General features: G+C 47.8%; 54 protein-coding genes and 2 pseudogenes (2 of these 56 running past the window's edge). 28 read left to right on the forward strand and 28 right to left on the reverse strand.

The features are described from left to right. The 4 genes from NQ510_RS00695 to yaaA form a co-directional block, all read right to left on the reverse strand. On the reverse strand, positions 1–960 hold the beginning of the coding sequence (locus NQ510_RS00695) for a SusC/RagA family TonB-linked outer membrane protein (protein ID WP_005830023.1). 2,223 nt of this gene lie to the left of the window's left edge; the window shows 960 of its 3,183 coding nt (coding positions 1–960); it begins with the start codon at positions 958–960; its stop codon lies beyond the left edge, outside the window. A 173-nt stretch (positions 961–1,133) separates the two neighbouring features. Then, positions 1,134–1,958, reverse strand: coding sequence for an ROK family protein (locus NQ510_RS00700; protein ID WP_005833328.1), 825 nt, complete (start codon positions 1,956–1,958; stop codon positions 1,134–1,136). An 83-nt stretch (positions 1,959–2,041) separates the two neighbouring features. Further along, positions 2,042–3,037, reverse strand: a complete 996-nt coding sequence (locus tag NQ510_RS00705; protein ID WP_005830019.1) for a phosphatidylinositol-specific phospholipase C — start codon at positions 3,035–3,037, stop codon at positions 2,042–2,044. A gap of 147 nt (positions 3,038–3,184) precedes the next feature. Continuing rightward, positions 3,185–3,958, reverse strand: a complete 774-nt coding sequence (gene yaaA, locus NQ510_RS00710; protein WP_005830017.1) for a peroxide stress protein YaaA — start codon at positions 3,956–3,958, stop codon at positions 3,185–3,187. A gap of 195 nt (positions 3,959–4,153) precedes the next feature. On the opposite strand from yaaA, the gene recJ reads away from it, so the two are divergent. The 10 genes from recJ to dnaG all read left to right on the forward strand — a co-directional run bounded on the left by recJ (position 4,154) and on the right by dnaG (position 19,982). After that, positions 4,154–5,869 (forward strand): single-stranded-DNA-specific exonuclease RecJ, encoded by a 1,716-nt coding sequence (recJ, locus tag NQ510_RS00715; RefSeq protein ID WP_005833333.1) that lies wholly within the window; start codon positions 4,154–4,156, stop codon positions 5,867–5,869. 210 nt (positions 5,870–6,079) lie between these two features. Then, entirely contained in the window at positions 6,080–7,990 is a 1,911-nt protein-coding gene (locus NQ510_RS00720; protein ID WP_005830014.1) for a RecQ family ATP-dependent DNA helicase, read from the forward strand. 112 nt (positions 7,991–8,102) lie between these two features. After that, the gene (locus NQ510_RS00725; protein ID WP_005830011.1) at positions 8,103–9,062 is read left to right on the forward strand and encodes a tetratricopeptide repeat protein; all 960 of its coding nucleotides are present in this window, start codon (positions 8,103–8,105) and stop codon (positions 9,060–9,062) included. A 21-nt stretch (positions 9,063–9,083) separates the two neighbouring features. Beyond that, complete coding sequence (locus NQ510_RS00730) at positions 9,084–9,833, forward strand: endonuclease/exonuclease/phosphatase family protein (protein ID WP_005830009.1); 750 nt, start codon at positions 9,084–9,086, stop codon at positions 9,831–9,833. Between the two features lie 293 nt (positions 9,834–10,126). Continuing rightward, positions 10,127–10,975 carry a prephenate dehydratase gene (locus NQ510_RS00735; RefSeq protein ID WP_005830004.1) on the forward strand — a complete coding sequence of 283 codons (849 nt, stop codon included), beginning with the start codon at positions 10,127–10,129 and terminating at the stop codon, positions 10,973–10,975. Then, positions 10,950–12,131, forward strand: coding sequence for a pyridoxal phosphate-dependent aminotransferase (locus NQ510_RS00740; protein WP_005830000.1), 1,182 nt, complete (start codon positions 10,950–10,952; stop codon positions 12,129–12,131). Before NQ510_RS00735 ends, NQ510_RS00740 begins: the two co-directional genes overlap by 26 nt. Before the next feature lie 214 nt (positions 12,132–12,345). Beyond that, positions 12,346–13,413, forward strand: a complete 1,068-nt coding sequence (locus NQ510_RS00745) for a bifunctional 3-deoxy-7-phosphoheptulonate synthase/chorismate mutase type II (RefSeq protein WP_005829998.1) — start codon at positions 12,346–12,348, stop codon at positions 13,411–13,413. A gap of 17 nt (positions 13,414–13,430) precedes the next feature. Next, a complete protein-coding gene (locus NQ510_RS00750) occupies positions 13,431–14,204 on the forward strand; it encodes a prephenate dehydrogenase (protein WP_005829995.1) in 774 nt (257 codons plus the stop codon). 492 nt (positions 14,205–14,696) lie between these two features. Next, the gene (locus tag NQ510_RS00755; protein WP_005829988.1) at positions 14,697–17,801 is read left to right on the forward strand and encodes a response regulator; all 3,105 of its coding nucleotides are present in this window, start codon (positions 14,697–14,699) and stop codon (positions 17,799–17,801) included. An 84-nt stretch (positions 17,802–17,885) separates the two neighbouring features. Continuing rightward, positions 17,886–19,982, forward strand: coding sequence for a DNA primase (gene dnaG, locus NQ510_RS00760; protein ID WP_005829986.1), 2,097 nt, complete (start codon positions 17,886–17,888; stop codon positions 19,980–19,982). A gap of 22 nt (positions 19,983–20,004) precedes the next feature. Here dnaG and folE read toward each other — a convergent pair whose 3' ends face one another. From folE to NQ510_RS00825, 13 genes are all read right to left on the reverse strand, one after another. Beyond that, positions 20,005–20,592 (reverse strand): GTP cyclohydrolase I FolE, encoded by a 588-nt coding sequence (folE, locus tag NQ510_RS00765; RefSeq protein WP_005829983.1) that lies wholly within the window; start codon positions 20,590–20,592, stop codon positions 20,005–20,007. Between the two features lie 9 nt (positions 20,593–20,601). Then, a complete protein-coding gene (locus tag NQ510_RS00770; protein WP_005829980.1) occupies positions 20,602–21,060 on the reverse strand; it encodes an SPOR domain-containing protein in 459 nt (152 codons plus the stop codon). Between the two features lie 101 nt (positions 21,061–21,161). Beyond that, positions 21,162–21,917: a triose-phosphate isomerase gene (gene tpiA, locus NQ510_RS00775; RefSeq protein ID WP_005829974.1), complete on the reverse strand. Its 756-nt coding sequence runs from the start codon at positions 21,915–21,917 to the stop codon at positions 21,162–21,164. 65 nt (positions 21,918–21,982) lie between these two features. Then, the gene (locus NQ510_RS00780; RefSeq protein WP_005829971.1) at positions 21,983–23,275 is read right to left on the reverse strand and encodes a BT_3928 family protein; all 1,293 of its coding nucleotides are present in this window, start codon (positions 23,273–23,275) and stop codon (positions 21,983–21,985) included. Beyond that, complete coding sequence (locus NQ510_RS00785) at positions 23,265–23,807, reverse strand: DUF1599 domain-containing protein (protein WP_005829969.1); 543 nt, start codon at positions 23,805–23,807, stop codon at positions 23,265–23,267. The genes NQ510_RS00780 and NQ510_RS00785 overlap by 11 nt, the downstream gene beginning before the upstream one ends. Before the next feature lie 109 nt (positions 23,808–23,916). Beyond that, positions 23,917–24,786 carry a M23 family metallopeptidase gene (locus NQ510_RS00790; RefSeq protein ID WP_005837478.1) on the reverse strand — a complete coding sequence of 290 codons (870 nt, stop codon included), beginning with the start codon at positions 24,784–24,786 and terminating at the stop codon, positions 23,917–23,919. A 269-nt stretch (positions 24,787–25,055) separates the two neighbouring features. Beyond that, a complete protein-coding gene (gene recG / locus NQ510_RS00795) occupies positions 25,056–27,152 on the reverse strand; it encodes an ATP-dependent DNA helicase RecG (RefSeq protein ID WP_005829964.1) in 2,097 nt (698 codons plus the stop codon). Next, positions 27,140–27,814: a 2-C-methyl-D-erythritol 4-phosphate cytidylyltransferase gene (locus NQ510_RS00800; RefSeq protein WP_005829961.1), complete on the reverse strand. Its 675-nt coding sequence runs from the start codon at positions 27,812–27,814 to the stop codon at positions 27,140–27,142. Before NQ510_RS00800 ends, recG begins: the two co-directional genes overlap by 13 nt. 34 nt (positions 27,815–27,848) lie before the next feature. Then, positions 27,849–28,403 carry a DJ-1 family glyoxalase III gene (locus NQ510_RS00805; protein WP_005829959.1) on the reverse strand — a complete coding sequence of 185 codons (555 nt, stop codon included), beginning with the start codon at positions 28,401–28,403 and terminating at the stop codon, positions 27,849–27,851. 14 nt (positions 28,404–28,417) lie between these two features. Beyond that, positions 28,418–29,236, reverse strand: coding sequence for a TonB family protein (locus NQ510_RS00810; protein ID WP_005829957.1), 819 nt, complete (start codon positions 29,234–29,236; stop codon positions 28,418–28,420). Between the two features lie 34 nt (positions 29,237–29,270). After that, positions 29,271–29,681, reverse strand: coding sequence for an ExbD/TolR family protein (locus tag NQ510_RS00815; RefSeq protein ID WP_005833355.1), 411 nt, complete (start codon positions 29,679–29,681; stop codon positions 29,271–29,273). 34 nt (positions 29,682–29,715) lie between these two features. After that, a complete protein-coding gene (locus NQ510_RS00820; protein WP_005829951.1) occupies positions 29,716–30,432 on the reverse strand; it encodes a MotA/TolQ/ExbB proton channel family protein in 717 nt (238 codons plus the stop codon). Then, positions 30,432–31,145: a pyridoxine 5'-phosphate synthase gene (locus tag NQ510_RS00825; RefSeq protein WP_005829949.1), complete on the reverse strand. Its 714-nt coding sequence runs from the start codon at positions 31,143–31,145 to the stop codon at positions 30,432–30,434. The genes NQ510_RS00820 and NQ510_RS00825 overlap by 1 nt, the downstream gene beginning before the upstream one ends. Positions 31,146–31,249: 104 nt before the next feature. Between NQ510_RS00825 and NQ510_RS00830 the strand changes: the two genes are divergently transcribed. The 3 genes from NQ510_RS00830 (at position 31,250) to NQ510_RS00840 (ending at position 33,622) form a co-directional block, all read left to right on the forward strand. Then, entirely contained in the window at positions 31,250–32,119 is an 870-nt protein-coding gene (locus tag NQ510_RS00830) for an NAD kinase (RefSeq protein WP_005829945.1), read from the forward strand. Positions 32,120–32,258: 139 nt separating this feature from the next. After that, positions 32,259–32,639 carry a transposase gene (locus tag NQ510_RS00835; protein WP_005829611.1) on the forward strand — a complete coding sequence of 127 codons (381 nt, stop codon included), beginning with the start codon at positions 32,259–32,261 and terminating at the stop codon, positions 32,637–32,639. 23 nt (positions 32,640–32,662) lie between these two features. Next, positions 32,663–33,622, forward strand: coding sequence for an IS3 family transposase (locus tag NQ510_RS00840; RefSeq protein ID WP_225990577.1), 960 nt, complete (start codon positions 32,663–32,665; stop codon positions 33,620–33,622). 1,056 nt (positions 33,623–34,678) lie between these two features. On the opposite strand, the gene NQ510_RS00845 is transcribed toward NQ510_RS00840, so the two are convergent. Further along, positions 34,679–35,434, reverse strand: coding sequence for a WG repeat-containing protein (locus NQ510_RS00845; protein WP_005647615.1), 756 nt, complete (start codon positions 35,432–35,434; stop codon positions 34,679–34,681). Positions 35,435–35,565: 131 nt separating this feature from the next. Between NQ510_RS00845 and NQ510_RS00850 the strand changes: the two genes are divergently transcribed. The 7 genes from NQ510_RS00850 (at position 35,566) to NQ510_RS00880 (ending at position 41,755) form a co-directional block, all read left to right on the forward strand. Continuing rightward, positions 35,566–35,868 (forward strand): immunity 17 family protein, encoded by a 303-nt coding sequence (locus NQ510_RS00850; RefSeq protein ID WP_005829935.1) that lies wholly within the window; start codon positions 35,566–35,568, stop codon positions 35,866–35,868. A 30-nt stretch (positions 35,869–35,898) separates the two neighbouring features. Continuing rightward, the gene (locus NQ510_RS00855) at positions 35,899–36,459 is read left to right on the forward strand and encodes a hypothetical protein (RefSeq protein ID WP_005829933.1); all 561 of its coding nucleotides are present in this window, start codon (positions 35,899–35,901) and stop codon (positions 36,457–36,459) included. A 225-nt stretch (positions 36,460–36,684) separates the two neighbouring features. Then, positions 36,685–37,554: a helix-turn-helix transcriptional regulator gene (locus NQ510_RS00860; RefSeq protein ID WP_005647609.1), complete on the forward strand. Its 870-nt coding sequence runs from the start codon at positions 36,685–36,687 to the stop codon at positions 37,552–37,554. Between the two features lie 122 nt (positions 37,555–37,676). Beyond that, positions 37,677–38,513, forward strand: coding sequence for an RteC domain-containing protein (locus NQ510_RS00865; protein ID WP_032938608.1), 837 nt, complete (start codon positions 37,677–37,679; stop codon positions 38,511–38,513). Between the two features lie 363 nt (positions 38,514–38,876). Next, on the forward strand, positions 38,877–39,305 hold the full coding sequence (locus tag NQ510_RS00870; protein WP_005647606.1) for a helix-turn-helix domain-containing protein: 429 nt from the start codon (positions 38,877–38,879) through the stop codon (positions 39,303–39,305). Next, entirely contained in the window at positions 39,268–41,421 is a 2,154-nt protein-coding gene (locus NQ510_RS00875; RefSeq protein ID WP_005647604.1) for a bifunctional DNA primase/helicase, read from the forward strand. The genes NQ510_RS00870 and NQ510_RS00875 overlap by 38 nt, the downstream gene beginning before the upstream one ends. Next, the gene (locus NQ510_RS00880) at positions 41,396–41,755 is read left to right on the forward strand and encodes a helix-turn-helix domain-containing protein (protein ID WP_005647603.1); all 360 of its coding nucleotides are present in this window, start codon (positions 41,396–41,398) and stop codon (positions 41,753–41,755) included. Before NQ510_RS00875 ends, NQ510_RS00880 begins: the two co-directional genes overlap by 26 nt. Before the next feature lie 273 nt (positions 41,756–42,028). Here NQ510_RS00880 and NQ510_RS00885 read toward each other — a convergent pair whose 3' ends face one another. Then, positions 42,029–42,358 (reverse strand): hypothetical protein, encoded by a 330-nt coding sequence (locus NQ510_RS00885; RefSeq protein WP_225982716.1) that lies wholly within the window; start codon positions 42,356–42,358, stop codon positions 42,029–42,031. On the opposite strand from NQ510_RS00885, the gene NQ510_RS00890 reads away from it, so the two are divergent. Continuing rightward, positions 42,239–42,709, forward strand: coding sequence for a dihydrofolate reductase family protein (locus NQ510_RS00890; RefSeq protein ID WP_225982715.1), 471 nt, complete (start codon positions 42,239–42,241; stop codon positions 42,707–42,709). The two genes, NQ510_RS00885 and NQ510_RS00890, sit on opposite strands and share 120 nt — an antisense overlap. Positions 42,710–42,959: 250 nt before the next feature. Here the strand turns inward: NQ510_RS00890 and NQ510_RS00895 are convergent, their stop codons facing one another. The 5 genes from NQ510_RS00895 to NQ510_RS00915 form a co-directional block, all read right to left on the reverse strand. Beyond that, on the reverse strand, positions 42,960–43,343 hold the full coding sequence (locus NQ510_RS00895) for a type II toxin-antitoxin system RnlB family antitoxin (RefSeq protein ID WP_005647599.1): 384 nt from the start codon (positions 43,341–43,343) through the stop codon (positions 42,960–42,962). 1 nt (position 43,344) lies between these two features. Then, positions 43,345–44,406, reverse strand: coding sequence for a type II toxin-antitoxin system RnlA family toxin (locus NQ510_RS00900; protein ID WP_005829926.1), 1,062 nt, complete (start codon positions 44,404–44,406; stop codon positions 43,345–43,347). A 130-nt stretch (positions 44,407–44,536) separates the two neighbouring features. After that, entirely contained in the window at positions 44,537–45,013 is a 477-nt protein-coding gene (locus NQ510_RS00905; protein WP_005647596.1) for a hypothetical protein, read from the reverse strand. After that, positions 45,010–47,112, reverse strand: a complete 2,103-nt coding sequence (locus NQ510_RS00910) for a type IA DNA topoisomerase (protein ID WP_005647594.1) — start codon at positions 47,110–47,112, stop codon at positions 45,010–45,012. Before NQ510_RS00910 ends, NQ510_RS00905 begins: the two co-directional genes overlap by 4 nt. Positions 47,113–47,201: 89 nt before the next feature. Continuing rightward, on the reverse strand, positions 47,202–48,722 hold the full coding sequence (locus NQ510_RS00915) for a DUF4099 domain-containing protein (protein ID WP_005647593.1): 1,521 nt from the start codon (positions 48,720–48,722) through the stop codon (positions 47,202–47,204). Between the two features lie 16 nt (positions 48,723–48,738). Here NQ510_RS00915 and NQ510_RS00920 point away from each other — a divergent pair, with 16 nt between their 5' ends. The 7 genes from NQ510_RS00920 to NQ510_RS00950 all read left to right on the forward strand — a co-directional run bounded on the left by NQ510_RS00920 (position 48,739) and on the right by NQ510_RS00950 (position 53,436). Then, positions 48,739–48,873 (forward strand): hypothetical protein, encoded by a 135-nt coding sequence (locus NQ510_RS00920; RefSeq protein ID WP_259004987.1) that lies wholly within the window; start codon positions 48,739–48,741, stop codon positions 48,871–48,873. 162 nt (positions 48,874–49,035) lie between these two features. After that, on the forward strand, positions 49,036–50,166 hold the full coding sequence (locus tag NQ510_RS00925) for a tyrosine-type recombinase/integrase (RefSeq protein ID WP_005829920.1): 1,131 nt from the start codon (positions 49,036–49,038) through the stop codon (positions 50,164–50,166). A gap of 62 nt (positions 50,167–50,228) precedes the next feature. Beyond that, entirely contained in the window at positions 50,229–51,122 is an 894-nt protein-coding gene (locus NQ510_RS00930; protein WP_005647542.1) for an immunity 22 family protein, read from the forward strand. Positions 51,123–51,207: 85 nt separating this feature from the next. Next, entirely contained in the window at positions 51,208–51,609 is a 402-nt protein-coding gene (locus tag NQ510_RS00935; RefSeq protein ID WP_005647540.1) for a hypothetical protein, read from the forward strand. Between the two features lie 79 nt (positions 51,610–51,688). After that, positions 51,689–52,060: a DUF2750 domain-containing protein gene (locus NQ510_RS00940; protein WP_005647538.1), complete on the forward strand. Its 372-nt coding sequence runs from the start codon at positions 51,689–51,691 to the stop codon at positions 52,058–52,060. Between the two features lie 62 nt (positions 52,061–52,122). Then, entirely contained in the window at positions 52,123–53,073 is a 951-nt protein-coding gene (locus NQ510_RS00945) for a hypothetical protein (protein WP_005647536.1), read from the forward strand. 78 nt (positions 53,074–53,151) lie between these two features. Then, entirely contained in the window at positions 53,152–53,436 is a 285-nt protein-coding gene (locus NQ510_RS00950; protein WP_005647534.1) for an immunity 17 family protein, read from the forward strand. 30 nt (positions 53,437–53,466) lie between these two features. Here the strand turns inward: NQ510_RS00950 and NQ510_RS00955 are convergent, their stop codons facing one another. From NQ510_RS00955 to NQ510_RS00970, 4 genes and pseudogenes are all read right to left on the reverse strand, one after another. Continuing rightward, the gene (locus NQ510_RS00955) at positions 53,467–53,862 is read right to left on the reverse strand and encodes a hypothetical protein (RefSeq protein ID WP_005647533.1); all 396 of its coding nucleotides are present in this window, start codon (positions 53,860–53,862) and stop codon (positions 53,467–53,469) included. Between the two features lie 110 nt (positions 53,863–53,972). Continuing rightward, positions 53,973–55,061 (reverse strand): annotated as a pseudogene (locus tag NQ510_RS00960) (TraM recognition domain-containing protein); the annotation flags it as partial. 121 nt (positions 55,062–55,182) lie between these two features. Further along, entirely contained in the window at positions 55,183–56,835 is a 1,653-nt protein-coding gene (ltrA, locus tag NQ510_RS00965) for a group II intron reverse transcriptase/maturase (protein WP_004308488.1), read from the reverse strand. A 639-nt stretch (positions 56,836–57,474) separates the two neighbouring features. Continuing rightward, positions 57,475–57,671: pseudogene (locus NQ510_RS00970) on the reverse strand (YWFCY domain-containing protein) (its annotated part continues 724 nt past the right edge of the window); the annotation flags it as partial.

The following is a 57,671-nucleotide window of genomic DNA, read 5'->3' on the forward strand; positions in this document are numbered from 1 at the left end:
ATTATCAGAACCTACATTCAACGCTACGTTATGACGTTGGTAGAAGGCAGTGCGGAAAATCTCATCCATCCAATCAGTACGAGTCGTACCTATCCATGGATTTTTGGTAACATCCCAACCGACTGGAAGCGAAAGTCCTGCATTTTGATGAGATATCTTACGCATCTCAATCTGCTGCTCCGCATTCAGTGGTTCTATCAAATTGGTAGCCTGACGAATACCAAAAGTGCCGTCATAAGTCAACGAAGGAGCACCTTGTTTCGCTTTTTTGGTAGTTACCAACACAACACCACCTGCACCAGACTGTGCGCCATAGATAGCAGCAGAAGCAGCATCCTTCAAAACAACGATACTTTCAATATCATTCATGGATGAGATAGGTGCACCGGGAACACCGTCCACAACCCAAAGTACATTGTCTCCATCTTGTGAGCCTTGACCACGAATCACAATGTTAGGAGAAGAAGTTGGGTCGCCACCATCGGCCGTAATGGTAACACCTGCCAGCTGTCCCTGCAGCATGCCTTCGGTAGAAGTTACCGGGCGAGCAGCCAATTCTTCAGTATTACTTACTACACCCACTGAAGCAGACAAGTCCTGCTTACGTGTATTCGCACCATACCCTAATACAACAACCTCATCCAGAAGTTCTGTATCCTCTTTAAGCACAATTACCATTTGTTTTTCTGCCACTGGTACTTCCTGAGTCACATAGCCGACAAAACTGATTACCAATACGCCGTTTTTATCGGCCGAAACATTAAAGTTTCCGTCAACGTCCGTAATCACTCCATTAGTCGTCCCCTTTACTAACACATTGGCACCAATCACAGGTTCGCCAGTCTGATCCTTTACTGTTCCTTTCACAGAAATCTGCTGTGCATAAGCACCTGCCGACAAGAACAGTCCCAACAATAGGGTCAGAATCGTTCGATAGATTCTAAGATTTACTTGTTTCATGCATTCAAAATTTAAAGTTTATAATATAGAAAATTATAATTCCGCCACAAAGGTCAGAAAGCAGAATTACATAGTTATTACAAAAGGAACAATTCTCTAACAGTCCTTATTTATGCGTAAAATAATATAACTGCAAAATATTTATTATTTTCAATCAAACCGTATAGGGATTATTACTCAAGAAGAGCGGCAGCACCCAATAAACTGGAATCCTTTTGATGCGAAGCCACCACACTCACATTATCCGATATAATCTTGTAGGGAAAACTTTGCATTGTTTGTTCCATAGCATTTTTAAAGAAAGGAAAAGCCGATACAATACCGCCTCCTAAAACAATAGCCTGGGGAGCATAGGCAAAAAGAATTGCCTTTATAAGATTACCCAAATGCCTCCCAAACTCTTTCCAAATCTCCAATGCAGCTTGTTCTCCTTGCTGGGCTTTTTCAGCTACTACCGCACCGGTAGTGCCATAACGTTTAAACAAGAAACTACTGCAATAGTGTTCAAAATCAGAGTCCAAATAAGGAAATGAGCCTATCTCACCGGCTCCCATATATTGCCCACCATACAAACGACGGCCAATGACAACGCCAGCTCCAATTCCGGTCCCAATAGTAACGCCTACCATGTTGGTATAAGATTTTCCTTCGCCGTATAGGCTCTCCCCCAAAGTGAAACAGTTGGAATCATTATTAATGGCAACTGCCACCTTGAATTCGTTCTCCAAAATCTCCTTCAAGTGTATTTCTTTCCAAGAAGATATATTTGCTACATTATATACAATTCCTTTCTCCGGATCAACAATTGAAGGGACACCGATACCGATACCATCTACCTGCTCATTCATCATATTCCGAATAAGCTGGGAAAGCTGGTTTAGCACAGTAGAAGCATCTTGCTGAGCTAAACATGGAACCGACACTTTATTCAAGCAGTTCCCTTTTTCCACTTGGGCTATTCGAATATTGGTTCCTCCTAAATCTATTGACAGTTTCATAGTATATAACATTAAGGTGTTCAACATGTGCAAAATTAAGAAAATGCTTTTTTTTCAGTATTCCCAATTGCGCATATAAATCTTCATTTTGCGCAAACATTACTGTCAATCAAATATTCCACCAAATCTTTTCCTCCAGGTTCACTGACAAAATCGATAAAAACAATACCGCAATTCCGGCTATTCTTTTGTTTTAAATAGTCAGCAATAGGCTTGTTCACCTTATCAGCAAAGACTTTAGGGGTTCCCAAGGGCAGCCCCGTCGCACTTACAAAAGTAATTCCCCACCGACGTGAGGAAACCGGCTCAGCAGACATCCCTTCAATATTACGGACACAAACCCCTACCTTCTTCCCGGCCTCCTCACCCGATTCATATTGATATTCATCTTCGAGCAAAGCCACTCCTTCCTTACCATCTTTATTGCGAAGAGTGAGCAGGCAAGTACTGTCATCCTCCCAACCTACACATGCTGCTCCAGGATAATTATCCATAGCATGATCCCTATGCAGGAAAAGAATCTTTCCACGGCAATCTTTCAGCGTCAGTTCAGGGCGAAAGTCCATCACGAAATAACTTTGATACTCAGGGCTGCTTAAAGAAACGGACAGCAGAGAAGCATAATCCCGCAATTCTCCCCCTTCCTTTTTCAAGGAAACAATCAAAGTCTCAGAAGGATATGTTTGCAGAAAGTGTATAAAAGCAGGTAAAACATCATCTTCCCAATATATATCCTGAAAGGCATGACTGTGAAACACCCCCAGTTTATTACCCTTCTTTTCCAAACGGATATCGAAAGCACGGATGCCTTGCCGTAATTGAGCGGGAATATCTGTTGCTTGTGTTTTCAACATATGCCCTCCTTTGATACTACCGCTATCGTGTGAACCAGGAATAGAAATCTTACATATAGGAAGCGTATCATGGAGAATCCTCATCCACTCAGGCCGCAGTGCAACCTCATCCCGCGCCTCCGCACAAGTATCCTGCAATCTGGAAGCTGTAGCACAAACCGGAGCATTCAATAGAAATATGGTCAAAGCTAATACAACAACTGTTCTTAATCTGTTTCTCTTCATAGTATATTGCTTTTAAGTTTACTGCATGCAAATGTAGAGGGTTCATTCTTTTCCCTCATCCTAAATTGCGTATTTAGTTCTTCATTTTGCGCAAACATCGAAAGCAACATATAGTAACATCTGAGCCAAACGTAATGTACCTTTTCATTACATAAATGTACCTAACGAAAAATGCCATACATTCTCCGTACTGCGTATCTCATCCCAGACGAAGCCCTCCCAAGAAAAGGATTTCAACTCCTCAGGACACTCCAGACGGTTCTTGACAATAAAACGCGTCATCTCTCCGCGACACATCTTGGCATAGATAACGACAGTCTTCGGCTGTCCGGCCTTCCAAACTTGAAACTCGGGCGTAATAACACGCACCTCTTGCTCCACCCGCTTCCAGTCGAACAAATCTTTCATTTCAGCACTTGCCAAATTAATGAGAACACCGCCACAGTTTTTAATTTCCTCTATGAAGTAATCCGTCAACAAAGGCTTCCAATAATCAAACATGGATATTCCACCTTTTTCGGGCAAACGGACATCTCCTTCCAAACGATAGGGTTTGATACCGTCCAGCGGGCGAAGCAACCCATAAAGAAAAGAAGTGATACGCAGATGTTCTTGCGCATAACGAAAATCCTCCGCTGAAAAATCTTTCGGAAGAATGCGTTTAAAAACAGCTCCCGTGTAGGCGCAAACGGCTGGCATCGAACGATTCTCCTCCGAACAGAAATCATGAAAACGCAAACGGTTCTCGGCAGCAATTTTGGTATTCACCCGAAGAAGCCTTTCCAATTCGGATACTGAATACTGCGACATTTCCAACGCATTCCGCACAGCCTCCGTTTCGAATTTCGGGACTGTGACTTCGGGCACGACAACAGAGCAGCGCGCTGCCATGGTCTTTGCACAAGAGATAAAAACAAGCATAGCGATATTTTTTAATGGATACAAAAATAAAGTTTTTTAGTGGAGAATACATATACTTATAAAGTTTTTCCGCAGAATTCACCTCCGTTTCAAGAGTTTTTCATACCTTTACACCTTGTTGGAGAAAAGTGCACGTATTGCCCCCCTCTACTCCCCCAACATCTTGAGATAGAAAAAGAAAAAATAATATATAAAATGACTCACAAATGGAATTATCAACCCATTACACCCGAACAGGCAGAAGCAAGCCAACAACTGGCCCAAGAATTGGGAATTAGCCCAATATTGGGAAAATTGCTGGTGGAGCGGGGAATAACAACGGCAGCGGATGCCCGGAAGTTTTTCCGCCCCCAACTACCGGACTTATACGACCCATTCCTGATGAAGGATATGGATATAGCCGTAGAGCGCCTGAACAAGGCAATGGGAAAGAAAGAGCGCATTCTTGTTTATGGAGATTATGACGTAGACGGTACCACGGCTGTGGCATTGGTCTACAAGTTTATTCAACAGTTCTATTCGAACATCGACTACTATATCCCCGACCGTTACAATGAGGGGTATGGAGTTTCAATCCAAGGAGTAGACTATGCCGCAGAGAGTGGTGTAGGTTTGATTATTGTATTGGACTGCGGTATCAAAGCCGTCGAAGAAATCACATACGCCAAGGAGAAAGGCATTGATTTCATCATCTGCGACCATCATGTCCCCGATGATGTACTGCCCCCTGCTGTAGCCATTCTGAATGCCAAACGGGAAGACAACACCTATCCTTATGAACATCTGTCCGGATGCGGTGTAGGCTTTAAGTTCATGCAGGCATTTGCCCTCAACAACGGTATCGAGTTCCATCACCTTATCCCTTTACTGGACCTCTGCGCCGTCAGTATCGCATCGGATATTGTCCCCATTATGGGTGAAAACCGCATTCTCGCCTACCACGGTTTGAAGCAGTTGAACAGTAATCCCAGCGTAGGCCTGAAAGCAATCATTGATGTCTGCGGACTGACGGACAAGGACATCACCGTCAGTGACATTGTATTCAAAATAGGTCCCCGCATCAACGCCTCCGGACGTATCCAGAACGGGAAAGAAGCTGTTGACTTGCTTACTGAAAAAGATTTCTCTCTTGCCCTGGAGAAAGCCGGACAAATCAACCAATACAACGAGACACGCAAGGACTTGGACAAGACCATGACCGAGGAGGCCAACAAGATTGTAGCTGACCTGGACGGACTTGCCGACCGACGTTCCATCGTATTGTACAATGAAGACTGGCATAAAGGCGTCATCGGCATCGTAGCCTCCCGGCTGACGGAAATCTATTACCGGCCGGCAGTAGTACTGACACGTACGGATGACATGGCAACCGGTTCTGCCCGTTCCGTCTCCGGATTCGATGTCTACAAAGCCATTGAATACTGCCGCGACCTTCTGGAAAACTTCGGAGGTCATACCTACGCCGCCGGTCTTTCCATGAAGGTGGAAAATGTACCGGCCTTTATCGAACGCTTCGAAGAGTTCGTATCACAAAATATCCTGCCGGAACAGACATGCGCCGTCATCGACATCAATGCCGAGATTGATTTCAGAGACATCACTCCGAAATTCTTCAGCGACTTGAAGAAATTCAATCCATTCGGACCGGACAATGCCAAACCCATTTTCTGTACGCACAATGTCTATGATTATGGTACCAGCAAAGTCGTAGGCCGCGACCAGGAACATATCAAGCTAGAACTGGTGGATAATAAATCGAACAATGTAATGAACGGCATCGCTTTCGGGCAAAGTTCCCACGTACGCTTCATCAAGACCAAACGTTCCTTCGACATCTGCTATTCCATTGAAGAGAATACCCATAAGAGGGGTGAAGTGCAGTTGCAGATTGAAGACATAAAGCCGAACTGAAAGCCTCTCCCCTAACCCCTCCCCCACAGGGAGGGGAATAAGAATAGTCTCCTTATATTAAGGAAATGATGAAAATTGGTTGATGCTATAAGATTAGTAATCACTACTATTAGCATAGAGAAGGAAAGAATATCAATTCAACGATAAGAAGTAGCAAGAAAGTTCAATAAGACCATGAGCAGCAGTAGTAACTTCAAAACTCCCCTCCCTATGGGGGAGGGATTGGGGGTGAGGCTTCTGAAGCAATACTGGGGATACGATACCTTCCGGGGAATCCAGGAAGATATCATCAACAGCATTACCGAGGGACGGGACACTTTGGGACTAATGCCCACGGGAGGAGGAAAATCCATCACTTTCCAAGTTCCGGCACTTGCTAAAGAAGGACTTTGCCTGGTCATCACTCCGTTGATTGCCCTCATGAAAGACCAGGTACAAAACCTGAAAAAGCGGGGAATCAAGGCGCTTGCCATCTACTCAGGCATGAGCAGGCAGGAAATCATCGTCACACTGGAGAACTGTATATTCGGCAATTTCAAGTTCCTCTATATCTCCCCCGAAAGGCTCGATACTGAAATCTTCCGCACCAAACTGCAGAAGATGAAAATCAGTATGATTACGGTAGACGAAAGCCACTGCATATCGCAATGGGGCTACGACTTCCGTCCTGCCTATCTGAAGATAGCCGAGATACGCACACTGCTACCCGGTGTACCCGTGCTGGCACTGACAGCCACTGCCACTCCGGAAGTAGTGAAAGATATCCAGGCCCGTCTGCATTTCCGTGAGGAAAATGTGTTCTGCATGAGTTTCGAGCGCAAAAATCTCGCCTATATCGTCCGTAAAACGGAAAACAAGACGGGAGAGCTGTTGCACATCCTGCGCCGTATGCCCGGAAGCGCCATCATCTATGTGCGCAACCGTCGCCGTACCAAGGAAATTACCGAACTGCTGCACAACGAAGACATCACCGCCGATTTCTACCATGCCGGACTGGATGACGCCACCAAAGACATCCGCCAACAACGCTGGCAAACAGGAGAAAGCCGTGTCATGGTCGCCACCAATGCATTCGGTATGGGTATCGACAAACCGGATGTACGGATTGTCATCCACATGGATCTGCCCGATTCCATAGAAGCCTACTTCCAGGAAGCAGGACGTGCCGGAAGGGACGGACAAAAAGCCTACGCGGTCGTCCTTTACGCCAAGTCGGATAAGGCAACACTGCACAAACGCATTCCCGACACCTTTCCTGAAAAAGAATATATAAAGGAAGTATATGAGCATCTTCAATACTATTACCAGATGGCAATGGGAGATGGACAAGGCTGTGTACGCGAGTTCAATATAGAAGACTTTTGCCGAAAGTTCAAGTACTTCCCCGTTCCCGTGGACAGTGCCTTGAAGATTCTGACACAAGCGGGATACTTGGAATATACAGACGAACAAGACAATGCATCCCGGCTACTGTTCACTATCCGTCGAGACGAACTTTATAAACTGAGAGAGCTCGGCGAAGATATGGACAAACTCATCCAAACCATTCTCCGCTCCTATACCGGGGTCTTCACAGACCATGCTTTCATCAATGAAGATTCACTGGCCATACGCACTGGACTCACACGCCGGCAAGTGTATGAACAGCTCATCCACCTAGCCAAGCTACGTATCGTCAGTTACATCCCCCGCAAAAAGACACCATATATAATATACACGCGAGAGAGGGTTGAAATGCGCCACCTGCAAATCTCTCCCGCCGTGTACGAGGAACGCAAAGAGCGGTATGAGAAACGCATAAGTGCCATGCTGGATTACGTGAGCAGCGATACCGTGTGCCGTAGTCGAATGCTGCTACACTACTTCGGAGAGAAGAACGAGCATAACTGCGGGCAGTGCGACACTTGCATCAATTTGAAGAACAAGAAACCTTCCGGCCACCTTTCGGAAAAGGAACTTTCTGAAAAGATTCTTCAAGCCCTATCTGATAAACGACAAACTCCAGCCACTTTGGCAGAACAGATAGCAGACGATAAAAACATGCTCATCGATGTGTTACATGGATTGTTGGACGAAGGCAAGGTAATTGCTGTCAACGGAATGCTTCAAATCAAAAAATAATTCATTACTTTTGCCGTTGGAAAAGAATGTCCTGCCGCTGAGAGGAACATCTCCTATCAGCCATGCCCCTCCTTTTCCTTTTTAATTTTTAATTCTTTAATTTTAATCACCTATGGGATTCTTTAAATCTTTTTTCTCCGGCAAGTCAGACAGTCCGGCAAATGAGAAACAAAAAAACGAACAGAAGAATTTTGAGATATTCAAGTATGACGGTATGCGCGCACAACGCATGGGCCGTACAGACTACGCCATCAAATGCTTCACTGAAGCCCTTGCCATTCAGGAAGACTTCGAGACCATGGGATATCTCGCCCAAGTCTACACCCAGACCAGCGAACTGGACGAGGCGCACAAACTACTGGAACGCATGACCGAAATAGAGCCGGAACATATCTCCACCTACCTCAGTCTTGCCAACGTATGCTACATGCAGGAAGACTATCCCGCCATGGCAGGAGCGGCAAAGAAGGCTATCGAAATAGAAGAGGGCAACGCCATGGCACATTACCTGCTCGGCAAAGCAGACAATGGGCAAGGGGACGGCATCATGTGCATCGCCCATCTTACGAAAGCCATCGTACTGAAAGATGATTTCATCGAAGCACGTCTGCTCCGTGCCGAAGCCCTGGTCCAAATGCAGCAATACAAGGAAGCGATGGAAGACATAGACACCATTCTGGCACAAGACCCGGAAGACGAAAGTGCCATCTTGCTCCGCGGAAAGATAGAAGAAGCTACGGGAGACAAAGAAAAAGCAGAAAGCAGCTATCAGAAAGTGACGGAGTTGAATCCCTTCAACGAACAAGCCTTCCTCTACTTAGGACAGCTTTACATCACCCAAAACAAACTGGCAGAAGCCATCGAGCTCTTTACGGAAGCCACAGAACTGAACCCTAATTTCGCAGAGGCCTATCATGAGCGCGGACGTGCCAAGTTGCTGAACGGCGACAAGGAAGGTTCTGCAGAAGACATGAAGAAAGGACTGGAACTCAATCCTAAAGAGATACAGAACTTTAACGGACAATATGGTAACCAACCGGGGGGAAGTACCGGTAATATCCTGGGATTATGACAAATTCAATTATTGCCGCCAATGAAACGAAATTTATTTCTATCAGTACTTTTTGTACTGATGTTCGCACCTGCCCATGCACAGCAAGTGAACATATTGTCCTATAACGTACATAATTGCATAGGTATGGACAAGGAGTACAATTACCGGCGCATTGCCAATGTTATCAGTCAAACTTCTCCGGACATAGTCGCCCTGCAGGAACTTGACAGTGTAACGGTGCGCAACAAAGGAATCCATGCTCTCGGAGAACTAGAAAAACTGACCGGAATGCACGGGACTTATGCAGCAGCCATTCCTTTTCAGGGTGGAAGCTACGGCATCGGAATCCTCTCCAGAGAGATACCCATAAAATACAAAATCATTCCAATGCCCGGACGGGAAGAAAAACGTACCCTCATTATTGCAGAATTTAAAGATTATGTATTTTGTGCCACACACCAGTCCCTCACTCCAGAAGACCAGCTCCTTGCCGTACCATTGATAGAAAAAGCCTTGCAAAACGTCGATAAGCCCATCTTTATGGCAGGCGACATGAACTCTGCACCAGCAAGCGTTCCCCAGCTGGAATTGGCAAAACATTTTGCCACCCTCAATGACACAACCTCTTATACTTTCCCGGCAGACCGTCCCAACCGATGTATAGACTACATCTACGGCTATTCCAAGAATGGGTATCGGTTTGACGTACAATACCGGAAAGTCATAGAAGACACCATTTCATCCGACCATCGTCCGGTTCAAGTCATTGTACAAGTTAAAGGGAAATAAGTTAAATTGCTACTATCCCTAAAAAAAACATTGTTTTTTGTTTGTATATAAAAGAAAAGCATTACTTTTGTCACGTAATTCAAAAACAGAGAATACAAGTATGAAGTCATTTACTTATGCATATTACTTCTTTTTTTACTTTTACTTTAGCCAGAAAGTAGAGCGGGAGTTTGTATGTATCAAGTGACAGTGATGCTTAAGGACTGAATAGAGAAACAAGTAAATATACAGAATCCCGCTCCATCGTATGGAAGCGGGATTTTTTTTATAGCATAACCAAGAAAATAAAAATAATGAAAAAGGTAGCCATTCAAGGAACATTAGGCTCGTATCACGACATCGCCGCACACAAGTACTTCGAAGGAGAAGAAATAGAGTTAATCTGTTGCGCCAACTTTGAAGACGTGTTCGGTGCCATCAAAAAAGACAGTCAGACCATAGGAATGCTGGCGATAGAAAACACCATTGCAGGTAGTTTGCTGCATAACAATGAGCTATTACGCCAAAGTGGCGCACAGATTGTCGGCGAGTACAAGCTGCGTATTTCCCATAGTTTTGTCTGCCTGCCCGATGAAGACTGGGATGATATTACCGAAGTCAACTCCCACCCTATCGCCCTGATGCAATGCCGTGAATTCCTGGGACAACACCCCGGAATCAAAGTGGTGGAAGGCGAAGATACCGCCCGCAGTGCCGAAATCATCCAACAGGAACATCTGAAAGGCCATGCAGCTATCTGCTCCAAAGCTGCTGCAGAGCGTTATGGCATGAAGGTCCTGCAGGAAGGTATCGAAACCAACAAACATAACTTCACCCGTTTCCTGGTCGTAGCCGACCCTTGGCAAGTAGATGAACTGAACCGGCATCGCAGCAAGGACGTCAACAAGGCAAGCATGGTATTCACACTTCCCCATACTGAAGGAAGCCTTTCCCAAGTATTGTCTATTTTGTCTTTCTACCGCATCAACCTGACCAAGATACAATCACTGCCCATCATCGGGCGTGAATGGGAATACCAGTTTTACGTAGATGTCGTCTTCGACAATGTACTGAGATATAAACAATCCATTGCGGCCATCACACCGCTGACCAAAGAGCTGAAAATATTAGGAGAATATGAAGATGGAAAATCAAACGTGTAGAATAAAGCCTGCCGACCGCCTGGCAAGCGTAAGCGAATACTACTTCTCGAAGAAGCTGAAAGAAGTGGCACAAATGAATGCCGAAGGAATGGATGTCATCAGCCTGGGAATCGGAAGCCCCGACATGCCGCCTTCCGAAAAGACAATCCGGACACTTTGCGAAGCTGCCTGCAATCCGGACGGACATGGTTACATGCCCTACGTAGGTATCCCCGAACTGCGCCGCGGTTTTGCGGACTGGTACCAAAAATGGTACGGTGTAGCATTGAATCCCAACACAGAGATACAACCGCTCATCGGCTCCAAAGAAGGCATCCTGCACGTGACGCTGGCCTTTGTCAACCCCGGTGAACAAGTATTGGTTCCCAATCCCGGCTATCCCACCTATACTTCATTAAGCAAGATTCTGGGTGCCGAGGTCGTGAACTATAACTTGAAAGAAGAAAACGGCTGGATGCCCGACTTCGACGAACTGGAACGGATGGACATGAGCCGTGTAAAACTGATGTGGACCAACTATCCCAATATGCCCACCGGGGCGAACGCAACACCGGAACTGTACCGGAAACTGGTGGACTTCGCACGCCGCAAGGACATCGTCATCGTAAACGACAACCCCTACAGTTTCATCCTGAACGAACATCCTATCAGCATCCTCAGCATTCCGGGTGCCAAAGAGTGCTGCATAGAATTCAATTCCATGAGCAAAAGCCACAACATGCCGGGCTGGCGTATCGGCATGCTTGCCTCGAATGCCGACTTCGTGCAATGGATATTGAAAGTAAAAAGCAACATCGACAGCGGTATGTTCCGTGCCATGCAACTGGCAGCCGCCACTGCCCTGGAAGCAGAGCAAGACTGGTATGACGGCAACAACGCGAATTACCGCAACCGCCGTCAGTTGGCAGGAGAAATTATGCATACCTTGGGTTGCACCTACGACGAAAACCAGGTAGGCATGTTCCTCTGGGGCAAAATCCCCGACAGCTGTACAGACGTGGAAGAACTGACTGAACACGTGCTGCATAAAGCCAGAGTGTTCATTACTCCCGGGTTTATCTTCGGAAGTAACGGGAAACGGTATATCCGCATCTCCCTCTGCTGTAAGGACAATAAACTGGCAGAAGCATTGAAGCGTATCAAGGACATGAAATAAATGCTTACAAGTAAGAGATGAACACCCTAAAGCCGGAATCCCGTTTACTAAAACTCCACCGGAGATTTACTAAAACGGGAGGAACGATTTAGTAAATCTTCTCCGACGTTTTACTAAATCTCCGGGACCTTGCTCAGAAAGTCTTCTGAAAAGGAGGAAACGTCACAAGGAAGAAAAAGCATAATTAAAGAATATTATTAAACAAATAAAGAATATGGAACTCGAATTAGAACCTATCACATTACCTGGTGTTGAAGACAAACGCCCTATGGTAATAGCCGGCCCCTGCAGTGCCGAAACCGAAGAACAAGTAATGAGCACCGCCAAACAATTGGCAGACAAAGGCCTCAAGCTATTCCGTGCCGGCATCTGGAAACCGCGCACCAAACCGGGCGGCTTCGAAGGAGTAGGCGTAGACGGCCTTGCATGGCTGAAGGAGGTAAAGAAAGAAACCGGCATGTACGTTTCAACAGAAGTAGCTACCGCCAAACATGTATACGAATGCCTGAAGGCTGGAATTGACCTTCTTTGGGTAGGTGCACGTACCACCGCCAATCCTTTCGCCGTACAGGAAATTGCCGATGCACTGAAAGGCGTAGATATCCCGGTACTGGTGAAGAATCCGGTAAATCCTGACCTGGAGCTGTGGATTGGAGCTTTGGAACGTATCAACAATGCAGGCTTGAAACGTCTGGGTGCCATCCATCGCGGATTCAGCAGCTATGACAAAAAGCTCTACCGTAACTTGCCCCAATGGCATATCCCCATTGAGCTGCGCCGCCGAATTCCCAACCTTCCTATTATCTGTGACCCCAGCCACATAGGTGGAAAGCGCGAACTGGTTGCTCCACTCTGCCAGCAAGCTATGGATTTGGGCTTCAACGGACTGATTATCGAGAGCCACTGCAACCCGGACTGTGCCTGGAGCGATGCAGCCCAGCAAGTCACCCCGGATGTGCTGGATTACATCCTCAACCTGCTGGTCATCCGCAAGGAAACACAAAGCACCGAGAACCTCAGCGAATTGCGCAAGCAGATAGACGAATGCGACAACAATCTTATTCAGGAGCTGGCCAAACGGATGCGTGTGGCACGTGAAATCGGTACATACAAAAAAGAGCATGACATGACCATCCTGCAAACCGGACGCTACAACGAAATCCTCGAGAAACGCGGCTCGCAAGGCGCATTGTGTGGCATGGATGCTGAATTCATCAAAAAGGTATTTGAGGCGATACACGAAGAGAGTGTAAGACAGCAGATGGAAATTATAAATAAGTAATTGGCACATTAAACATCATGAGAATATTAATACTTGGAGCCGGGAAAATGGGCTCTTTCTTCACAGACATCCTGAGTTTCCAGCACGAGACGGCTGTGTTCGACGTCAATCCGCACCAACTGCGTTTTGTCTACAACACCTACCGCTTCACCACACTGGAAGAAATCAAGGACTTCGAGCCGGAGCTGGTCATCAATGCCGTTACGGTGAAATACACGCTGGACGCTTTCCGCCAAGTGCTGCCGGTACTGCCCAAAGACTGCATTATCAGCGACATCGCTTCGGTAAAGACCGGATTGAAGAAATTCTACGATGAAAGCGGCTTCCGCTACGTGTCGACGCATCCTATGTTCGGTCCCACTTTTGCCAGCCTCAACAATCTGAATACGGAGAATGCCATCATCATCAGCGAAGGCGACCACTTGGGGAAAATCTTCTTCAAGGACCTCTACCAGACCATGAAGCTGAACATCTTTGAATATACCTTCGACGAGCATGATGAGACTGTGGCATACTCCTTATCCATTCCGTTTGTATCCACTTTCGTGTTTGCAGCGGTAATGAAACACCAGGAAGCTCCGGGCACCACCTTCAAAAAGCACATGGCCATTGCCAAAGGCCTGCTGAGTGAAGACGACTACCTGCTCCAGGAAATTCTCTTCAATCCGCGCACCCCCTCACAAGTGGAGAACATCCGCCTGGAACTGAAGAACCTGCTGGAAATCATCAGCAATAAGGATGCAGAAGGCATGAAGAAGTATCTGACTAAAATCAGGGAAAAGATTAGATAAACAATCAACAAGTGTGTGCCTCGATGCCAAGGTACACACTTTTATCCCAACTAAACACCCCGGATGAAAAAGACAGTCACCACCTCAGGCTATCCGTCGAAGTAGCCCTTTGAAGAGGTGCATGAATCACCGGAAATCCTAACAGTTGACACTAAAAGACAAAAAAATGTCTCCGGTACCATTTTCAAAAGCGGGTGCAAAAATATCACTTTTTTCAAGATGAAAATATCCTTTTTATCTTTTTATTACAATCTGCCAACTTCCTTTTCTATCTCCTCTCACCCTTGTACTCACTTGCTAGACAACACAAAACAGATATATAAAATAATAATTACATTAAACTTCCAGTGTATAGAATAAAAAGACGCCGTTAATTATTTTTAATTTTAGCAACTATATTTTACGATTAAAATGCATTTGTATTATTTTTGTATAAATAACACGTGGCAATTAAATTGCCATTAGACAATATACTACTTGAAAAATCAGGTTATGAAAATTTTTCTAGATAAAAGATGCATAATCAATTTATGTTTCCTTTTTTTATATTTAAGTTCGGCTTTTGCCACAGCAACCATAGTCGGCAAACACCGCAGATTACTTATTATAAACTCGTACAATGAAAGCGCACCCTGGAGCCAAGAACTTATAACTCCCATCCTGCTGCAAACATCTCCTATAGAGGACATCACAGCCGATGTAGTACACATGAACGGGACGTTCATTCGTAATGACTCATTGTATATCCGGATGGAGAATGGCATTTTCGAACGTTTCCAGGATAAGAAACCCGATTATCTTGTACTTCTCGGCAACATGGCTTTTACTTTAAGGGAACGTATTTTGAGTGAGTGGGGAAATATTCCAATAGTATTGATCGGCAACGAAGACACGTATGCTCCACGGGAATATTATTTCACCGGACGTCCTATACACATTTCCAATGCCATCACATCTCCTCTGGTTGACCTGCAGCCGCAATACAACTTTACTTTTATCGAAACGCCGTATATGTACAAAGAGACCATCGACATGATGGTACAGATGCTGCCAAAAATGAAAACGATTGTATTCGCAGCAGATGAACTCTATCATAACCAAGACTTGGACCGGCTTATTCATGCCTATATAACGTCAAAGTATCCAAACCTCCACTATGAACGCTTAATAGGTAATGAAAGAAACCAAAACGAATTACAGGCATATCTGCTAAATGATGAACCGGAGACGGGTATGCTATTTTCCACATGGTTTTACGAGCGTAAGAATCTACTCGGTTTTCCTACACTCATCAGTGGAGACTTTCAGTTAGTTGCATCATCGCCTCAACCCGTATTTGCATTAAGGAATGCCTATGTGGGTAAAGAGGGGTTTGCGGGAGGATATTTCTATGACCGCATGGAAGTGCAAAACGCGCTTTCTTCAGCCCTCAAACAGATATTTGCAGGAGAGGATGCACGGAATATCCCATTTACATATAGCAAGAAATCCTATCCCTTCATCAACTACCAGCAACTGCAGATGGACGGTCTGGACACCACACTCTGTCCTAAAGACTCGGTATTCATCAATAAACCGCTTACATTCTGGCAGAAGTATCAATGGTGGATTATTTGCGGAGTAGTGTTGATACTCTCACTACTTATCATAGCTTTAGTCATTTACCGGTTCCAGCAAAAGAAAATCACCTTGCTAAGTGCCCATGATACCCTTTTACGTAATATGCCGATATCTTATACTCAAATAGAGGTTTTCTTCGACAAAACGGGACAGATAGCAGATATGAGCTATCGATGCGGCAATATTATTTTCAACGACCAGTTTACGCCAACTACCGATGGTTCACAGAAAAATGCCTTCTCCCAAATAGAGCACCTGACACATTTCATGGAAATGGTATTCCAAGAAAAGCAAACGGTAACATTTACTCATTACTTCAAACAAACAAACAGCTTTTACGAATTCATTCTTTGCCCGGCATCCCAAAAACACACTTTGGATGTCTTTGCCGTAGATATTACAGCGCGCAAAGATGCCGAAAACACATTGCGAGAGATTAATAAAAAACTGGAAATGACATTGGGCATAGCACGCATCATACCATGGCGCTGGGATTTAAAGGAGGGTCTGATTTATTGCGAAGCACAAAAGATATTAGACCACATGAACTTTACAAAGGAGAAGAACTCTACAGTCCAAGTAGATATTATCAAGGCGTCAGAATATTTCCGAAAGATACACCCGGAAGACTTCGAACGTATGCACCATGTACATGAAAATCTCATTTCAGGCAAGTTGCAGCATATCAAAGAAGAATATCGTATCATCACCGAAGTAGAAGGGCGAAAAATAACAGATTGGATGGAAACCAACGCAGTAATTGACCAGCGCGACAAGAACGGCTATCCAATATCGCTTGTCGGCTCCCTTTTACTGATAACAGAACGCAAGAGGCAAGAAGAAGCGCTTATCCGAGCACGAGAAAAAGCCCAAGAATCCGACCGGCTGAAATCTGCATTTCTAGCCAATATGAGCCACGAGATACGTACCCCCTTGAATGCCATCGTAGGATTCTCCAGCCTGCTGACTGCAACCGAAAACGAAACCGAACGCAAAGAGTTCATCAGTATCATAGAAACCAACAACCAGTTGCTATTGCAACTGGTAAGTAACATCCTGGATCTTTCAAAAATAGAAGCAAATACACTGGAATTCAATTATCAGAATGTCGACTTAAATCAGTTGGCAAAAGATGTGGAAAACACTGTACGAGGCAGACTGCAAACAGGTGTTGCCCTACAATTCGTTCCTGAAGTACCAGTTTGTTATGTACAGACAGAACATAACCGTCTCTCTCAAGTCCTCATCAACCTGCTGGTCAACGCTGCAAAATTCACAGAGAAAGGTGAGATTATGTTTGGATACAAAATCCGTGGAGAAGAACTCTATTTCTACGTAAAAGATACGGGCATAGGCATATCACTAGAGAATCAGAAGAAAATATTTGAACGGTTTACCAAAGTAAACACCTTTATACAAGGAACGGGATTAGGGCTCTCAATATGCAAAAACATTGTCACAAAAATGAAAGGACGCATCGGAGTAGAATCCGAAGGAGAAGGTAAAGGAAGTACTTTCTGGTTTACAATACCTTATAAACCGAAAGAGGCCCAAAAGGAAAATAATCTAACTTTAATGCCTCTTCTGAACGAGAGAAGCAAGGAAAAGCCTATAATCCTGATAGCAGAGGACAACGAAAGCAACTATATGCTGTTCAAGTCTATCCTACAGAAAGATTATGAGTTGGTTCATGCTTGGGATGGGGAGGAAGCCGTGGAACTCCATCAGAAGTTTCATCCGCATGTGGTCATCATGGACATCAATATGCCTAAAATGGATGGATATGAAGCTACTCGCGAAATACGTAAAGTATCCAAAACGGTACCTATCATTGCAGTAACGGCATACTCCTTTGCTTCGGACAAAGAAAAGATTATGCAGAATGGCTTTAACGGATATATGTCCAAGCCGGTTGACATACAAAGATTGAAAGAAAAACTCGACTATACAATCCACGGGAATTTTATGATGATGTAGAGTTCCGGTCTGCTCTTTCCTATATGATATTTTTTGATTATCCAAGAAATATCATGTACTTTTGCACAAGTTAGAAAAGAGACAATGATAGACCAACCCACCATAGACCGCATACTTGATGCCGCACAGATATACGATGTCGTATCAGACTTTGTCACCCTGCGCAAACGCGGTGTGAACTATGTAGGTCTGTGCCCTTTCCACGATGACAAAACCCCTTCCTTCTATGTATCCCCCGCCAAAGGGCTCTGCAAGTGTTTTGCCTGCGGAAAAGGAGGAAATGCAGTGCATTTCATCATGGAGCACGAACAGATGTCTTATCCCGAGGCGCTGAAATATCTCGCAAAAAAATACGGCATTGAAATCAAAGAACGCGAACTATCCAGCGAGGAGAAGATAGCACAGGGTGAACGGGAAAGCCTCTTCATTGTGAACAACTTTGCCCGTGACTACTTCCAGAATATCCTAAAGAACCACGTAGACGGACGGAGTATCGGCATGGCCTATTTCCGCAGCCGCGGCTTCCGGGATGACATCATCGAGAAGTTCCAGTTGGGCTATTGTACCGAGAGCCACGATGCCCTTGCCCAGGAAGCTTTGAAGAAAGGCTATAAAAAGGATTATCTTGTCAAGACCGGCCTCTGCTACGAGACGGACGACCACCGACTGCGAGACCGCTTCTGGGGGCGCGTCATCTTTCCGGTACACACTCTCTCCGGCAAGGTGGTGGCTTTTGGGGGACGTGTGCTTGCCGGCGCCACCAAAGGCGTCAAGGTGAAGTACGTCAACTCGCCTGAATCGGAGATTTACCATAAAAGCAATGAACTGTACGGCATATATTTTGCCAAACAAGCCATTGTGAAACAAGACCGTTGTTTTCTGGTCGAAGGTTATACAGACGTCATTTCCATGCACCAATCGGGCATAGAGAATGTGGTTGCCTCTTCGGGCACAGCATTGACATCCGGACAAATCCGGATGATTCATCGTTTCACCAACAATATGACAGTGCTCTACGACGGTGACGCTGCCGGTATAAAGGCCTCTATCCGAGGTATTGATATGTTGCTGGAAGAAGGCATGAACGTCAAAGTCTGCCTCCTGCCCGATGGTGACGACCCGGACTCCTTTGCACGCAAACACAATGCGACGGAGTTCCAGGCCTTCATACAAGAGAATGAAACGGACTTTATCCGCTTCAAAACCAATCTGTTGCTGGAAGATGCTGGAAAAGACCCCATCAAGCGTGCCGAGCTTATCGGAAACCTTGTGCAGAGCATTTCCATCATTCCCGAAGCCATTGTGCGTGATGTCTATATCAAGGAGTGCGCCCAATTATTGCACGTAGAAGATAAACTGCTGGTTTCTGAGGTTGCCAAGCGTCGCGAAAAGCAAGCCGAGCAACAAGCTGAGCGAGCAGAACGTGAGCGTCGGTCGGCCAATGCCGCAAGAGCCAATGCAGAAACGGGGGTCAATGGCAGTCATACTGCAGCTACCAACCCCGACGCACAACAAGCTGGCTATCCGTCCCAATCACTGCCTGCCGGTCTCCCTTCCGAAACACCTCCACCTTTTCCACCCGAGGAAGAATATGTATCCTTCATCCCGCAGGAGGGCAAGGAGGGCCAGGAGTTCTATAAATACGAACGACTTATTCTGAAGATGGTAGTGCTCTATGGTGAGCGGGTGATGTGCAATGTCACCAATGAAGAGGGGCAGGAAACCCCTATCACTGTAACTGAATATATAGTCAATGATTTAAAAGAAGACGAACTTGCCTTCCACAATCCGCTTCACCGGCAAATCCTGACAGAGGCTGCCGAACGTATCCACAATGAGGGTTTTACCGCCGAACGGTATTTTGTGGCGCATCCCGACCCCGTCATCAGCAAGCTGAGTGTGGAGCTTATCAGCAACCGCTATCAGTTAAGGAAATCACAGATAGAACAAATGGTAACGGACGAAGAACGCCTCTATGAGCTAATTCCACGGTTAATGATAAACTTCAAATATGCCATCGTCTGCGAAGAATTGAAGCATACCCTATTTGCGTTACAGAACCCTGCCATAGCCAATGATGAAACCCAGTGTAACAGCATCATGGAGCGCTACAACGAATTGAACAAAGTAAAAAGCATCATGGCAAAGCGGCTGGGAGACAGAGTCATCCTGAATTTTTAAATTCAATTCGGGGAGTTCTCCGTCAAGAATTATGCCTGATTAAATTCATAAATTCCTCGCGAGTCTTCGCTTGGTTGAATGCTCCGGTAAAATCGGATGTAGTGGTAATGGAGTTCTGTTTCTCTACTCCGCGCATCTGCATGCACATGTGTTTGGCTTCCACAACAACCATAACCCCCAGCGGATTCAGCGTCTCCTGAATACACTCTTTTATTTGGAGAGTCATACGTTCCTGCACTTGCAGGCGGTGAGAGAAAATATCCACTACGCGGGCTATCTTGCTCAGTCCGGTAATGTAGCCGTTAGGAATATATGCCACATGTGCCTTTCCGTAGAAGGGAAGCATGTGATGTTCGCAAAGCGAGAAGAAGTCAATGTCTTTCACAATCACCATCTGACTGTATTCCTCTTGAAATTTGGCCGAACGGAGTACCTCGTGCGGGTCCATATGATACCCTTTCGTCAACGACAACATGGCCTTCGCCACCCGTTCAGGTGTCTTCTGCAAACCTTCACGTCCGGCATCTTCACCCAACAGAGTAAGGATGCGGTGATAATGTTCCTTCAATTCATCTAATGAAGGAGATACAATTTCTTCTTTTCCTAACATGATAATTCTTTATAAGGGGATGTTTATCTGCTCTTTCACGATAGAAACTTCCTTGAATACACCAGTAGCCCGCAACTGACGCATCATGGCATCCGCTTCTTCGATACTGCGGAAATCTCCTGCACGGCACAGCCAACGAGGGGGATTGAAAGAGGTATAAACTGTAAGTTCGGGAAAATGTTCCTTGATGCGGGTAGCTACCGCATAAGCTTCGTTCTTGGCCTGACGGGTATTATTCCCTGCATAAACTTGTATGCGGTAACCCGAACTTTTAATCACTTTCTGCTCATCCGAACCGGCAGGAACATACTCCGAACCTATCAATGCCGCAATGCGTGCATCTTGATGGATAGTCACCTTGCCTTGTCCCGGCACATTACGTTCCAGGCTTTTCACAATATTATTCTGCGCTACAGAAATCGTTGCAAAAGCGAAACATGCAACTAAAAGTAAACCAAGCTTTTTCATGAGTCAATATCTTTATATAACGGAAAATGGAAAGCTGAAAATGGAAAACAGTTATGCAGATACGACATGCAATCCATTTTCAACTTTCAGCTTTCAACTATTTAATTAAAGGCATCGATGATACCCTTGAAGTCAGAAACCTTCAAGGCAGCACCACCAATCAGACCGCCGTCAACATCCGGGTTGGCAAACAGTTCCTTTGCATTAGAAGGCTTACAGCTGCCACCATAAAGGATAGAGCAGTTGTCAGCAATTTCCTTACCATACTTTTCAGCAATCAAGGAACGGATGAAAGCGTGGATTTCCTGTGCTTGTTCTGCAGTAGCAGTCTTACCGGTACCGATAGCCCAAACCGGCTCGTAAGCCAAAATAATCTTAGAGAAATCTTCGGCAGACAAAGAGAATACAGAAGCCAGCTGAGCGGCTACCACTTCATTCTGCTTGTTTGCTTCACGTTCTTCCAATACCTCACCGATACAGAAAATCGGAGTCAGACCGTTAGCCAAAGCCAATTTTACTTTTTCTTCCAGAATAGCAACTGTTTCACCATAGTAAGCACGACGTTCAGAGTGACCCAGAATGACATATTTTGCACCAGTAGAAGCAACCATAGCAGCTGATACTTCGCCGGTATATGCGCCTGACTCCTTGTCTGCACAGTTTTCTGCACCTACACCAATCTTGGCAGCGTCTACCAAAGGAGTAACAGATGCCAGGTGGATAAACGGAGTACAGATGATTACATCACAGTTAGGCTTTTCGTTAGCCAATGTTTCATTCAGTTCTTTTGCAAGAGCAATACCCTCTTGGAGGGTTTTGTTCATTTTCCAGTTTCCTGCAACAATGTTTTTTCTCATTTTGTTTTATTATTAAAAGGGTTAATGTATTTACTATTTGACAATTTACTATTTACTATTTGATACTATTGTTGTCTGAGGCGTTGTTTCTCCCGGCGCCTTACGACTAAAATATCGACACAAAGCACCATCATCAGAGGAAGGATGAACCACAGCAACACATAGCCTATTGTTTGTAAGTCACTTTCCTGCTTCTGCTTGCCCAATTCCAACTTGTCCAGGCTATCGGTCAGCACATATTCATCAGGCAGCCGGTTGTCACTCCACTTATTCAAAATTGTTCCGTCCTTTACCAACAGCAAACCGGGATTTGAACGGATAATGGTCTTCAGCGTAATATCATCTGTCTGGCAGAAAGGGTATTCCGCTCCAGTCTTGTCACGCCACAATTCTATCTCGTCTTCCGGAGATGAAGTCAAGGCATAAAAGCCATAACCATGCTCCACACTGTAATCGTATATTTCATTGATAAGGTCGATGTTACTGTCGTCCGCTCCTTCTATCCGATGGGCAACCAGCAGAAACGTATATCCTTTATCCGACAGTACGCTGTCCGTTATATCTTCCCATGTATCCAGACTCATCATGGAAAAATCATGAATGGGAGGTTCATAACCTTTTTCCTTCAGTATCGTACGCGATTCTACAAACGTCCATGTACTGTCCGGATAGTTGTCCAATGTAAATTCCTGACGCTTTCCTCCTTTTTCCAAAATGAACCGGCTTTCAAACACACTTGGTTTAGCACCTTCCGGAATTTCCATGCCCGCCTTGATATTCGCTCCAATTCTGTAAGGTCGGAAATCAAGTATCGGCAAATTCTCCAGGCAATAGAAGGACAACGCAAACACAAATAGAAACGTATACATGGAAATCATCCACTCCATCTTCGGAGTAATGAAACGCACCAGTAAATCCTGCCACTTGAATACAGATACTGCCGCCACCAACAATACTACGTTCTTGCCGAAAGTCTGCCAATTGGTCAATATCCACGCATCACCGAAGCATCCGCAGTCGGATACCGGATTCGCCAAAGCCAGATAAAGTGTTAGCGGAGTCATTACAACCATCAGCAATAATGCCAATACAGATGCCACCTTCCGGCGTATACCCAAAAACAAGAAAACACCTACACTGAACTCTATGGCAGACAACGCTATCCCTACCAGCAAGGGCGCATAAGAAGGAAACCAGGAAATCATGCCGAAAGCCGTCAGGTAATCTTGAATTTTATAGAAGAAACCCAACGGATCAACAGCTTTCACAAATCCGGAAAATATGAACAAAGCCCCCAGCAGAAAACGGCAGAGGTTCACCCAAACTTTCCCGACAATATGTTTCTTGTCAATCTCCAAATTCAATCTTAATTAAGCCGAATACGGAATAGTTAATCATATCCATATAATTGGCATCAATACCTTCCGAAACCAAAGTCTCCCCGGACAAGCTTTCAATCTGCTTTGTCCGGTAAATCTTCATCAATATCAAATCCGTATACGAACTGATACGCATACTACGCCAAGCCTCATCATAATCATGATTTTTGGCAAGCATCAACTCCAAAGAGGTTTTGGCATATTTGTCATACAGCACCAATGCCTCTTCATTGGTCATATCGGCAGCTTCGGCATAACCAAGTTCCAACTGTATCAGCCCTACAATTCCATAGTTGACAATAGCTATGAATTCAGAACGGATGCCTTCGTCTACCAAAGTCACCCCTTTCGTTTCAATACTTCTGATACGGTTGGCTTTGATGAATATCTGATCTGTTACGGAAGACGGACGAAGAATGCGCCACGCCGGACCGTAATCATGAAGTTTCTTAGAGAACAAGTCACGGCAAACCGCAATGACATGTTCAAATTGTTGCTTGGTATCTTTCATTTCCTTTTTTCACAGTGCGCTGCAAAGATAGGAATAATTAAAGAAAAAGAAAAAGAGGGCACTCTAAAATCTATTAAAGTACCCTCTTCTATAGAGATTGTTTACGTTTTTATGAGCAGCGCAATACTTGTCCCGGTCTCAGGATTGTTTTACGCGTAATTCTGTTCAGTTTGCAAAGCTTGTCGATGGAGGTTCCCTGACGTGCTGCAATCCGTCCCAATGTGTCTCCCTTCTTTACCTTATAGAACAGACCTTCACCCGATGCCATGCTACGCGCCGTACCGGAAGAGCCTTTTGTCTTATGGAAAGTATAGGAATCAGCTACGATATCCTGCTTTTCAAAATCAAACATAAGCGCAGGATTGATGGGAATACCCAAGAAACGGGTTTCAAAGTGAAGGTGTGAACCGGTAGAACGTCCGGTATTTCCTCCCAATGCAATCGGTTCGCCGGCTTTTACCAACTGGTTTGTATCAACTAATTGTTTAGACAAGTGTCCGTAAACTGTTTCCAAGCCATTGTCGTGACGAATAACGACGTATTTGCCGTATCCACGACGACCTTGATTCTTGACAACGCGTACTTTTCCATCAAAAGCCGCACGGATTGTATCGCCTACATACACCTTGATATCCAAACCATAATGAGCTCTTCTTCTCCGGGGACGGTAACCGAATACATCTGTGATACGGGTATTGGGAGTAGGCATACAAAAACCGGTCAAATCAAATGTATAGCTCTCAGGCACAATCGCATTGCCATAGGCTTGTACGAATTCGTTATTCCAGTTGGGATACAAATCCAAACCCGGATACAATGATTGTTCCGCACGTATCTGTTTTTGCAAAGCCAGTGAATCTACACTCTTAAGTTTTCTGTCGATGGGGGCCTGGCGGGCAATCAGGTCTTGCGAGAAAGAATTCAAGCTAACCATTGCCGTCGCAGCCAATAAAGCAGTTTTTATCCAATTAAAATTCATCCGTTTCGTCATTCATTTTGATATCCGTTGCAAGCATCTCGGCAAATCAAACACCACTTGTTCTACGCGAATATCCAGATTGATTTTCAAAAATTCTCCCAAAGGTAACATTTCTCTCTGAAAAACGACATCAGTCATTAACTATTTTTTCGAAGAGGAGGAAACTGTAAAGCTCGCAAAGATGTCTTAATCCCCTATAGATAGGAGATTTACAAGCAAACATGTTTTACAACATAAAATGCAATAAAAGTGCATGTTTAACCGTTTTTTCAGCTAATGGCAGCCCAATTAACGTTCGTTTTTCTCAACGCTTTCAGTTGTCGCCACAAGACCTCGTTCTCAGGCAACATGCCATGTGGATCTGCATCCACCACCGTTTGCGCTACTTCACGGACATATTGCAGCAGTTGTCCGTCACGGGCTATATCGGCAATCTTCAGATCGAAAGCAATGCCGCTCTGCTGTGTCCCTTCCAAATCTCCAGGACCACGCAGTTTCAAGTCTGCTTCCGCTATTTCAAAGCCGTCATTAGTCCGCACCATTATCTCCAAACGCTTCCTTGTATCCTCCGCCAACTTGTAGCCGGTAACCAGGATACAATAGGACTGGTCAGCTCCACGTCCTACACGTCCCCGAAGCTGATGAAGCTGGGACAGCCCGAAACGCTCGGCGTTCTCAATCACCATCACCGAAGCATTGGGCACATTTACACCTACCTCAATCACGGTGGTAGCCACCATTATCTGTGCCTCGCCGGATACGAACAATTGCATCTGAGCATCCTTTTCAGCAGGTTTCATCTTTCCATGTACCTTGCAAACCCTACACTCGGGAAACTCTTCACAAACATGCAGATACCCTTCTTCAAGATTCTTCAAGTCAATCTTTTCGCTTTCCTTAATCAGCGGGTAGACAATATAGACCTGCCGGCCTTCGGCAATCTGCTTGTGCATGGACTGATACAAGCTTATCCGACGGCTATCAAACTGATGAAGAGTGACAATCGGTTTACGTCCGGGAGGCAATTCATCGATGACAGACACATCCAAATCGCCATAAAGCGTCATTGCCAATGTACGGGGAATCGGGGTTGCCGTCATCACCAATACATGGGGAGGCTGCACATTCTTTGTCCACAACCGTGCCCGTTGGGCCACACCGAAACGATGCTGCTCGTCAATCACAACCAAACCGAGCGAAGCAAAATTCACCGTATCTTCAATGACGGCATGGGTACCTATCAGTATATGTATGTCTCCCGTCAACAAACCGGCAAGGATAGCTTCGCGCCGCTTGCCCTTAACAGAACCGGTCAACAGTTCCACACGTACCTCCATTCCATACAGCAGCTCACGGATGGTTTCATAGTGCTGGTTTGCCAAAATCTCGGTAGGTGCCATCATGCATGCCTGAAAGCCATTATCGAGCGCCATCAACATACTCATCAGTGCGACAAGCGTCTTTCCACTTCCCACATCCCCTTGCAGCAAGCGGTTCATCTGCTTTCCTGAGCCTACATCCTTACGGATTTCCTTCAATACCCGCTTCTGTGCATTGGTCAGTTCAAAAGGAAGATTACGGGAGTAGAAAGTATTAAACACTTCGCCCACCCTTTCAAAAATATAACCGCGATATTTCCGCTGACGGTCTTTTGCATACCTCAGGATATTCAACTGTACGTAAAAAAGCTCCTCAAACTTCAGGCGATACTGTGCCTTACGCAATAAATCCGGATTAGCGGGAAAGTGTATATTGACCAAAGCTTCCGTCAACGGCATCAGATGATGCTCGGCAAGTATAGCGGGAGAAAGGGTCTCGGGCAACGGCTCACGCAACTGCTGCACCACCGTATTCATCATCTTCTCGATGGCATGCGAATTGAGAGAACTCCGTTTCATCTTTTCAGTCGTATTATAATAAGGTTGTAACCCCATGGACGACAATTTCAAATCCGAAGCAGAGTCTATATCCGGATGAGCCATATTTATTCTACCATTGAAGAAGGTCGGTTTTCCGAACACAATATATTCCTGATGCACTTTATACTTCCCTACCAAATATTTGATGCCCTGGAACCAAACCAGGTCCACTACCCCCGTACCGTCCGAGAAATGAGCTATCAGCCTGCGCTGGCGCCCTTCTCCAGCCGTCTCAAAACTTAGTATTTCACCTTTCAGCTGAATATAGGGCATCGTCCCATCAATCTCCTGAATATAATAAATCCGACTGCGGTCTACATATTTATATGGAAAGTAATATAGCAAATCGTGCAAGGAGTAAATGCCCAATTCCTTATTGAGCACCGAAGCACGCTGCGGCCCGACGCCCGACAAATATTTTATGTCACGCGTGGCTAAATCGAACATGAACCTATCAGAGCTGTGGCTATTTTTAAATCAAAAGGAGTGGTTATTTTAATGTTTTCCCGGTTTCCCGGCGTCAAAAAGACAGATACGCCCAATGCTTCCACCACAGAAGCATCATCGGTAAAATGGGGTGTATAGGGCTGCTCGTATGCCGCTTTCAGCAGTTCCGCATCAAAAACCTGGGGAGTCTGCACCAATCTATAATCATCCCTGCCGACAGTCACACTGCCTTTCCCTCCCATACGGCGAACGGTCTCCACCACACCTATTACCGGAACCACAGCCTTTTTCCCGGCAGCCAAGTCATAACAGCGTGCAATCACTTCCCGGGCTACGAATGGACGTACCCCATCGTGCACACCGACCAAAGCAGGTGTCTTGACCAAAGCCAAACCGTTCTTTACGGAGTGGAACCGCGTCTCCCCTCCATCTGCAATGGCATGCGGCAATGAAAAACAGTACTCCCTGCACAGCTGCCTCCAGTAATCCTGCTGGCTGTGGGGAAGCACCAATATTATCCGTATCTCAGCATTGTAGTCATAAAACGCCTCCAGAGTGCGCATCAAAACAGGTTTCCCCCCTATCGGGAGAAACTGTTTGGGGAGTTCGGTCCCCATGCGCAAGCCCTTGCCACCGGCAACAATCAGAGCATACTGAACCATTTATGATTTATGATTTATGATTTATGATTTTAAATCATAAATCCGTTACGCACATAGCTTCTTTCAGTTCCTGCACCTTCTCTTTGCCTTGCAACAGCTCCACTACGGCCAATGCAAACTCCATGGCAGCGCCCGGTCCTTTACCAGTGATGATATTGCCGTCTCTTTCTACCGGAGCACCCGTACATTCGGCACCTTCCAAATACTGTTCAAAGCCGGGATAGCAAGTAGCCTTCTTGCCTTTCAGCAATCCCAGCTTACCCAATACCATAGGAGCCGCACAAATAGCAGCAATCGGTTTCTGCTCTTGGGCAAAACGCAGTACCAGATTACGCAGTTCTCCACACTTCTCCAAAGTGGACGCACCCGGCATACCGCCAGGCAATAATACAAGCTCTGCATCAAAGAAGTCGCAGTTCACTACATTCTTATCGCACAAGACCGGAACATCGTGTGCTCCCGTCACTATTTCATCAGGGGTTACCGTCACCATTTCTACGTTCAGTCCGGCGCGTCTCATCACATCCACAGAAGTAAAAGCTTCTATTTCTTCAAATCCGTCGGCAAAAAAAACATAAACTGTACCCATAATTGTTCCTCCTCTTATTTTAGATTAAAATAATACGTTATTGTTCCCGTCTGATTGTTCAAGCCGCTTACCGCATTGAAACGGGCTTTCTTGGCAGCATCCTCTGCCGCTTTCCGCAATGCGGGATTGACGGTATTGGTCTGGCGGTTGATGCTGGTTGCTATCACATGTCCGGCAGGGTTCACTGTGATGGTCACCACAACCCTACCTTCATCCTGCACATTATATACCGGCCGCGGCAATCCGCCCTCACCAAGAGAACGTCCGCCCAAATTAAACGAGCCGTAGCCTCCCGTACCCGAAGTGGCTCCGGACGGAGCATTTCCCGTAGGACTTCCTTGAATACCTTCGCCTTCCGTATCGCCTTTACTACCCATTTGGGCACCTTTGCCAAAAGCGCCAGCTACCCGTTTACGGGCAGCTTCCTCGGCTTCCTTACGTTCCCGTTCGGCTTTTGCCGCTGCCAGTTTGCGGGCCTCTTCCGCTTTTTCGGCTTCCGTCTTTTCCGGTTTCTTCACCTCCTCCTTTTTCTTGGGTTCGGCTTTGGGCTTTATGGCAACGGTTTCTTCAGTTTCCTGCGTAATGATGTCCTGCTCCACCGTTTCCTGCACCTGAGGAGCGGTTTCCTCCGGCATGACATCCACCTTTACTAAAGAAGGGTCGGCAGCGCCCAGTGCATCGGGCACCTCTCCCAGCATAACGGGTACACCGCCTTCTTCCGAGGGTTCCGGCGGTGTGAATCCTACCAGTATCAGAAGGGCAATAATGGCAACATGCACCACAAGTGCACCTGCCATACCTATATATTTTCCTTTCTTCTTCCGATTCACCATTGCATTTACAATTTAGCCATGTACAATGTACGATTTAGTTTTCCGGTGGTCGTGTAGCCAGCACCATCTTGAATTTATTCTCGTTTGCAATGTTCAGCACCTTCACGATTTCCCGGTAAGGCACTGTTTCGTCAGCATACAAAGCTATATACATTTCAGGCTCCCTCTCCGCACACGATTGTAGGAAAGGAGTCAATTCTTCAAGCGTCAGAGACAGTTCCTTGTCATTGCCAAAAGCAGCATAATAATTCAGATTCTTATCTATGATGACTCTTGTCAAAGGCTTTGCAGAAGTCTGTTGCTTTCCCTGCGGCAGCAGTACCTTGATAGCATTGGGCGATACCATGGTAGATGTTATCATAAAGAAAATCAGCAGCAGGAAAATCAGGTCCGTCATGGACGCCATACTGAAATTGGGTGATATTTTAGCTCTACGTTTTAACACGCCTTTAAGTTTTAATTCTTAATTCTTTAATTAATCATTTCGCCGGTTCGTTCAACAAATCCATGAATGCCATTGTCTTGGCTTCCATCTTGTTGACCACGCCATCTATCAATGTCACCAGGTAATTGTAGGCAAACATAGCTATGATACCGACTATCAAACCGCCCACCGTAGTAATCATCGCCTCATAAATACCACCGGAAAGCAACGTTATATCAATATTATTTCCGGCATTTGCCATTTGCCAAAATGCACGTACCATACCCGTCACCGTGCCAAGGAAGCCTAGCATAGGAGCGCCACCGGAAATCGTGGCCATAATCGTCATTCCCTTCTCCAGTTTGGCAACCTCAATATTACCCACATTCTCGATGGCAGCCTGCACATCGTTCACCGGGCGTCCCAAACGGCTGATACCCTTTTCAATCATACGGGCCGAGGGAGTATCCACACTGCGACAATAAGCAATGGCAGCTTTCAATTCCCCACCCAAAATATAATCCTTTATCTTATCCATGAACTGGGGGTCTTCTTTCCCCGCCTTCCGGATAACATAGTTGCGTTCGAACAAGATGTAAAAGCAAAGTACGGACATCAAGCCCAGGACAACCATAATCCAGCCGCCCTTGACGGCCATGCTCCATAAGTTCATTTCGTCGGAAGCGTTTACTTGTGTCAGTACCGGATTGGCACCTGCAATAGAGTCAGTCAGTGCCGGAGCCACTTGGGCCAATAACAACATTACATTCATCAGCGAAGACAGTTTTTATATTCCTTGACCGTACGCTCCAATCCCAGATACAGCGCGTCACTAATCAGCGCATGCCCGATGGACACCTCGTCCAGCCACGGAATGTTTTGATAAAAATAATTCAGATTCACCAGGCTCAGGTCATGTCCGGCATTCAGCCCCAGGCCTAAGCTGCGGGCCACCTTGGCAGCCTCGACAAAAGGAGCTACAGCCGCTTCCCGTCCTTTGGGATAAGCCGTAGCATAAGGTTCCGTATATAGCTCCACGCGGTCGGCACCGGCTTTGGCAGCATATTCTATCATTTCGGCATCGGTGGAAACAAATACGGAAGTACGGATACCAGCATTGTTGAACTCATCCAACACTTCGTTCAAGAAGTCAAAATGGGTCTTGGTATCCCAGCCTGCGTTTGAAGTCAGCTGTGTAGGGCTGTCGGGCACCAAAGTTACCTGATGCGGTTTCACCTTCAAGACCAAATCCATAAATTCGGGTGCAGGATACCCCTCGATATTGAACTCTGTCCGCAGCAACGGCCGCAAATCATATACATCCTTACGGCGGATATGCCTCTCGTCAGGACGGGGATGCACCGTAATGCCATCAGCACCAAAGTCTTCACAATCCAGCGCTACCTTCACAACATTCGGGACATCACCTCCACGGGCATTGCGCAGCGTTGCCACCTTATTTATATTAACGCTTAATCTAGTCATAATTCGGTTTATAGTTTGGGACAAAAGTACAAATAATAGTTATATATTGGCAGCATTCTGAGAAAAAAATAGCATCTTTGCACTTCAATCCAACAGAATTGATTATGAAATTTGCCATATTCGGAAATACCTACCAAGCAAAGAAATCCTCGCATGCAGAAAACCTCTTCCGGTTGCTCGGACAGCATAATGCACAGCTCTGCATCTGCCGGGAATTCCATCACTTCCTGACTGCCGATTTACATTTAAACATACCTGACGCCGAATTGTTTGACGGAGATGATTTCTGTGCCGACATGGTTATCAGCATCGGTGGCGACGGCACTTTCCTAAAAGCAGCCAGCCGTGTAGGAAAGAAGAATATCCCCATATTGGGCATCAATACCGGCCGGCTGGGTTTCCTTGCCGACATCTCACCGGAAGAGATGGAAGAGACCTTCGATGAAATCTACAATAATCACTATAAGGTGGAAGAGCGTAGTGTACTGCAACTGAGGTGCGACGATGAACGCTTGATGCAATCCCCTTACGCCCTCAATGAGATAGCCGTATTGAAGCGGGACAGTTCGTCCATGATCAGTATCCACGCCGCCATCAATGGCGCTCCGTTGACCACTTATCAAGCTGACGGCCTGGTTATCTCCACACCTACCGGTTCCACCGCCTACTCACTCAGCGTCGGCGGTCCGGTCATTGTGCCCCACAGTAAAACCATCGCCATCACCCCGGTGGCTCCACACAGCCTCAACGTCCGTCCCATCGTCATTTGTGACGACTGGGAAATTACACTTGATGTGGAAAGCCGCAGCCACAACTTCTTGGTTGCCATCGACGGCCGTAGCGAGTCCTGCAAAGAAACGACCCGGTTGCACATCTCACGTGCCGACTATAGCATAAAGGTAGTGAAACGGTTCAACCATATTTTCTTTGATACCCTTCGCAATAAACTAATGTGGGGGGCGGACATCAGATAAGCCTATATCACTTCATTCACTCCAGCAGGATAACCTATTCACTCCAGCAGGATAACTTATTTACCTCAGTGGGGAACTCCATTTTGTCTTATCCTGATATAGGTAGACACATTTACAAACTAATAAATGTGTTACTATTATGACTTCAAAACGAAAGCTTTATCGTGAAGATGAAAAACTGTTTTTTCTTCACTCTTACTACCAATCAGGTATGAGTAAGCATGCCTTTTGCCGGGCACATGGCATTTGTTGCCCTGCCTTGCTAAATAGTTGGATTAAAAAGTATTCAAATTTAGCAGAAGAGCTATCTTTGCCTTCTGAACAAGAATCACCAGATATGTCCAATCGCAGCAAGGAAGCCTACAAAGATGAAAATGCCCAATTAAAAAAGCGCATTAAAGAGCTGGAGAAAGCTCTGTCTTTCTCCAAGCTGGAAACAGAAGCCCGTGAGTTGATGATTACGCGTGCTGAAGAACTCTTCAACATCCCTATCAGAAAAAAATCTGGGGCCAAATCGTAACGGAACTGGTCAGTCAGCGCAACCTGAAAGTTGCGTTGGCCTGCCGTCTGTTTGGCCATTGTCGTCAAGCCTACTACCAGTCAAAGGCTGACATTGAGAGTCAGATACATAGGGAACGTCTCATGCTGGATGCTGTCCGTGATATCCGTATCGAAGATCCGGGTATAGGCTGTTACAAACTGTGGATTATGCTCACCGTGCTTTTTGGAGCCGGGTTCATGCCTGGGCGGGACAGCTTTTATGCATTGCTCCGGCAACACCGCTTGATGCTTCCTGCCCGCAAGACCCGGCATACGACGAACTCCAACCATCGCTACCACAAGTGGAAGAACCTAATCAAAGGACTGACCTTGACTTCAGCCAACCAGTTGTGGGTCAGCGACATTACTTATATACCACTTGCCAATGGTGAAGTCTGTTATCTGCATCTGATTACGGATGCCTACTCCCATAAGATAGTGGGATGGGTGCTTGCCGACACCTTACGGGTATCGGCAACCATCAATGCATTGCAACAGGCTATAGAGCAGGCTGTTGAAATGACAGGAGATGAAAATCTTACGGGCCTGATACATCACTCGGACCGTGGCGTACAATACTGTTGCGACCCATACGTGGCACTTCTTCAGAAACATGGCATTGCCATCAGTATGACGGAAGACTACAAACCCACCGACAATGCCGTTGCGGAACGTATCAACGGGATTATTAAGGCGGAAAGCAGCCATCCTCGAGGCCGGTTCAACGAAATCGGGCATGCAAGAAATGTCATAGCTCGCTACATACATTTCTATAACCATCGCAGACCGCATATGAGTATCGGGTATAAAATACCTGCTGTGGCGCATCTGGAGAAGGGAATACAGAAGAAAATGTGGAAGAAGAAAAAATATCCTTCCACAAGTAGCAATAAAAAGAAGGATGCAATATCTTTGCAAAGCCGGACAGCAAGTCCGGGCGAAGGCGCAGGACAGCGCACCTGACAAAGACAGAATGCCTCTTTTAGGGGCACCCAGTCTTGCCGGACAAGCAAGCACGGGCTCTGCAAATGCAGCAGGATGACTGTCAACAGAATCAGGACAACTCACTTTGCTGTGTCTACTATATCAGCAGGGCTTGGGAAGAAGTGACTACTGAACCAGTACAACATTCCAAGAACCGTCTACTGATATCGGTTATAAAAAGAAAAAGCGTCTAGCTAAATCAGGAAAAGACATTTACCCCAGGATGTAACTACCTTTACCCCGATATGTAACGGCCTTTACCCCGGTGTGTAACGGCCTTTACCCCGGTGTGTAAAGAGTCTTTCCCCGGCATGTAACGTCTTTTACATAAGGATGTAACAACGCTGTAAATGTAATGTATTGACAATAAGTTCCTAAACCCATCCATCAGTTTACCACTTCTTATACTGCAAATGACTATTTCTGCCATCCTCCTTCATCGTGGAATATAGAATTAAATAATAATCACACAAAGTATATTTTCAGCAAAAAACAATCGTTTTTTTGTAATCGGTTGGTAGATAAGACTTAAAGAGTAGAAAGTTCGGTAGCCGGTAGCGATTTGGTAGCTGTGCGGGTTTCGCTGCATTGCTTCGCTTTGCTCTTGGAACTGATGCAAATATAGGGATTTTGACCGAAAAAGGGAAATGTTTCGGGGGATTTTTTATTTTTCGGGATTACCGGATTACAGGAAAGGCATAAAAGCAGGAGGCGGTGCAAGAAACGAGGTTGCACCAGTGGTTTTACCCGAGGTGTAAAGTGCTGATTTTCAGTGTGTATTTCTGTGGTGCAAGGTGCAGCTATATTTATATATATAGCTGCACCTTGCACCAGCCACACAGAGCTGTTTTGCGGCTTGCACCGAAAATCTTTTAAGTTGTTGTAAATGAACAGGTTTTGAATTTTTATGTTTGTTTCGGGGGAAAGGTGGGATGAACGGGGTGTTCCGATAGGGCTTGGCGGCTTCGTGCTTGCCCTGCAAGGGTTTGGCAGGTGGGTGGCTGGAATGTCGGATTTAGGGCAGTCTTGGGGCTTTTATTCAATCCTTTGCCCTTTCCGGTCGATGTAATACCAATCATCGCTTTCCCAATAGTGGTATTCCCCATCCGAATCGGGAACTTCTTGCTGTTCTCCCGTGTCGGTTACTTTCGCCTTCCCGTTCTCGAAAGGAAAGCCAAAAGCGAAGCGTGGCTCTATGAGGGTATTGCCATGCTCGTCCGCATATCCGATACGCCCTTTTTCATCGACGATGCGGTAAACGCCTTCCTGCACGGAATCGTTGCCATTGTCATACCTGTATGGGACATAAAGGCTTGCGGGATGGCTGTTGCCGGAGGATATGGCCGTGCAACGGTCATGATAAAGGGTGAACAGCCATATTTCAAGCAGGATGGCAAGGACTGCAAGCACCGTGCAGACAAGGAAACGGAGGCGATAGCGTTGCCGCACCGATACATGGAACGCCCCGTAAAAGTCGTGCATCATGCGGTAACGCTCTTCGGTATAGATGCGCATATTCCTCCAAAGCAGTATGGGGAACGGTAGTATCAGCGGGAAAAGGGTAAGGCGGTTGTCTGTCTCATAGAGAAAGCGGACAGACGGAGAGTCCAAGAACTGTAAAACAACGGCGACCGGAAACAGAAGGCAGGCGAACTGGACTACGCTGATGACCACAAAACTACGGTCAGGGAAGCCGTGCCGACAACTGCGCCACATCCAATAAAAGAAGTGGTCGAAGAATCCGGGGAGCTTCGGCCGACCGGTTCTTTTATGTGGGGAGGCTTTCTTCATACGTTTGCGGCTATATAGATGCAAATAAAATGATTTTCTTCCACACGGGAAAGATTTTTGCGGTGAAACTTTTTGAGTGATTGGACTTTTCACTATTTTTGCTTTGATGTATAACGGTTCGTCCGTAAGGTATGAATTTGGCTTTTTCTGTTATTGTTATGGAATGGTTCGATAAGATAAGCGAGTTTATGGAGGGTCTGCCGGAGTGGTTGCAGGAGCATCCGAGGTACGGCTACCTGATCGTGGCGGGAATCCTGCTGCTGTGGCTTGTGGGGATTGTCTGCGGATGGCGGTGGACGTACTCCCGTCCGGGAAGTTGGGAAGGGAATTTCTGGCTGGGTACGCTGGGTGAAAGGAGTTACCGTTTCTGGCTGGGGCTGATCGTTGCCGCCGCAACGGGATGCGCTCTGCTGCTGTTCTTCGTAACGGGATAAGCAAGCGGAAAACAAGGAAAGGAGGAAGCTATGTTCAAGGAAGCGGCATACTGGATGTATTACTTCTGGAGCAAGAACAAACGTGCAAGGAAAGACAAGGCGGTTATCTCCAATGCCACGTGGACGATGGCAATCCTGTGGTTTCTTAACCTGACGGCTCTCCATCTTTTGTTCGAGGCATGGGGATGGGATATGCTGACGGGCTGGTTCTCTTCCCTGACGGACAAAGTGGAATGGAGCAGGTTCAACCCGGTTGCCTACCTGTTCGCCGCAGCGATGCTCGCCCCTTTTATCTGGATTGCCAGAAAGCTGTATTACCGTCCTGCGAAGCTGAAAGCGATGCAGGCGAAGTACGAGACAATGGGCGAATACCGGAAACTGCTCGGTCAATGCCTGTTCTGGCTGTATATTACCGGCAGCTTCGCATCCTTCTTCATCATAGCCGAACAAAAGAACCATTCCAAGGAGCAACCGCTGATCGAAAGGTTGCAGGAGATACGGGACGGCAAATATCCCGTTGAAAAGACGCACTCACCAACCGGCAAGACATACTCACCAACCGGCAAGACATACTCACCGACCGGCGAATGACCTTCTTCCGGCTCCCCCCTGCTTACTGTCTCACGCCGTTCTGGGGGTGGAACCGGCACAGCCTTTCTGTTTTTCACGACCGAATATCCGAACCTATGGAGCAAAATCCGAATCCGCAGCGCAAGGACATACCGTAACCGATGCAAAGCACCGGAAGGGTGCTTGTTGCAGACAATTTGTAATTTCGTGTAAGATTTATGTAATTAACATTAAAATTGAAACAGAATGAAAGAGAATCTTACACAAATTCTAATGAATGAAGCCATCCGGGAGGGATGGCGGGAGTGGATGGCAAAGGTGCGGACGGTATTGCCGCAAACGGATGCGGAGCGCCCGGTAACATGGATTGCGGCGGAACGGCTCGCACGGGATCACGGGCGGATGGTCCGGCTGGTAGAGCTGCTCAGGGAACACCGCCCCGTCCTTTCCTGCCGTGTGCAGGAAGAAGCCGGATTGCTGATACTGGTCGCCTACCACCGGCACGGCAGCTCGGCGGACTTCCTGCTGGATACGGCGGAGGCGTATTTCCGGGAGAAGGACTGCGGAGGATTCCTGTTCCTCTGCCGGATGCAGGCAAGCATCAACGCCTACGACGAATACCCGCACCTGAACGTGCTCTGCAACCGTCTGGCGGGACTGCTGTTCCGCTTCCGCCGTGAACGGGAGTCCGAGTACCGCAAGGGCATACCCCCGATGTTCGGCAAGGCGGACTTGCAGGAAGTGGAAAAGTACCTGCCGCACCTGCGGGGCTGCTCTTTCCGGGAAGAGGTCGCACTGGCTCTGCCCAAGGTGAAAAACGTGGAGGAGCTGGCACGGGAATGTGCCATGTCGGTCAATACGCTGGGACGGCGGTTCAGGGAGGAGCTGAACACGACTCCGCACCGCTGGCTGACGGAACAGCGGAAGGTGCACGTGGTCTCCCTGCTGGCGGACACGGACATGCCCTTCCAAGAGATTGCCGACACGTGCGGCTTCGCCACTCCGAGCTACCTGTGGGACTTCTGCAAGAAGCACCTGAAGGCTACTCCTGCCGAAATCCGTGAAATCGCCCGGTGCGCCCGTCCCGTCCGGCATCCTTTTCCGGTTCAGAAGTGAGGGGCTGACCGCCCGCAGCCGATTGGCGGACAATCCGAACACGGCGGTGAGAATTCAGAACGCCCGTTTCCCGACACCCCGCTAACTTTGCTTCCTTATAAACAACCCGAGACAGAATCATGATGGAAGAATATTTCAATACATTGTTGCAGGAGACGGAGCGGCGCATGGCTGCCGCTGCCGCCGGTATGGAGGGAAAGGAAACGGTCGCCACCTGCCGGGAGATGGTTTCGTACCTGAAAGCCAAGAACCGTGAGCTGAAAGCGTATGCGCTCGCCCGTCCGTTCAGCGGGAACGAGGAGGAAATCCGTTATTTCAAATACTACAAGCCCGCCCTGACGGGCAGGTTGCTGTACTATTACCGGGTATATCAGATAGAGAGCGGCTGTCCCGGCTGCCTGCGGGTAGCCGAAACGTACTACCGCAGGGCGATGGAACGTGCCGAGCGGATGATGGAACGCTACCTGCCCTTCTACCAGTATTACCACAGCGGGGCGACATACCGGGACGATTACTATTTCCTGCGGGCGAAGGGCGAACTCAGCCCCGAAAGCGGCAGCTTCGTGCTGGACGAGGAAGCGGAGTTCTCCACGGGCTACGACATACTGGCGGCACGCCTGATCTCGGTGGAGATGCTGCTGGTCTATCTGAGCCGCCGGATAGAGCGTGCGGCACGAGGGGACGGTACGGAAGCCGTGCCGGGGAAGGAACACCGCTGGACGGACACGAAAATCGCCGCCATACAGCTTGTTTACGGCATCCATGCCGCCGGAAGCGTGGACAACGGCAACGCCGAGATCGGCGAGCTGGCTGCGCTGTTCGAGAAGACCTTCCATGTGGATCTGGGTAACGTGTACCATGCTTTCGGCAGGCTGCGGGGACAGCAGAACCCGACGGCGTTCTTGGACGAGATGAAGGAGAAACTGCTGAAAAAGATGCGGGACATGGACAGCAGGTGATCGGCAAGTCGGCAGCAAGTTGGCAGCAAGTTGGCAACGGGGCGGCAGAGGCGGCAGGAGATGAAAAGAGATCGTCCGGAGGGCAGAAAAGAGCCTTTCGGACGCTCTCTTTTTGCTCTTTTTGCTTCGATGTAAGTTCCTTTCCGCCTTGTTTTTATGTTATTCCTACTCTTTCCTTGCCTTTTTCAGTCTTTTCCGCCTTTTTGTTGCCCGGAAAGGCGGACGGAAGGGCGGCGAGGGTGAAAAAAGAGGATGGAAAAATGCGCATCAGAAAAAAATCTTTGCCAAGGTGCCGGTATGGTGGCAGGAAAAACCGGCGAATCGGGCGACATTTGCGGCAGAAACCTAAAAAAGAGTACGACAATGGAAATAATGACCATCGAGAGCAACGCCTACCGCCTGCTCGTGGAGAAGATCGAGAAGATAACCGCCTACGTGGAGGAATCCCGGAACCGGGAGGAAACGGAGCGCAAACGGAAAGAGGAAGCGGAAAGCCCTGCTGCCAAGGGACGGAAAGCCGACCCGAAGTGGATGACGCACAAGGAGGTGTGCGAGATGCTGGACATCAGCCACCGCACCCTGCAACGCTACCGGCAGAAGCATATCATTCCCTATTCCATGATCGGGCGGCAGATACGCTATCCCCGGCAGGCGGTCGAGAGCCTGCGAGAGCGGTGGATGGTGGAGACACCCGCCGCCAAGATCGACCGGATGATAGCGGAACATCCCCTGCATAACCGAAAAAACGGCAGCTATGGTAAAAAAGGAAGAGATACTGGCAAGAACCAGTAACGGGCTGGACGTGTTCCGCCACTACCTGCCCGTGAAGTGGCGGGTGGGCAGGAACTTCCTGAACCCGCTGTACGCCGACAGCAAGGCTTCGTGCAACGTGTATTACGACCGCCGGAGCGGTACGTACCGGATGAAGGACTTCGGCAACGGGGACTATTCGGGCGACTGTTTCTTCCTCGTGGCGAAGCTGAAAGGGCTGGACTGCCGGAACGCCGCCGACTTCGTGGAGGTGCTGCACACCATCGACCGGGAGCTGTGTCTCGGTCTGGAGAATGACAGCCCGGAAGATACAGCCGTTCCGGACGGCGGCTGCCGTACCCTGCGGCTCGTGCCGGGCGCAAGGGAGAATGGGACAAGGGAGAACCGGAGCGGTGAAGGAATATCCGTCAGGGCAAACGGGAACGGCACGGGAAAGCCGGACGGGTACACGGAAGAGGCGGCTGCGCCCTTTGACCGTCCCGAACCGAAGCCCTACCGGACGACGGAAAAGCCGTTTACGGATGCGGAGCTTGCCTACTGGGGCGCATCGGGCATCACGGAGGAGCTGTTGCACCGTTACGGGGCGGTATCGCTCGCCGAGTACCGGGGCGAGACGAGGGAAGGCAAGTCGTTCGGCTTCAGTTCCACCCCGGCGGAACCGATGTTCGGCTACAAGGGGAAATGGGGCGTGAAGGTCTATCGCCCGATGTCGGAGGTGCGCTTCGTCTATGGCGGACACACGGGCGACAACTACTGTTTCGGGCTGGAACAACTGCCCTCGAAGGGCGACCTGCTCTTCCTCACGGGCGGCGAGAAGGATGTGCTGACGCTGGCGGCGCACGGCTTCCATGCCATCTGCTTCAACTCGGAGACCTCGGTCATCCCGGCGAAGACCGTGCGCAAGCTGGTCTATCGCTTCAAGCACATCGTGCTGCTGTACGATACGGACAAGACGGGGCTGGAGTGCTCGGAGAAGCACCGTGCGCAACTGTCGGAGTACGGGGTGAAACGGCTGGTGCTGCCGCTGCCGGGGACGAAGGCGGAGAAGGACGTGACGGACTACTTCAAAGCCGGGCACACGAGGGAGGAGCTGATGGGGCTGTTCCTGAAGCTACTCGACACGCTGTACGGGGACACGATGGCGGTGCTAAAATCGTGCGAGATCGACTACGACCACCCACCCGAACAGGCTGTCGCCATCGTTACCGCCGGGGAGGTGCCGTTAGGCTCGGAGGAGAACATCCTCTGCATCACGGGCGGCGAAGGGACGGGCAAGAGCAACTACACCGCCGCATTGGTCGCCGGGGCGATCATGGAGAGGGAGACGGACGCCGACCTCTTGGGGGTGCGGGTGGAGCCGAACCGCAAGGGGCGTGCGGTACTGCTGTACGACACGGAACAGAGCGAGCAACAGCTCTACAAGAACACGGGGCGGCTGCTGCGCCGTGCCGGGCGTGAGCGGATGCCGGAGTACCTACACGTATATTGCCTGACAGGAATGTCGAGAAGCGAGCGGCTGACCGCCATCGTGCAGAGCATGGACAAGTACCACTACCTGCACGGGGGCATCCATTTAGTCGTCATCGACGGGGTGGCTGACCTGATCCGCTGCGCCAACGACGAGGCGGAGAGCGTGGCGCTGATTGACGAGATCTACCGGCTGGCGGGAATCTACCGCACGTGCATAGCCGCCGTGGTGCATTTCGTACCGAACGGTCTGAAACTGAGGGGGCACCTCGGCAGCGAGCTGCAACGCAAGTCCGCCGCCATCCTCTCCATCGAGAAGGACGAGAACCCGGAGGTGTCGGTGGTGAAGGCGTTGAAGGTCAGGGACGGCAGCCCGCTGGACATCCCCCTGATGCAGTTCAGATGGGACAAGCAGGCCGGGATGCCCGTCTATGTGGGCGAGAAGCCGAGGGCGGAGAAAGAGAAGCGCAAGGAGAAGGAGCTGGCGGAGATGGCACGGGAGGCGTTCGCCCGGCAGGAGAAGTACGGCTACATCGAACTGTGCGAGCTGATACAGGAGATGCTGGAAGTGAAGGAACGGACGGCGAAAGGCTACATCCGCTATATGCGGGAAAAGGAAATCATCGAAAAGGAGGGCGACTGCTATGTACACGGACAGGGAAGAGTTTGAGGGCTGGATGGAGCGCATCATGGAACGCTTCGACCGGACGGAGAAATTGCTGGAAAGGGTGCTGAAGAAGAACAACACGCTCGACGGCGAGGAGGTGCTGGACAACCAAGACCTGTGCCTGCTGCTGAAGGTGGGCATCCGCACGCTGCAACGCTACCGTGCCATCGGGGTGCTGCCGTACTTCACCATCAGCGGCAAGGTGTTCTACCGCACGAAGGACGTGCACGAGTTCATCCGCACCCGTTTCGCCGAAGTGGAGGAACGGGCTGCGAAACGCAAGGAGAAGGAAGCCCGGAAAGCGGAAAGGCGCAGGAAAAGGGGGCTGTTCCCGTGAGAATGACATTTTTCTGACGGTGCTTTAGGTGGATGAAGCCCTGCCGGATCGTGAGATTAGGCGGGGCTATTGTTTTGTTATTCGGGAAGTTTCACTATCTTTGCGATGCGAAGATAGGATGCGGCTCGGCATTGCTCTCGCCTTTCGTTATCTTTGCCATACAAAGGCAGAGGACGGTGCTTTCGGGCACGGTCGCTGTCGTAACATAGAAGATTCATACCCGGCTTGGAAGCAGGCGGGGTTGATATACATATTGTACGTTCGCTGAACGTCTTATACGAAAAACTGGCACTTTTTTGACAAACAAGACGGATGGCGCAATGCGCATGCTGTATGCTTATACGGCGTGGGCTTGCCTATTCTTGTTTGTCGGGTATGCCAGTACCTTCGTATTAGGAATAGCGTGAGTTCACGCTGTTCTTTTGGGTGCAAGGCGGACATAATCCTTAAAAACTCATTGACATGAAACAGATTACCTTGCACGTGTACCAGTCCCTTGACGGTTGTACGGTCGGAGCGGACAAGCATTTCGATGCGGCGACGGATGCCTCCTGCTGCGTGCTGATCGACGAAGAAACCTACCTGCGCATTTACCTGAACCATCTGGGCTGGCCGCTCACGGCAAAAGAGACTTTGGTCGTGACGGGCGGCTGTATTGACCTGACGGAGAAGGAACGGGTGCAGTTTGTTACAGGGGATGCGGCAGCGGAACTGCGGAGAATAAAAGCGGACGGCGAAGGTACGGTAACGGCTTACGGAGCGGAAACCGGGGCTTTGCTCTTGGATAACGGGCTGGCGGACGAAATCGTGGTGACAACCGTGCCGGTACTGGTCGGCGGCGGTGAGAAGGCACTGGAGTGCGGGCTGAATGACGGCAGGATATGGGTCGTGCGATCGAGCAAGGTATTGGAAGACGGGAAAATCCGGACGGTGTACGGAAGGGTGTGCCCATGAAATGTAAAAAGCTGCTGAAAAGCGGCTCAGGTCATTTAGGAAAGGGCGACGGATTATAAAAAAAAACGACCCGCCTATTTGAGCATTATCAAGAGGCTTGGCGGGTTCTATTGGTGCAAAGATAAGGTAAATTCTTTGAAAGACAAAAGAATATTAAATTTAGGTAATACCGTTGCCTAAATTTGAGGTATAAAATAACAAAGGTGCATCATTGATGCACCTTTGTTATATAATATGTAACTGACAAACATTACAATGCCGTTGGCAATGACTGAGTGTCAATAATTCTCTTTTTATAAAAGATTTTTTGGAAAGAAGACAATACACTACTGTCAATCCATTTAGAATGTGAAGCAAAAAAAGTATCGGCAACCTTGATATATTCTTTGGGAGCTTCACATTTTCTCAATGAATTGGAAATTAACATCATCCCTTTAAGTTTAGACTTAAAGAATCTATTTTTTAATCCATTGCGGTACAGAAAATCAAAATAGACCTCTGCATCGGCAATGTTGAGATTTGCCAATTCAGTCTGAAGCTCTTTCCAGTAGTAGTTCGTCATTTCTGACGATAAAATAACCACTAACAAGCTCCGTCCTTGCAAGGGGATTATTTGAAATTCTTTATTTTCCATTTTACCAATTATTACATATATTATTAATAATAACAAGGCAGTCCTTAATAATGTTTACGGCTTCATCGTATTCAAGGGTTCTACTTGTTTCCACATTAAAACTGTCCACATGGAATGTCGAGTGCCTATGTTGATTGAAGAATGAATATCCTCGTTCCAAAGCCTGCTTCAAATGCAGATTGTTGTCATACGTTCCGATACCACTTTTAAAGCAATACGCCCCACTATTATTTTTCTGAAAATATGTCCCGTATTCGTCAAAATCAGGCGCATCTTCCAAAAGACGAGTGCGCAATACCGCATCTAACGCTTTCAAAATGCCAAATGTATAACATCCATAATCATCCACCTTAACCGCAGAGTTAGCCAAATTGATTGAAGTATTGATAAAGTTTTCTATCACACTTCCATCAATATGCTCTCTGTTTCCAATATACTTGCTAAGGTCGTTGTCTAATGCATAGCCGGCACGTGCTTGGATAGCAAACACTTCTTCTATAGCTTCGGAAGGAATGGAAGATATAGCTTGCAACACTTCGGTTATAAATTCCACATAAAATGATGTGATACATCCTTGTACCATTAATGTTCCGTTATTATAAAAGATAACAGAAACCTTGGCATCGTATTTCCCTTTCAGATGATATTGGTTCCGGATGTTCGGATTCTTATCCGTGTTTACTTCGGAAACAACGACATTATTATATTCTTTTACCGCTGAAATCAATGTATCAAAATCATCGCTCCTTACACCTTTCAATTTGAAGCATTTTTGATCCATATCCGGTATCGCAGTCTGTTTTACAATATACTCCCAACAATCCTTGCAAATTCCATTCAAAGTTCCATTCTTGCCTTGTATATTATGAGAAACTTGTCCACCAGTAATAAAACAATTTAATGTGCTTTTTTCCTGATTTTTTATATTGATAATCTCTATCTGCTTTTGCTTTCCTTGGTTACATTCCTTTATGTGAAGCGTATAAGCAGGGCGGGCAGCAACAAATTCTTTTGCCACTTCATCTATTTTCTCAATAGCCAGAGAGTATTTTTTAGTCGCCATTACATTCAAATTGGTCTGCAAAGTTATACATTTTATTTATATTACAATGTAGATCAGTATATTATTAACTATATTATTAATTTACAAGTGAACTACATGGTTGTTTTTTAACAATTGTGCTTAAAAGCCTTTACGGGTACAAGACCTTGAAATCCCGTGGGCTGCCGCCGTCTGTCAAGCCGTCCTGCCGGAGCCGCCGGAGGGTCTCGGCTGCCGATCCGCTGCCGAAGTTGCGGACACAGTACAGGCGGGAGAAGCGGAAGCGGCGGAGGTGGACGAGCAGGTGCTCCACGGTGAAGACACCCAGCTCCCGGCACGCCCGGACGATGCGCTGCGACAAGCCGAAGGCGTCGAGCGGGGTGTCGAGCAGGCGGCGGAGCCTGCCCGGTCTGCCGGGCTTACCCCGCTGCTGTGCCACGTCCTCGTAGATGGTGGCGACCCGGTTGCGGCTGAACAGGGCGGCAAGGGATGCGCCGTCGATCATCAGGATGCCGTCGAAACGGGCGTAGGCGATGTGGTTGCCGTTCATCCAGAGGGTGATGCGCAGCTCGTCCGTACCGCAGAGCCGGGCGGCTTCCGCCACGGTGATCCAACCGATGCCGTTCATCGCCTGCGCTCCTTTCCTTTGGGCTTGTCCGTGCGGGGCGGGAACCCGTACACGGTGCGGAAGTCCTTGTCGAAGGTGAGGTACGCATCGAAGGGCTTGCCCTCCCTGCTCCTGAAGCCTTTGATAAGGGATGTTTTGCCTTTGGTTACAAGGTCGGTAATCTGGCTGTCGGTGAGTTGCTTCTCCCCCTTGCCACGGAAGACGGTAAGCCCACAATCGACGTTGCTGCACTTGGCGACCTTCGGGTAAAGGAGGATGCGACCGGAACGGCACTTGGGGCACGGGATATGTCCGCCGTCCGCCACCGATACCTGCACTTGCAGGAGTTCTTCGGTAATCTGGGCGGCATAGATCTCGATGCCCTTGCGGAAGGTGTCGGGATTCATCTCCCCGATCTCGATCTTGGCGAGGGCGGTCTCCCACTGCCCGGTCATCTCGACATCGGCGATGCGCTTGTCCTTCACTATCTGATACACGGCAAGCCCCTTGTCGGTCGGCACGAGGCTCTTCTTCTCCCGGCGCACGTAGTTACGGGCAAAGAGGGTCTCGATGATGGAGGCACGGGTGGCGGGCGTGCCGATACCGTTTCCTTTCAGGCTGTCCCGCAGCTCGTCGTCCTGCAACTCCCTGCCGCAATGCTCCATCGCCGAAAGCAGGCTGCTCTCGGTGTGCAGGGGACGGGGCTTGGTCTGTTTCTCCACGCACTCCGCCGATTGCAGGGGAAAAGACTCGCCGGGCTGCAAGGGCGGCAAAGCGGCTGTTCCCTCGTCGTCCTCGTCCCGCTCGCCACGCACGGCACGCCATCCGGCAGACCTGACGACCGTTCCCTTGGCGGTGAACACGCTGTTCCCCGCCGTGAAGGAGACGGTGGTAACGTCCTTGAGGCAACGGGCGGAGAAGGCTTCGAGCAGGCGGGCGGCTACCATGTCGTACACCGTGCGCTCGTCGGCGGACAGCTCGCCGGGCAGACACTCGGTGATGATGAGCGCATGGTGGTCGGTAACTTTCCCAGCGTCCACGCTGCGGCGGTTGAGCGAAGCCCCTTTCAGGGCGGCGGCATGGGCGGCGAAAGCCGGGTACCGCTCCAGCAGGGCGATGCGGTCGGGTATCTCGTCGAACACATCGTCCGAGAGGTAGCGGGAGCCGGTACGGGGGTAGCTCAACACCTTCTTCTCGTAAAGCGACTGGGCGACGGAGAGGGTCTTGTCCGCCGAGAAGCCGTACCTGCCGTTCGCCTCTTTCTGCAAGGCGGTCAGGTCATAGAGGAAGGGAGGCTCTTGGCTCACCTCCCTGCGCTGCACGTCGGCAACCTCCACCGTCCCCGTTGCGGTTACAGCGGCGAGGGCGGCGTTTGCCGCCGGAAGGGTTTCGTAACGCAATTCGGAGATGGCGGCGAAGGGCGTGCCGTCCTTTTCCGCCGTAACCTTCAGCCGGAAATAGGTCTGCGGGGTAAAATCCCTGTTCTCCAGATAACGGGAGCAGATCATCATCAAGGTGGGCGTCTGCACCCGTCCGAGGGAGTAGATACCCTGCCCGGCGGCGATGCTGAGAGCTTGGGTGGCGTTCAGCCCAATCTCCCAGTCGGCGATGGCACGGGCTTCGGCGGCACGGTAGAGGTTGTCGTAGTCGCTGCCGGGCTTGAGGTTGTCCAGCCCTTCCCGGATGGCACGGTCGGTCAGCGAGGAGATCCAGAGGCGCAGGCAGGGTTTGCGGCAGCCAAGGTAATTGTAGATGTACCGATGAATGGCTTCGCCCTCACGCCCGGCATCGGTCGCCACGACGATACGGTCGGAACGGTCGAAAACCTCTTTGATGACCTTCAACTGTTTGAGCACGCCGGGGTCGGGCTTGTACTCCTTGCCCTCCCGTATCTGGCGGGGGATGTACTTGAACTCCTGCGGCAGAATGGGCAGGTTCTCACGCCGGAAGCCCGCATAGCCGTATGCTTCGGGCATGGCGAGCTGGACGAGATGGCCGAACGCCCAGGTAACGAGGTAGCCGTTACCTGAGAGGTAGCCATCGTGCCGCTCCCGGACATTCAACACGTTTGCTATATCCTTCGCTACGGAAGGTTTTTCAGCGATGACTGCTGTAATCATATTTCTTTAAAATTTAACGGTTTGACAAAAGTTATCCCGCCGCTCGGACGGGATAACCGGGTAATTCATTTACAGAATGGCGGGGGAAATCAGCGGCGGACACCCCGGCTGCGCTTGGGCTTGTCGGGCTGCTCCTGCTTCTGTGCCTGTTTCCGGTCCTCTTTCTGCTCCTGCCTGCGCTCCTGCTGCTGTTTCTGTTCCCCGGTGGGTCGCTGCTGTGCGGATTGCAGGGCTTCTTTCAGGTTGCGGGTTGTCTCGACGGTCTTGCCCTCGGAATTGACCGCCACCTGCACCTCGTTCTCCACGGCGGGCTTGACACGCCCCTCTTCGAGCGCCGCATTGTAGTCCTTGGGGAACATGAAGGCGGGCTTCTCGCCGGGCTTCCATGTGATGTAGCCTTGGTAGGCTTTTCCTTTCTTGTCCACCAGACCGGAGACCTTGACCGTTCCCCCGGCTTCGAGTTCGAGGCGGGACTTCTCGGTAAGCTCCTGCTTGCGGAAAGTCTTCGGCACCTCCTGATTGGCGGTCTGTTTCAGGTTCGCCTTGTACGCATCCATCGCCAGCCTGCCCCGGTCGCCGAAGAGAAATTCGAGCTGCATCTTGGCTGCGCTGAACTGCACGGGAGCCGGGTAAACTTTGGGCTGCTCCCCCTCCTTGGCTCTGGAAAGGAACCGGCAGACCACCGCCTCGCCCTGTTTGAGCCGGGCTATCTCGTCCGGGGTGAAGGTATGCCCGTTCTTCTCCGCCGGGATATTGACCTTGGAGAGCGGGAAGGCGACCAGCTCGTTGGTCTTGAGGTTGCGGCTGACAAGAGCTTCGACCTGTTCGCCCGCCCGGTTGGTGACGGTCGCCGGGTGTCCCATGTTGCCCGTCTGCCGGAGCACCTGCTTGTCGGAGTCGGTGATGTCGTAGCCGAAGAACTGCTTCTGCATCTTCTCCGGGTCGAGGATGCCGTGGCTGCACACGGTCAGCCTGCCGTCCGTGCCGGGCTTGAGCGAAAGCTGGCTGTCGTTACTGTGCGAGATGCCGTCGAAGTGGAAATGCACCCGGACGGTCTTGTCGGTCTGGAAGCCCCGGAGCATCTGGTCAAGCATCCCGTTGCCCTCAATCTGCTCCCGCTGCACGCCGAGTGCGGCGAGGCTGTTCCAGTCGATGTCCTCCGGGCGGTACTTGTACTGCGGGTTCTGTTCGGTCTGCCCGGCGGACTGCTGCGGCACACCTTCGGGCTGTTGCTGCTGCCCGGCTTGGGTCTGCTGCTGTGCCTGCACGGGCGGCTGCACCTCGTACTGTGCGAGGAGCGGTTCGCCCGTCTTGACGGACTGGCTCTCCCGTTGCCGAAAATCGGCGGCTACCCGCTGCACCTCCTCTTCCGGCACACGGAAGAAGTGGAAACGGGTCGGGTCTTTCAACTGGTTCCAGAGGTTGGAAAAGAAATTTGAAAACATATCGCCGTGGCGATCCACCCGCAGGAGGTCGTTGTTGTCCTCCAAGGGGTTCTTGGTCTGTAACTCGCCGTCCTTTACTCCGCTGACGGCTTGGAGCGTGCCTTTCTCGTCCATGACGAGCAGGATGTCCATTAACTGTTGGCTACTGTCCGGTCGTTCGTCCATAATCTGGTAAATTTAAATGGTGAATACTATTGGTTCTCAAACGAAACCGGGCGTAAATATAAAGGGAAGCAGACGGGAAACCTGCAAGTCCGGTGCGGGCTGTCCGCACTTGTCGTCCGGTTCGCAGGTTTGTCGCCGCCCTTTCCTGTGAAAAATACAAAAAAATCCATGTCGTCCACACATTTTTCTATCCCGAAAACGAGGACAATCCGTTGTTTTCGTTATATTTGGAACCTAAATATAGGTGCGGTCATGCCGTGCCTGATTGAAAATCCGGTAACGGGAAACACGCTTTGTCGTTGCCACCCATGAGATGCGTATGAAAGTCTATCAGAGCAAACCGAGAATAAAACTTTCACCTGCCATCCGTGACGGGCAGAAATACGTGGAAGTGGAGTTCGACGAGGACGATGCCATCCGGCTGTCGTTGTCGAAAGAGAAGGGCGTGCGGTTCGAGGAGGACAGAGCCTACCTGCCGGAAGAAGGGTTCGACCTGTCCGGCTTTTTCGACCGCCATGTGGAAACGGCGTATATTGACTACTCCGCCCTGAAAAACACCCAGCCCAAGAAGAGCGGAAAAACCAGCCCCGCCATCCCGCCCGGCTATGCCGAGACGCTGCGGCAACTGCGGTACAGCGAGCATACCGTCCGTGCGTACACCACTTACTTCAAGGAGTTCCAGCAATACTTTGCGGGAAGAAATCTCCGCTACATCCGACTGGAAGAAATCAACGCCTACATCGTACACCTGATTGACACACGGGGGATCTCGTCGTGCCAGCAGAACCTGCGCATCAACTCGATCAAGTTTTATTTCGAGAAGGTGCTGGGATTGGAACGGAAATGTTACGAGGTAAAGCGAGCCAAACGGGAACGGACGCTGCCCGACGTGCTGAGCAAGGAGGAGATAAAATCCATCCTTGACGCAACCGGTCCGGACATCCGGCTGTTCTGCATGTTCTCTCTGCTCTACTCCGCCGGGTTGAGAATCAGCGAGCTGCTGGACTTGAAGCCACACGACATCAACGTGAGCCGTTCGCTGATACGGGTACGGCAGGGCAAAGGGAGGAAAGACCGCTACACGCTGCTGTCGAAGCCCCTTGTCAGGAAGCTGACCGAGTACGCCAAGCTGTACAAGCCGCAGGAATGGCTGTTCGAGCGGTACAAGGGCGAACCGTTCACGGAGAGCATCGTGTCGAAGAAGCTGAAAGAGGCGGCGAAGGAAGCCGGAATAACCAAGCGGGTGTACCCCCACCTGTTGCGGCACTCGTTCGCCACGCATCTGATCGAGCAAGGCACGGACTTGAAAATCGTGAAAGAGCTGTTGGGGCACAACCAACTGAAAACGACGGAAATGTACGTGCATATATCCGACACTTTCAAGAGCAGCATCCGCACTCCATTGGATGATATTCTTGAAAGTGATAATGAGATAGTTAAATAAGAAAATAACAGCGAAAACCGCTGATAATTACATGTTAGTCGCTTGAAAAATAAAAAAAGAAAATGAGTAAGATAATGATATGGGTCGGTCAATTCGATTCCGAAGCTGACTTTGAGAAATATATGGATCAATCGGCTTTCCGTCAATGGTGGAAAGATTACGATGAAGACAATAAGGAACTTCGTTGCCAGTTCTGTAAGGAGCTTGGTGTAATGAGCTATGATGAGGATTTTCTTATTATGAAATTCACATCTGACGGCTTGGCAGGATTACTTAACCTTATTCCTGCTGATACCCAAAAGATAAGTCTGTCGATGGCTGATAAAAATATTACAATGGCAAATGCTGTTATCTGCTATAATTGTCGTGAGGGTATATCTCCTAAGAAGGCAGAGAATACCACAACCATGACTTATCTTGGTACGTTTGAGTTTGAACTGTCGCCTGAAGGAATGCAAGGGTCTAATGCTGGATTAGAATATATGATTTGGATTGGCACAACCGCTAAAAGTCGGGAAGAATTTATGGAGTATTTCAATCAAGATGAGTACATGAAAGAAATACGAGATTACGAAGAAGGTCGTACAAAGAAACGTCCCAATCCGGAACATCGCTGTCAGTTCTGTAAAGACGTTAATATAAAGTATTACTATCCAGAATTTCTAACTGTGGAAATTAAGGATGAACCCGAAAATCCTTTTAATCTTGTTAGAATGATGATTGATAACAAACTTGTCCTTGACTGGTATATTGAGTCCGATATTGATGAATACCACATAAAGCCATCAAATTGTATTGTGTGCTATATACCCAATGGTTTCAAGGACAACAAAAGGAATCAAAAAATCTTTATTAAGAAGAAAAATTATGATTCATATGAAACACCTGAAAAATTTGTGAATGAATTAGACAGTTACAACGGTATTCAATATTTGGAAACTTATATTGCAGAATAAAGCGACTAACAAACGGATAAATTTCCCTTAAAGGTCGATTATCCACTGGACATTATCAATGTGCAAAATAAAAAATAAAAGTAGTATGGAACTGAAACAATATCTTAAAACGAATTGCCACTGGGAAAATCGGGTAATCATAAGCCCGAATGAGCTTGTGGCAATTTATTCTAAAGCAAACTACCAACCGACTTCAAAGTTGATAGATTTCCTTATTTATTTCTACAATCAGGAATTTCAGTTTCCAAAAGTGGATGTGCATTTTAATCTAAAGAAAACATTAAACGATAATCCGCATTACTTATTCTACGACCAATTTTGTGAACTACTCCATGTTTCGGATATTTGTCCTTTTGGGGAATACGAACATGGATATATGGTCTTGCTTGTTGATAGTAAAAACAACATATACGGCGTAATGGATGATTATGTTGAACGGTTTGGAAATGATTATTTCAAAATGCTAAATCAACTTTATAATCGGTAAGGCATTGATAACAAACAGCAGACCGACTGAATAAGCGGAACGTTGCCGAACATTATGGTAGAAGTAAAAGAATAAAAATATGAGAAATAGTAAAATTGATAATGTGATAAATCTGACGGCATCGGAAAGATATGATTACTTCATCCGTAAAGTTGCAGATTTTGAAGAAGTCTGGGGCTTAAAGGATGCAGAAGGATGGGCTTTAATGGGAAGTGAAGAACAAGTATTGTTTCCAATATGGAGTGAAAAGGAATTTGCTGAATTGTGTAAATGGGATAATTATCAGCCAACTCCAATTCCTCTTGATGACTTCATGGAAAAATTGCTGCCTAAGTTAGAGAAAGACAGTGTTATGTTGGCTGTATTCCCTTTAACACAAGGAAAAGGTATTATTCGTAAAGTTCAAGAGGTAAAATCTGATATAGAACAAGAATGTGAACAATATGAATAAATTACCATAACATACGGATTAATCTCCCCTGAAAGGTCGGTTAGCCAATAAATATTACAGCTATGGATATAACGAATAGAATTATTGTCGCCTTACTGGAACGAATGAAAAGTAGAAACAAGAACTTTTCATTATCAAGACCTAAGTTTCATCAGTTGTTTCAAATAAATCCCGATGGCTACTTATGGTATGGCAAGAAACTGGAGCGGCATTTACTTAACAAATATGGAGAATCGGCTGATACATTGAAATATCTTGATATGTATTATTTCATTGACAATATCGTGCGGTTGTATTACATGCCTAAAAATTCAAATTCGGAGGAAAACGAGTTTGGAAAGCTATACGCTTATGGCTCCATAATAGGGTTACACCGTTGTCATATTCCAGATAAGCGAATATATCTGAACCGATTGTTAAACACTTTACTATTCTGTTGTCCGACTTCTGAAGAATATATCCGTAGATTCCGCTGGCAAAAAAACGGTATATATTACAAATCGCAGGATGTGGAAGTTCTTATTGCCGATACATTTACAGAAATACGGGAATCGGACAAACAATCAGAATCCATTGAAATAGTTGAGTCAATAGTCAATGAGACATACCGTTATCTGGTAGGCTCAAATACGGGGCTTCCATTTGTTCGTTCGGAAACTTTATTGCACTACAACCTGAACCCATCTGATTATATGTGGCTGTATCAGCACGATAAGGAATTGTTTTATACTTATCTTGATATGGCAGCATTACAGTCGGAGATTTTCAGTTACAAGTCATTTGTGTACAATTTCAACTTGTATATTCTAAAAGACACAAATATATTGGATGAATTGTCCAAATATTCCAAGTGTTATGAAGCCGTTTTAGAATTGCTTTTCAAATCCGATTCAATTATGCAGAACTCCGTTATTCGGCAAATCAAATTATGTAGAAATGAAGATACCATTAAACAGAATGACAGATTGGATGCTATTGACAAATGGCTCAACTCCCTAAACAAGATTGGTTAGCCACAGAACATTAAAAAACGGTGACTGTATCTAAAGATTCCCATAAGTATTTCTGTATAAATATAATATTATAAGTAAATGGAATGGCTGAGCAACATATATCAGAATTTTGAAGGGCTACTATCAAATTTAGCCCAATATATTCAATCAAATCCTAAAGTAGGTCATTTAATTGGTATATTTTTATTGTCAATTTGGCTCATCGGGCTTATATTCAATTGGAAGTGGACGTATAAGGGGAACGGTTCTTATGGATGGAACAAGTTACTCGAAGAATTAGGTCCTACTACTTTCCGTTTTTGGTTAGGGGTATTTATAACTATCTGTCTATTGATTATGATTTATATTTATATTAAGGTATGATAGAACCGATGCTTATTCTCTTGCCGTTTATCATGCCCAATGTATAAATCCGAAGTGAAACATCAGTGCGAAATTCACCACGGTCAAGGCGATAGCGATAAGGACTATTTTGGCGAGCTTCCTGCCGGGATGTTTCATCTTTCCGTAATATTCACGGAGCGCTTCACGCCGCCCGGCTGTGTAGCGGAGCTGGCAGAACAAGTCGGGAAGAAAGCAGAGCATCATCCATACAACAAAAGCAACAATCCAACTGAAATAGCGAAACATCAACGGTGTTCCAAGCGGTACGAGTATGGCAAAGAGCCAGCAAAAGAACAACAGCATACGCCCGTTAAGGTTGTTATGCTCCCTTTCGTGCCATATCTCGGCTACATACCACATATAGTCGATGAAGCAGATCCGGTATTTGCGATTGTCCTTATCCATATCATTACAAAAATAATGTATTTTGCTCACTTAATCATTACTTCATACCGAAAAACACCACGCAAAATAAAAAATACCTCGCCGGCTTTTGCCGACGGGTATTTTTATCCTCACTTGTCCTTAATCAGATGCGACAGCTCCGGGTCTGCCTTGATGCGCTCGATTTCGTCGGCGACAATCTGCCTGACCTCGTTCTTGATGCGGTAGTAGTTGGCGTCGATCTGCTGCTGCATGGTGTCGTTGCCGTCCTTGTCGGTGAAGTCGATGATCTGCGGAATCTTCACGTAGCGGGCGGTCTCCCGCTTGACCTGCTCGTTGTCCACGACAATCTCGGCATGGAAAATCTTCTGCTCGATACGCTCGTCGAAATTGTCGGCTACCGCCCCGACGAACATACCCTGTGTGAGGGTGGAAATCTTGCTCGCCGGGATAAGGCTGTCCATCTGGGTGTTGATGGAGACGGAGGTTTCGTTCCGGTTGATGGTCATGTTCTGCCGTTTCTGCAAGACCTTGCCGAAACGCTCGGACAGTGTCTTGGCGGTTTCGGCAACTACCTGACCAGCAAAGACATTGCCGACCGTATTGCAAATCACAGCGGACTCTTTGTCCCCGTAATCACGCTTCAACTGGCTAAAATCCTGAAAGCCGAGCATGACGGCTACCTTGTTGCTTCGGGCGGTGGCAATCAGGTTATCCAGCCCACGCATGTAGATGGTGGGCAGCTCGTCGATAATCACGGCGGATTTGAGCCGTTTCTTCTTGTTGATGAGCTTCACGATGCGGGAGTTGTACAGTCCCAACGCCGCCCCGTAAATGCCCTGCCTGTCGGGATTGTTACCGACTACGAGCACTTTAGGCTCTTCGGGATTGTTGATGTCGAGGGTGAAATCGTCCGCCGTCATCACCCAGTAGAGCGCCGGGGAAATCATGCGGGAAAGCGGTATCTTGGCACTGGCTATCTGCCCCTGCAACTGCTCCACCGCTGAGGATTCCCATGCGTCCATGAAGGGAGAAAGGTAGTTCTCCAGCTCCGGGTACGAGGTGAGGATGGGAAAAATGTCGGCGTACTTGCGGTTCAGGAACTCGATGGCATGGGGGAAAGTGCAATACTTGCCGTTCTTGTAGATTTTGAGATACCATATAATACTGGCTAACAGAATGATAGGCGATTCTACGAAAAAGTCGCCCTGCTTGGAAATATCGGGTAAGTCAAGGGCATTGCTGCCCCCTTCTCCCCTAAGAACCGTACATGAGAGTTTCCCCTCATACGGCTCAAGCAACTCAATATTTCTATTTGTTGTTAGAAATCGGCTCATACTTTCAACATTTTCGTTTATTTCGCTTGTAGCAGTTGTTGTGGACAAGTTGCCGTACAATCGAACCACCAACAGATATTTCGTTGACGTTCCATGCTTTTGTACAATCTATTTCCTTGCCGCATAACGGACAAATCCGGTTCTGCTTGTTCCATAAATATAAGAGAGACTTACGTCCCTTGAGAGATTCCAGCATTTGTTGCTCCTTTCGCTGAAAGAAATAATCATCGTATTCCGGGTCGAAAGGGTTTGCCTCACCTTTGATTTGCTTGTACGGGGTATAATGTATATCCGACAACCTTTTAAGGGTCAGGTAGTTCACTTTCTTGCTCTTGGTTTCATATTTCCATGCAAACGTCCATTTACGCCCCCGAATTTCATGCCAATATTTGTCTGCAACCCAAGACTTGCGTTTCTTTGGATGGCGACGTAAAGCCCATTTCTTCGTGAGATTGTAAATGTGATTGTCACAACCATGAAAAGCATCGGTTGATGCACCATATCGGTAATAGTTGCCCCAACCTGTGATTACAGGATTAAGCATTCGTATCAGCGATTCCTGCTTACACATTTTATGTCCTTTAACGATGTCACCGATTTTTGCCCTGAAGCGTTTCTGTGCATCTTTGGACGGGGATGTGTATAGCCTTTTGCCAAACTTCCTCACATTGAAACCTAAGAAATCAAAACCGTCGTATATGTTCGTAATGGTAGTTTTCTCTTCGGATAAGGTCAGCCCTCTTTCTTTGAGAAATTCTATCACGATAGGTTTGACTTCGTTTTCCAATAGCTCCTTATCTCGACCTGTGATTATAAAGTCATCCGCATAACGAATAAGGTTTACCTTGTAGTGGAATGTCTTATTGTTGCGCCATAATCTTTTGAATCTTTCAGCCAAGAGTGGTTGAAGTCCGTCAAGTGCTATATTTGCAAGTGTCGGTGATATGATACCTCCTTGTGGTGTACCCTCTTCTGTCGGGAATAGTTTGCCATTGAATACAGCTCCACATTTCAGCCATTTTCTGAGTATCGTCTTATCCATAGGGATATGATTAAGAAGCCAGTCGTGGCTGATATGGTCGAAGCAGCCTTTAATGTCTCCCTCCAAAATCCATTCGGGGGAATGCTGGCGGTTTAGAACCGTATCAATCTGACGGATAGCGTCCATTGTCCTGCGTTTCTTGCGGAAACCATAAGAAAAGCGGTCGCCTGTCGTTTCGGCTATCGGTTCCAATGCCATGAGATATAATGCCTGCATCGCCCTGTCTTTCATTGTCGGTATTCCCAACGGTCGGAGTTTACCGTTCTTTTTCTTGATGTGAACCCTACGAAGCGGCTGCGGATTGTAACCACGACGTTTCAGTTCACCGATTGCTTTGTACTTGCGCTTGGGAGAATCCCAAAGCTGTTTATCTACTCCAGACGTTTTCTTCCCTTTGTTGGAAGTAACCCTCTTTACCGCCAATGCCTTGGCGTAAAAAGAGTGGGTCAGCATCCACTGCAAGGCTTTCACCTTGTTATGTCTGCCTTCCTTTTGAGCCTTTACAATACGCGCTTGTAGCTTTCGGACATAGGCTTCACACTTGGACCAGTCCATGCCGTCCCAAGTTAGATTCCTACTATCAGCAGGCGCACACGATGTTTTAGTTTCGTTCATTTGCTTTCCTCCTTTTGAAAGTTCTAAAAGTTATCTTGTAAAGAGTTACCATATACGGAAGTCTGCCCACTTTCGTGTCGGATGATGTCACCAATAACAACCCGTGATGTTGATTCAATCCGTATCCACCCCATTACAGGGTGGCATTCGCTTTTTCCGTTATCTCATACCTGCACCCCATTCGGCTTGCCTTGCGGTTCGCTTACTCGCATTCTTACGAGAGAGATACAGGCTTGCCCTGTTCCACGTAATTGACAAACGGATAGTTTAGGTTCTGCCAAGTCCGCCGGCAGTGCTGTGTCCGTGTAACCCCAACATGGGCAAGGGTTATCCGACTGCTTACCTTTTGGTGAGAGCTAAAGTATCTTGCGCTCCTTCAAACCTTACGACGGCTAAAGTCAGTTCACTTACGTTAACCATGCTATCCAGCCTCGCCACTCAACGGTATGATACTAACCGTCCTTGACATTCCCTCACGGTTCAGTCTTGTCCTTTCGGAAAGTGTACTTTGTCCTATAAGCTTGGCACAACCCATCACTGGAGATGCACCTTATAGTAGGCTACCGCTGACGGAACAGCGGGTTAAATCATGCAATTAATATCACTGTCTAACAATCAATTACGTGACTTTACAGGTCACACCCACGTTCGGTTCAAATTTAACATAATCGTGTAGGCACTCTCGTAGGCATCGGATATGTCGGTCATGAAGTCGGGGTGGATGGGGTTGCAGCGGTGGCTCTCCCTCGGGTTGTCGAAGTTTATCACGTAGAACTTGGGCTTGACCTTGTAGCCGTCCAAATGGGCGAGCAGGTGGTTGTAAGCTATCTCGGAGA

This window comes from Bacteroides uniformis, assembly GCF_025147485.1.
Lineage (GTDB): Bacteria > Bacteroidota > Bacteroidia > Bacteroidales > Bacteroidaceae > Bacteroides > Bacteroides uniformis.

Coding starts and splice junctions, on each gene's coding strand:
- NQ510_RS00700 (WP_005833328.1), bottom strand. CDS start 1,958: ATGAAACTGTCAATAGATTTAGGAGGAACCAATATTCGAATAGCCCAA.
- NQ510_RS00705 (WP_005830019.1), bottom strand. CDS start 3,037: ATGAAGAGAAACAGATTAAGAACAGTTGTTGTATTAGCTTTGACCATA.
- yaaA (WP_005830017.1), bottom strand. CDS start 3,958: ATGCTTGTTTTTATCTCTTGTGCAAAGACCATGGCAGCGCGCTGCTCT.
- recJ (WP_005833333.1), top strand. CDS start 4,154: ATGACTCACAAATGGAATTATCAACCCATTACACCCGAACAGGCAGAA.
- NQ510_RS00720 (WP_005830014.1), top strand. CDS start 6,080: ATGGGGGAGGGATTGGGGGTGAGGCTTCTGAAGCAATACTGGGGATAC.
- NQ510_RS00725 (WP_005830011.1), top strand. CDS start 8,103: ATGGGATTCTTTAAATCTTTTTTCTCCGGCAAGTCAGACAGTCCGGCA.
- NQ510_RS00730 (WP_005830009.1), top strand. CDS start 9,084: ATGAAACGAAATTTATTTCTATCAGTACTTTTTGTACTGATGTTCGCA.
- NQ510_RS00735 (WP_005830004.1), top strand. CDS start 10,127: ATGAAAAAGGTAGCCATTCAAGGAACATTAGGCTCGTATCACGACATC.
- NQ510_RS00740 (WP_005830000.1), top strand. CDS start 10,950: ATGAAGATGGAAAATCAAACGTGTAGAATAAAGCCTGCCGACCGCCTG.
- NQ510_RS00745 (WP_005829998.1), top strand. CDS start 12,346: ATGGAACTCGAATTAGAACCTATCACATTACCTGGTGTTGAAGACAAA.
- NQ510_RS00750 (WP_005829995.1), top strand. CDS start 13,431: ATGAGAATATTAATACTTGGAGCCGGGAAAATGGGCTCTTTCTTCACA.
- NQ510_RS00755 (WP_005829988.1), top strand. CDS start 14,697: ATGAAAATTTTTCTAGATAAAAGATGCATAATCAATTTATGTTTCCTT.
- dnaG (WP_005829986.1), top strand. CDS start 17,886: ATGATAGACCAACCCACCATAGACCGCATACTTGATGCCGCACAGATA.
- folE (WP_005829983.1), bottom strand. CDS start 20,592: ATGTTAGGAAAAGAAGAAATTGTATCTCCTTCATTAGATGAATTGAAG.
- NQ510_RS00770 (WP_005829980.1), bottom strand. CDS start 21,060: ATGAAAAAGCTTGGTTTACTTTTAGTTGCATGTTTCGCTTTTGCAACG.
- tpiA (WP_005829974.1), bottom strand. CDS start 21,917: ATGAGAAAAAACATTGTTGCAGGAAACTGGAAAATGAACAAAACCCTC.
- NQ510_RS00785 (WP_005829969.1), bottom strand. CDS start 23,807: ATGAAAGATACCAAGCAACAATTTGAACATGTCATTGCGGTTTGCCGT.
- NQ510_RS00790 (WP_005837478.1), bottom strand. CDS start 24,786: ATGAATTTTAATTGGATAAAAACTGCTTTATTGGCTGCGACGGCAATG.
- recG (WP_005829964.1), bottom strand. CDS start 27,152: ATGTTCGATTTAGCCACGCGTGACATAAAATATTTGTCGGGCGTCGGG.
- NQ510_RS00800 (WP_005829961.1), bottom strand. CDS start 27,814: ATGGTTCAGTATGCTCTGATTGTTGCCGGTGGCAAGGGCTTGCGCATG.
- NQ510_RS00805 (WP_005829959.1), bottom strand. CDS start 28,403: ATGGGTACAGTTTATGTTTTTTTTGCCGACGGATTTGAAGAAATAGAA.
- NQ510_RS00810 (WP_005829957.1), bottom strand. CDS start 29,236: ATGGTGAATCGGAAGAAGAAAGGAAAATATATAGGTATGGCAGGTGCA.
- NQ510_RS00820 (WP_005829951.1), bottom strand. CDS start 30,432: ATGAATGTAATGTTGTTATTGGCCCAAGTGGCTCCGGCACTGACTGAC.
- NQ510_RS00825 (WP_005829949.1), bottom strand. CDS start 31,145: ATGACTAGATTAAGCGTTAATATAAATAAGGTGGCAACGCTGCGCAAT.
- NQ510_RS00830 (WP_005829945.1), top strand. CDS start 31,250: ATGAAATTTGCCATATTCGGAAATACCTACCAAGCAAAGAAATCCTCG.
- NQ510_RS00835 (WP_005829611.1), top strand. CDS start 32,259: ATGACTTCAAAACGAAAGCTTTATCGTGAAGATGAAAAACTGTTTTTT.
- NQ510_RS00845 (WP_005647615.1), bottom strand. CDS start 35,434: ATGAAGAAAGCCTCCCCACATAAAAGAACCGGTCGGCCGAAGCTCCCC.
- NQ510_RS00850 (WP_005829935.1), top strand. CDS start 35,566: ATGAATTTGGCTTTTTCTGTTATTGTTATGGAATGGTTCGATAAGATA.
- NQ510_RS00855 (WP_005829933.1), top strand. CDS start 35,899: ATGTTCAAGGAAGCGGCATACTGGATGTATTACTTCTGGAGCAAGAAC.
- NQ510_RS00860 (WP_005647609.1), top strand. CDS start 36,685: ATGAAAGAGAATCTTACACAAATTCTAATGAATGAAGCCATCCGGGAG.
- NQ510_RS00865 (WP_032938608.1), top strand. CDS start 37,677: ATGGAAGAATATTTCAATACATTGTTGCAGGAGACGGAGCGGCGCATG.
- NQ510_RS00870 (WP_005647606.1), top strand. CDS start 38,877: ATGGAAATAATGACCATCGAGAGCAACGCCTACCGCCTGCTCGTGGAG.
- NQ510_RS00875 (WP_005647604.1), top strand. CDS start 39,268: ATGGTAAAAAAGGAAGAGATACTGGCAAGAACCAGTAACGGGCTGGAC.
- NQ510_RS00880 (WP_005647603.1), top strand. CDS start 41,396: ATGTACACGGACAGGGAAGAGTTTGAGGGCTGGATGGAGCGCATCATG.
- NQ510_RS00885 (WP_225982716.1), bottom strand. CDS start 42,358: ATGGTTCAGGTAAATGCGCAGGTAGGTTTCTTCGTCGATCAGCACGCA.
- NQ510_RS00895 (WP_005647599.1), bottom strand. CDS start 43,343: ATGGAAAATAAAGAATTTCAAATAATCCCCTTGCAAGGACGGAGCTTG.
- NQ510_RS00900 (WP_005829926.1), bottom strand. CDS start 44,406: ATGGCGACTAAAAAATACTCTCTGGCTATTGAGAAAATAGATGAAGTG.
- NQ510_RS00905 (WP_005647596.1), bottom strand. CDS start 45,013: ATGAACGGCATCGGTTGGATCACCGTGGCGGAAGCCGCCCGGCTCTGC.
- NQ510_RS00910 (WP_005647594.1), bottom strand. CDS start 47,112: ATGATTACAGCAGTCATCGCTGAAAAACCTTCCGTAGCGAAGGATATA.
- NQ510_RS00915 (WP_005647593.1), bottom strand. CDS start 48,722: ATGGACGAACGACCGGACAGTAGCCAACAGTTAATGGACATCCTGCTC.
- NQ510_RS00920 (WP_259004987.1), top strand. CDS start 48,739: ATGGTGAATACTATTGGTTCTCAAACGAAACCGGGCGTAAATATAAAG.
- NQ510_RS00925 (WP_005829920.1), top strand. CDS start 49,036: ATGCGTATGAAAGTCTATCAGAGCAAACCGAGAATAAAACTTTCACCT.
- NQ510_RS00930 (WP_005647542.1), top strand. CDS start 50,229: ATGAGTAAGATAATGATATGGGTCGGTCAATTCGATTCCGAAGCTGAC.
- NQ510_RS00935 (WP_005647540.1), top strand. CDS start 51,208: ATGGAACTGAAACAATATCTTAAAACGAATTGCCACTGGGAAAATCGG.
- NQ510_RS00940 (WP_005647538.1), top strand. CDS start 51,689: ATGAGAAATAGTAAAATTGATAATGTGATAAATCTGACGGCATCGGAA.
- NQ510_RS00945 (WP_005647536.1), top strand. CDS start 52,123: ATGGATATAACGAATAGAATTATTGTCGCCTTACTGGAACGAATGAAA.
- NQ510_RS00950 (WP_005647534.1), top strand. CDS start 53,152: ATGGAATGGCTGAGCAACATATATCAGAATTTTGAAGGGCTACTATCA.
- NQ510_RS00955 (WP_005647533.1), bottom strand. CDS start 53,862: ATGGATAAGGACAATCGCAAATACCGGATCTGCTTCATCGACTATATG.
- ltrA (WP_004308488.1), bottom strand. CDS start 56,835: ATGAACGAAACTAAAACATCGTGTGCGCCTGCTGATAGTAGGAATCTA.